The 55,119-nt window shown below is 69.6% G+C and carries 57 protein-coding genes and 1 tRNA gene (1 of these 58 running past the window's edge); 25 read left to right on the top strand and 33 right to left on the bottom strand.

Annotation, left to right across the window (positions count from 1 at the left end):
* Both COA17_RS15180 and COA17_RS15175 read right to left on the bottom strand, forming a co-directional pair.
* On the bottom strand, positions 1-346 hold the beginning of the coding sequence (locus COA17_RS15180) for a sensor histidine kinase (protein ID WP_245857850.1). Its footprint begins 1,010 nt before the window's first position; the window shows 346 of its 1,356 coding nt (coding positions 1-346); the start codon lies at positions 344-346; the stop codon falls past the left edge of the window.
* Positions 328-996, bottom strand: a complete 669-nt coding sequence (locus COA17_RS15175; RefSeq protein WP_096613591.1) for a response regulator transcription factor — start codon at positions 994-996, stop codon at positions 328-330. The genes COA17_RS15180 and COA17_RS15175 overlap by 19 nt, the downstream gene beginning before the upstream one ends.
* A 108-nt stretch (positions 997-1,104) precedes the next feature.
* Here COA17_RS15175 and COA17_RS15170 point away from each other — a divergent pair, with 108 nt between their 5' ends.
* Positions 1,105-1,728, top strand: a complete 624-nt coding sequence (locus tag COA17_RS15170; RefSeq protein WP_096613590.1) for a hypothetical protein — start codon at positions 1,105-1,107, stop codon at positions 1,726-1,728.
* A gap of 341 nt (positions 1,729-2,069) precedes the next feature.
* Here COA17_RS15170 and COA17_RS15165 read toward each other — a convergent pair whose 3' ends face one another.
* From COA17_RS15165 to rpsB, 13 genes are all read right to left on the bottom strand, one after another.
* Complete coding sequence (locus COA17_RS15165) at positions 2,070-2,390, bottom strand: PilZ domain-containing protein (protein ID WP_096613589.1); 321 nt, start codon at positions 2,388-2,390, stop codon at positions 2,070-2,072.
* Between the two features lie 53 nt (positions 2,391-2,443).
* Complete coding sequence (rpmE, locus tag COA17_RS15160; protein WP_066485170.1) at positions 2,444-2,674, bottom strand: 50S ribosomal protein L31; 231 nt, start codon at positions 2,672-2,674, stop codon at positions 2,444-2,446.
* A gap of 114 nt (positions 2,675-2,788) precedes the next feature.
* Complete coding sequence (gene fabZ / locus COA17_RS15155) at positions 2,789-3,256, bottom strand: 3-hydroxyacyl-ACP dehydratase FabZ (protein ID WP_281253332.1); 468 nt, start codon at positions 3,254-3,256, stop codon at positions 2,789-2,791.
* Positions 3,257-3,279: 23 nt separating this feature from the next.
* Positions 3,280-3,930 carry an OmpH family outer membrane protein gene (locus COA17_RS15150; protein WP_096613588.1) on the bottom strand — a complete coding sequence of 217 codons (651 nt, stop codon included), beginning with the start codon at positions 3,928-3,930 and terminating at the stop codon, positions 3,280-3,282.
* Positions 3,930-6,587 (bottom strand): outer membrane protein assembly factor BamA, encoded by a 2,658-nt coding sequence (bamA, locus tag COA17_RS15145; protein WP_096613587.1) that lies wholly within the window; start codon positions 6,585-6,587, stop codon positions 3,930-3,932. Before bamA ends, COA17_RS15150 begins: the two co-directional genes overlap by 1 nt.
* A gap of 121 nt (positions 6,588-6,708) precedes the next feature.
* Positions 6,709-7,842 carry an RIP metalloprotease RseP gene (gene rseP / locus COA17_RS15140; RefSeq protein ID WP_066485918.1) on the bottom strand — a complete coding sequence of 378 codons (1,134 nt, stop codon included), beginning with the start codon at positions 7,840-7,842 and terminating at the stop codon, positions 6,709-6,711.
* A complete protein-coding gene (locus COA17_RS15135) occupies positions 7,839-8,996 on the bottom strand; it encodes a 1-deoxy-D-xylulose-5-phosphate reductoisomerase (RefSeq protein WP_096613586.1) in 1,158 nt (385 codons plus the stop codon). The genes rseP and COA17_RS15135 overlap by 4 nt, the downstream gene beginning before the upstream one ends.
* Positions 8,993-9,826, bottom strand: a complete 834-nt coding sequence (locus tag COA17_RS15130) for a phosphatidate cytidylyltransferase (RefSeq protein WP_096613585.1) — start codon at positions 9,824-9,826, stop codon at positions 8,993-8,995. Before COA17_RS15130 ends, COA17_RS15135 begins: the two co-directional genes overlap by 4 nt.
* Positions 9,827-9,836: 10 nt before the next feature.
* Positions 9,837-10,568: an isoprenyl transferase gene (locus COA17_RS15125; RefSeq protein WP_066488033.1), complete on the bottom strand. Its 732-nt coding sequence runs from the start codon at positions 10,566-10,568 to the stop codon at positions 9,837-9,839.
* Positions 10,569-10,599: 31 nt separating this feature from the next.
* Complete coding sequence (gene frr / locus COA17_RS15120) at positions 10,600-11,157, bottom strand: ribosome recycling factor (protein WP_066488031.1); 558 nt, start codon at positions 11,155-11,157, stop codon at positions 10,600-10,602.
* Positions 11,157-11,888, bottom strand: coding sequence for a UMP kinase (gene pyrH, locus COA17_RS15115; protein ID WP_066488028.1), 732 nt, complete (start codon positions 11,886-11,888; stop codon positions 11,157-11,159). Before pyrH ends, frr begins: the two co-directional genes overlap by 1 nt.
* A 167-nt stretch (positions 11,889-12,055) precedes the next feature.
* Positions 12,056-12,991, bottom strand: a complete 936-nt coding sequence (gene tsf, locus COA17_RS15110; RefSeq protein WP_096613584.1) for a translation elongation factor Ts — start codon at positions 12,989-12,991, stop codon at positions 12,056-12,058.
* A gap of 115 nt (positions 12,992-13,106) precedes the next feature.
* Complete coding sequence (gene rpsB / locus COA17_RS15105; RefSeq protein ID WP_096613582.1) at positions 13,107-13,913, bottom strand: 30S ribosomal protein S2; 807 nt, start codon at positions 13,911-13,913, stop codon at positions 13,107-13,109.
* A gap of 321 nt (positions 13,914-14,234) precedes the next feature.
* Here rpsB and COA17_RS15100 point away from each other — a divergent pair, with 321 nt between their 5' ends.
* Positions 14,235-14,474 carry a hypothetical protein gene (locus COA17_RS15100; RefSeq protein WP_096613580.1) on the top strand — a complete coding sequence of 80 codons (240 nt, stop codon included), beginning with the start codon at positions 14,235-14,237 and terminating at the stop codon, positions 14,472-14,474.
* Here the strand turns inward: COA17_RS15100 and COA17_RS15095 are convergent.
* Positions 14,413-15,228, bottom strand: coding sequence for a CDP-alcohol phosphatidyltransferase family protein (locus tag COA17_RS15095; RefSeq protein ID WP_096613578.1), 816 nt, complete (start codon positions 15,226-15,228; stop codon positions 14,413-14,415). The two genes, COA17_RS15100 and COA17_RS15095, sit on opposite strands and share 62 nt — an antisense overlap.
* Before the next feature lies 1 nt (position 15,229).
* On the bottom strand, positions 15,230-15,967 hold the full coding sequence (locus tag COA17_RS15090) for a phosphatidylserine decarboxylase (protein WP_096613576.1): 738 nt from the start codon (positions 15,965-15,967) through the stop codon (positions 15,230-15,232).
* A 130-nt stretch (positions 15,968-16,097) separates the two neighbouring features.
* Between COA17_RS15090 and COA17_RS15085 the strand changes: the two genes are divergently transcribed.
* The 3 genes from COA17_RS15085 to COA17_RS15075 all read left to right on the top strand — a co-directional run bounded on the left by COA17_RS15085 (position 16,098) and on the right by COA17_RS15075 (position 20,493).
* Positions 16,098-17,318, top strand: a complete 1,221-nt coding sequence (locus COA17_RS15085; protein WP_066485990.1) for an NADP-dependent isocitrate dehydrogenase — start codon at positions 16,098-16,100, stop codon at positions 17,316-17,318.
* A gap of 152 nt (positions 17,319-17,470) precedes the next feature.
* Entirely contained in the window at positions 17,471-19,252 is a 1,782-nt protein-coding gene (locus COA17_RS15080) for a cation:proton antiporter domain-containing protein (RefSeq protein ID WP_096613574.1), read from the top strand.
* A 71-nt stretch (positions 19,253-19,323) separates the two neighbouring features.
* Positions 19,324-20,493: a glycosyltransferase family 4 protein gene (locus COA17_RS15075; RefSeq protein ID WP_096613572.1), complete on the top strand. Its 1,170-nt coding sequence runs from the start codon at positions 19,324-19,326 to the stop codon at positions 20,491-20,493.
* 4 nt (positions 20,494-20,497) lie between these two features.
* Here the strand turns inward: COA17_RS15075 and COA17_RS15070 are convergent, their stop codons facing one another.
* On the bottom strand, positions 20,498-20,815 hold the full coding sequence (locus tag COA17_RS15070; protein ID WP_096613570.1) for a DUF2218 domain-containing protein: 318 nt from the start codon (positions 20,813-20,815) through the stop codon (positions 20,498-20,500).
* Positions 20,812-21,444 carry a PadR family transcriptional regulator gene (locus COA17_RS15065; protein ID WP_096613568.1) on the bottom strand — a complete coding sequence of 211 codons (633 nt, stop codon included), beginning with the start codon at positions 21,442-21,444 and terminating at the stop codon, positions 20,812-20,814. The genes COA17_RS15070 and COA17_RS15065 overlap by 4 nt, the downstream gene beginning before the upstream one ends.
* A 160-nt stretch (positions 21,445-21,604) precedes the next feature.
* On the opposite strand from COA17_RS15065, the gene COA17_RS15060 reads away from it, so the two are divergent.
* The 4 genes from COA17_RS15060 (at position 21,605) to COA17_RS15045 (ending at position 25,245) form a co-directional block, all read left to right on the top strand.
* Positions 21,605-22,927 (top strand): replication-associated recombination protein A, encoded by a 1,323-nt coding sequence (locus COA17_RS15060; RefSeq protein ID WP_096613665.1) that lies wholly within the window; start codon positions 21,605-21,607, stop codon positions 22,925-22,927.
* A complete protein-coding gene (locus COA17_RS15055; RefSeq protein WP_096613566.1) occupies positions 22,911-24,293 on the top strand; it encodes a serine hydrolase domain-containing protein in 1,383 nt (460 codons plus the stop codon). Before COA17_RS15060 ends, COA17_RS15055 begins: the two co-directional genes overlap by 17 nt.
* A complete protein-coding gene (locus tag COA17_RS15050; protein ID WP_096613564.1) occupies positions 24,290-25,150 on the top strand; it encodes a hypothetical protein in 861 nt (286 codons plus the stop codon). Before COA17_RS15055 ends, COA17_RS15050 begins: the two co-directional genes overlap by 4 nt.
* A gap of 19 nt (positions 25,151-25,169) precedes the next feature.
* Positions 25,170-25,245: transfer RNA gene (locus COA17_RS15045), tRNA-Thr, on the top strand.
* A 152-nt stretch (positions 25,246-25,397) separates the two neighbouring features.
* Here COA17_RS15045 and COA17_RS15040 read toward each other — a convergent pair.
* A complete protein-coding gene (locus tag COA17_RS15040; RefSeq protein WP_156445729.1) occupies positions 25,398-26,069 on the bottom strand; it encodes an energy transducer TonB in 672 nt (223 codons plus the stop codon).
* A 169-nt stretch (positions 26,070-26,238) separates the two neighbouring features.
* On the opposite strand from COA17_RS15040, the gene COA17_RS15035 reads away from it, so the two are divergent.
* From COA17_RS15035 to COA17_RS14990, 10 genes are all read left to right on the top strand, one after another.
* Entirely contained in the window at positions 26,239-26,937 is a 699-nt protein-coding gene (locus COA17_RS15035) for an endonuclease/exonuclease/phosphatase family protein (protein ID WP_066487569.1), read from the top strand.
* Entirely contained in the window at positions 26,934-29,252 is a 2,319-nt protein-coding gene (locus tag COA17_RS15030) for a patatin-like protein (protein ID WP_096613562.1), read from the top strand. The genes COA17_RS15035 and COA17_RS15030 overlap by 4 nt, the downstream gene beginning before the upstream one ends.
* 63 nt (positions 29,253-29,315) lie before the next feature.
* Positions 29,316-29,663: a LapA family protein gene (locus tag COA17_RS15025; RefSeq protein ID WP_096613560.1), complete on the top strand. Its 348-nt coding sequence runs from the start codon at positions 29,316-29,318 to the stop codon at positions 29,661-29,663.
* Positions 29,660-30,334, top strand: coding sequence for an orotidine-5'-phosphate decarboxylase (gene pyrF / locus COA17_RS15020; RefSeq protein WP_096613558.1), 675 nt, complete (start codon positions 29,660-29,662; stop codon positions 30,332-30,334). The genes COA17_RS15025 and pyrF overlap by 4 nt, the downstream gene beginning before the upstream one ends.
* A 59-nt stretch (positions 30,335-30,393) precedes the next feature.
* Positions 30,394-31,026 (top strand): phosphoribosylanthranilate isomerase, encoded by a 633-nt coding sequence (locus COA17_RS15015; RefSeq protein ID WP_096613556.1) that lies wholly within the window; start codon positions 30,394-30,396, stop codon positions 31,024-31,026.
* A complete protein-coding gene (gene trpB / locus COA17_RS15010) occupies positions 31,023-32,252 on the top strand; it encodes a tryptophan synthase subunit beta (protein WP_096613554.1) in 1,230 nt (409 codons plus the stop codon). Before COA17_RS15015 ends, trpB begins: the two co-directional genes overlap by 4 nt.
* Positions 32,249-33,049, top strand: coding sequence for a tryptophan synthase subunit alpha (trpA, locus tag COA17_RS15005; protein ID WP_096613552.1), 801 nt, complete (start codon positions 32,249-32,251; stop codon positions 33,047-33,049). Before trpB ends, trpA begins: the two co-directional genes overlap by 4 nt.
* Positions 33,046-33,912: an acetyl-CoA carboxylase, carboxyltransferase subunit beta gene (gene accD / locus COA17_RS15000; RefSeq protein ID WP_066486859.1), complete on the top strand. Its 867-nt coding sequence runs from the start codon at positions 33,046-33,048 to the stop codon at positions 33,910-33,912. The genes trpA and accD overlap by 4 nt, the downstream gene beginning before the upstream one ends.
* A 21-nt stretch (positions 33,913-33,933) precedes the next feature.
* Positions 33,934-35,247 carry a bifunctional folylpolyglutamate synthase/dihydrofolate synthase gene (locus COA17_RS14995; protein ID WP_096613550.1) on the top strand — a complete coding sequence of 438 codons (1,314 nt, stop codon included), beginning with the start codon at positions 33,934-33,936 and terminating at the stop codon, positions 35,245-35,247.
* A gap of 71 nt (positions 35,248-35,318) precedes the next feature.
* Positions 35,319-35,759 carry a DUF6628 family protein gene (locus COA17_RS14990; protein ID WP_066486855.1) on the top strand — a complete coding sequence of 147 codons (441 nt, stop codon included), beginning with the start codon at positions 35,319-35,321 and terminating at the stop codon, positions 35,757-35,759.
* Between the two features lie 10 nt (positions 35,760-35,769).
* On the opposite strand, the gene COA17_RS14985 is transcribed toward COA17_RS14990, so the two are convergent.
* Positions 35,770-37,104 (bottom strand): AmpG family muropeptide MFS transporter, encoded by a 1,335-nt coding sequence (locus COA17_RS14985; RefSeq protein ID WP_096613548.1) that lies wholly within the window; start codon positions 37,102-37,104, stop codon positions 35,770-35,772.
* Between the two features lie 63 nt (positions 37,105-37,167).
* Here COA17_RS14985 and COA17_RS14980 point away from each other — a divergent pair, with 63 nt between their 5' ends.
* Complete coding sequence (locus COA17_RS14980) at positions 37,168-38,307, top strand: aromatic ring-hydroxylating oxygenase subunit alpha (RefSeq protein ID WP_096613546.1); 1,140 nt, start codon at positions 37,168-37,170, stop codon at positions 38,305-38,307.
* On the opposite strand, the gene COA17_RS14975 is transcribed toward COA17_RS14980, so the two are convergent.
* Positions 38,304-38,729 carry a response regulator gene (locus tag COA17_RS14975; protein WP_096613544.1) on the bottom strand — a complete coding sequence of 142 codons (426 nt, stop codon included), beginning with the start codon at positions 38,727-38,729 and terminating at the stop codon, positions 38,304-38,306. The genes COA17_RS14980 and COA17_RS14975 overlap by 4 nt on opposite strands.
* Before the next feature lie 103 nt (positions 38,730-38,832).
* On the opposite strand from COA17_RS14975, the gene COA17_RS14970 reads away from it, so the two are divergent.
* Both COA17_RS14970 and rsmD read left to right on the top strand, forming a co-directional pair.
* On the top strand, positions 38,833-39,891 hold the full coding sequence (locus COA17_RS14970) for a pseudouridine synthase (RefSeq protein WP_141397114.1): 1,059 nt from the start codon (positions 38,833-38,835) through the stop codon (positions 39,889-39,891).
* On the top strand, positions 39,888-40,427 hold the full coding sequence (gene rsmD / locus COA17_RS14965; protein WP_096613542.1) for a 16S rRNA (guanine(966)-N(2))-methyltransferase RsmD: 540 nt from the start codon (positions 39,888-39,890) through the stop codon (positions 40,425-40,427). Before COA17_RS14970 ends, rsmD begins: the two co-directional genes overlap by 4 nt.
* Before the next feature lie 3 nt (positions 40,428-40,430).
* Here the strand turns inward: rsmD and COA17_RS14960 are convergent, their stop codons facing one another.
* The 4 genes from COA17_RS14960 to COA17_RS14945 all read right to left on the bottom strand — a co-directional run bounded on the left by COA17_RS14960 (position 40,431) and on the right by COA17_RS14945 (position 44,532).
* Complete coding sequence (locus COA17_RS14960; protein WP_096613540.1) at positions 40,431-41,732, bottom strand: MFS transporter; 1,302 nt, start codon at positions 41,730-41,732, stop codon at positions 40,431-40,433.
* Between the two features lie 251 nt (positions 41,733-41,983).
* Complete coding sequence (locus COA17_RS14955) at positions 41,984-43,618, bottom strand: inorganic phosphate transporter (protein ID WP_096613538.1); 1,635 nt, start codon at positions 43,616-43,618, stop codon at positions 41,984-41,986.
* Between the two features lie 102 nt (positions 43,619-43,720).
* Positions 43,721-44,131 carry a nuclear transport factor 2 family protein gene (locus tag COA17_RS14950; protein WP_096613536.1) on the bottom strand — a complete coding sequence of 137 codons (411 nt, stop codon included), beginning with the start codon at positions 44,129-44,131 and terminating at the stop codon, positions 43,721-43,723.
* Complete coding sequence (locus COA17_RS14945) at positions 44,128-44,532, bottom strand: GFA family protein (protein WP_245857848.1); 405 nt, start codon at positions 44,530-44,532, stop codon at positions 44,128-44,130. The genes COA17_RS14950 and COA17_RS14945 overlap by 4 nt, the downstream gene beginning before the upstream one ends.
* A 110-nt stretch (positions 44,533-44,642) precedes the next feature.
* On the opposite strand from COA17_RS14945, the gene COA17_RS14940 reads away from it, so the two are divergent.
* Both COA17_RS14940 and COA17_RS14935 read left to right on the top strand, forming a co-directional pair.
* On the top strand, positions 44,643-46,952 hold the full coding sequence (locus tag COA17_RS14940) for an ATP-dependent helicase (RefSeq protein WP_096613661.1): 2,310 nt from the start codon (positions 44,643-44,645) through the stop codon (positions 46,950-46,952).
* A 46-nt stretch (positions 46,953-46,998) separates the two neighbouring features.
* Entirely contained in the window at positions 46,999-47,493 is a 495-nt protein-coding gene (locus COA17_RS14935; RefSeq protein WP_096613534.1) for a DUF5872 domain-containing protein, read from the top strand.
* Here the strand turns inward: COA17_RS14935 and COA17_RS14930 are convergent.
* The 3 genes from COA17_RS14930 to COA17_RS14920 all read right to left on the bottom strand — a co-directional run bounded on the left by COA17_RS14930 (position 47,471) and on the right by COA17_RS14920 (position 50,441).
* Positions 47,471-47,839, bottom strand: a complete 369-nt coding sequence (locus COA17_RS14930; protein WP_245857846.1) for a DoxX family protein — start codon at positions 47,837-47,839, stop codon at positions 47,471-47,473. The genes COA17_RS14935 and COA17_RS14930 overlap by 23 nt on opposite strands.
* Positions 47,840-47,877: 38 nt before the next feature.
* Entirely contained in the window at positions 47,878-48,219 is a 342-nt protein-coding gene (locus tag COA17_RS14925; RefSeq protein WP_096613530.1) for a WYL domain-containing protein, read from the bottom strand.
* Between the two features lie 80 nt (positions 48,220-48,299).
* Positions 48,300-50,441: a prolyl oligopeptidase family serine peptidase gene (locus COA17_RS14920; RefSeq protein WP_245857845.1), complete on the bottom strand. Its 2,142-nt coding sequence runs from the start codon at positions 50,439-50,441 to the stop codon at positions 48,300-48,302.
* Between the two features lie 120 nt (positions 50,442-50,561).
* Between COA17_RS14920 and COA17_RS14915 the strand changes: the two genes are divergently transcribed.
* Complete coding sequence (locus COA17_RS14915; protein ID WP_096613657.1) at positions 50,562-51,989, top strand: MFS transporter; 1,428 nt, start codon at positions 50,562-50,564, stop codon at positions 51,987-51,989.
* A 2-nt stretch (positions 51,990-51,991) separates the two neighbouring features.
* On the opposite strand, the gene COA17_RS14910 is transcribed toward COA17_RS14915, so the two are convergent.
* Genes COA17_RS14910 through COA17_RS14895 form a run of 4 tightly spaced genes read right to left on the bottom strand, consistent with a single transcriptional unit; the run spans position 51,992 to position 55,089 of the window.
* Positions 51,992-52,324 carry a DUF423 domain-containing protein gene (locus COA17_RS14910; RefSeq protein WP_066487794.1) on the bottom strand — a complete coding sequence of 111 codons (333 nt, stop codon included), beginning with the start codon at positions 52,322-52,324 and terminating at the stop codon, positions 51,992-51,994.
* Positions 52,321-54,087: a cation:proton antiporter domain-containing protein gene (locus tag COA17_RS14905; protein ID WP_070321730.1), complete on the bottom strand. Its 1,767-nt coding sequence runs from the start codon at positions 54,085-54,087 to the stop codon at positions 52,321-52,323. The genes COA17_RS14910 and COA17_RS14905 overlap by 4 nt, the downstream gene beginning before the upstream one ends.
* Positions 54,087-54,533 (bottom strand): iron-sulfur cluster assembly scaffold protein, encoded by a 447-nt coding sequence (locus COA17_RS14900; protein ID WP_096613528.1) that lies wholly within the window; start codon positions 54,531-54,533, stop codon positions 54,087-54,089. The genes COA17_RS14905 and COA17_RS14900 overlap by 1 nt, the downstream gene beginning before the upstream one ends.
* Positions 54,523-55,089 carry a CvpA family protein gene (locus COA17_RS14895; RefSeq protein WP_096613526.1) on the bottom strand — a complete coding sequence of 189 codons (567 nt, stop codon included), beginning with the start codon at positions 55,087-55,089 and terminating at the stop codon, positions 54,523-54,525. The genes COA17_RS14900 and COA17_RS14895 overlap by 11 nt, the downstream gene beginning before the upstream one ends.
* Positions 55,090-55,119: the final 30 nt, after the last annotated feature.

Here is a 55,119-nt window from a genome sequence, read left to right as displayed (position 1 = left end):
GACCGGGCGGATGGATCGGCTCCAGTCGCGGGAAGTCCGCCGATCCGACGCGCCCGCGCGGGCCGTCGATCCGCCAGCGCCACCCCGGCCCGTCCTCCAGCACCGCCAGGCGCTCGCCTAGCCGAGCGCTATCCACCGCGCCGTCGTCGCCCACCGCGCTCGCCAGCACCGCCAGCTGCGCATCGAGCCGCTGGTCCACCCCGCGCGTCACGAACCGTTCCAGCGTGTCCGCCATCACCCAGGCCGCGCACGCCAGCGCCAGCAGTGTCGCGCCGGCCGACAGCGCCAGCATCCGCGCGCGCAGCGACCCGGGGATCAGCCGGTGCATCAGGCGGCGGCGGGGCATATCAGACGGTATCCGCGCCCGCGCACGGTGTCGATCATCGTCGCGCCGATCTTGCGCCGCAGCCGGCCGATAATGACCTCAAGACTGTTCGAATCGACGTCCGCATCACCTTCGTACACGCGCTCCAGCAGCTCCAGCCGTTCGATCACCACGTCGCGGCGCAGGATCAGCTGCGACAGCACGCGCCATTCGAACGCGGTCAGCTTCAGCGGCAGGCCGTCGAGCTCGAACTGCCCGGTCTGGCTGTCGAAGGCGAGCGCCCCGCACACGATCCGTGGCTGCGCATGGCCCGCCGCACGGCGCACCAGCGCGCGCAGGCGGATCATCAGTTCCTCGACGCGGAACGGCTTGGTCAGGTAATCGTCCGCCCCCGCCTTGAACGCGGTCACCTTGTCCGCCCATGCCTCGCGCGCGGTCAGCACCAGCACCGGAAGCGCGCGCCCCGCCGCGCGCCACGCGGTCAGCACGCCCGCCCCGTCCAGCCCCGGCAGGCCGAGGTCGAGCACCGCCGCGTCATAGATTTCGGTTTCGCCCAGATGCTGCGCGTCGATGCCGTCGGCGGCGATGTCCACCGCGCAATGTTCGGCACGCAGCGCCCGCGCGATCGCGTCGGCCAGATCCGGGTCGTCTTCCACCAGCAGGATACGCATCGCCGTCGCCTAGCTCCACTGCCTAAACCGAAACTGAACCGCCGGGTTCAGCGCGCGTCGGCCCCGCCGGCCTATCCGGTGACTCGTCCGACGTGAAGGAGACGACGAATGACTGATGCAAAGAAGCTGGCCGGCCGTGTGCCGCCGCGCACCCGCATGGCGCTGTCCGCCGCGGCCTTGCTGGCGATCGGGGCCGCGGGCGGTGCCGGCGCGGTGCAGCTGACCCGCCCCGGCGTGGAGATGGCGCCGACCGTACCGACCGCGATCGCCCGATTGCCGCAGGCATCGGGGATCGTGACGGTGAAGGGCCGGGTCGCCGAAACCTATGGCAACCAGTTCGTGGTGCAGGACGGCACTGGCCGCACGCTGGTCGACGCCGGTCGGCACGGCGGCAGCGACGTGCGGGTCGGCAGCGTGATGACGGTGCAGGGTCGCTATGACGACGGGCGGCTGCGCGCCTCCTACCTGGTCGATCCGCAGGGGCGCGTCGACGCGGTCGGCGCTCCCCCGCCACCGCCGCCGCATGGCGGACCGGGCGCGCCCCCGCCGCCGCCGGGTGCAGGTGCGCCGCCGCCGCCCCCGCCGGGTGGCCCCGGCGCGCCCCCGCCCCCGCCCCCGCCGCCCGGCGCAGGCGCACCGCCCCCGCCGCCCGGCGCAGGCGCACCGCCCCCGCCGCCGGCCGCGGGAGCAGCGCCCCCGGCCCCGCCCGCCGGCACCGCCTCGCGGCGCTAGGCATACAGGCCCACGGCTCCCGTAACGGGGAAAGCTGTCGGCCGAAGACCTGACAAAGGGGTGTCGCGCCATGGCGGGCGTGGCACCCCTATTGTCGCGCGCGGAGTCGCAAGACGACGAACGGCTTTCGGGGTCGCGCGGAGGTGCCGCGCCTGCCGTGACGGCGGCGGGGAAATTCAGGCCGGTGATGGGGCGCTTGGCGCGTTGTGCACGGCCATGATCTTCGCGGCTTCGCGGTAACGAGCCCCCGGCGGCCACCCTGGACCGGATCGACATTCACCCTGACGAGCCGTCGAGCGACGTCGGCGCCTGTCCTCAGCGCGAAGGGGTGATGACCCGGCCTAGCCGTGATCGGCGATGAAGCGGTCGAACGTCTGTTGCGTCAGCGGGACGTGGAACTGGCAGCCCGCGACCAGATCGTCGGACCAGACGATATCCGCGCCCATCGCGCCCAGGCCGGGGACGTTGAGCAGGATCGTCGAGTTCGGGGCCATGCTGCTATAGGCATGGAGCCGGCAGCCGTGGAGCGAGATGTCCACGACGCGGCACAAGGTGCGCTGCATGCACCCTTCCCCCAGTTGCACGTCGAGGGAGACCGGCGCGCGCGGGCTGCGGCGGCGGTTGGTGGTGCGCTCGGCAAGGGCGAATTCTGCAACGAACATGGCGGCGACCCTACGCCGCCATGCCTAATTCACGGTTAACGTTACCGCGGCGCTTACTTGCGCAGCGTGAGACCGCCACCGAACCGCTTGTTGAAGCGCGCGACCTGGCCGCCCGAATCCAGCACCTGGCCGCGGCCGCCGGTCCATGCCGGGTGCGCCAGGGGGTCGATTTCCAGCGTCATCGTGTCGCCTTCCTTGCCCCAGGTGGAGCGGGTTTCGTACACGGTGCCGTCGGTCATCTGCACCTTGATCATGTGATAGTCGGGGTGGGTGTCTTTCTTCACGTCGCGTCGCTCCTGATGCGGCTGGTTTCCGACCAGCCAAAAGAGAAGGCGCGCGCCTAGACCAGCGCGCGCCCGATGTCAAAATCTGTCGTCGGCCGATCGTGGCCGGCGGTTTCAGCCCGCCTTGGGCGGATCGGCGATCATCGCGGTGAAGCTCGCCTCGGCCGCGACCTGTCCGTCGATCCTGGCGACACCGGCGAACTTGCACACGCTGCTGCGCTTCTGGACGAACTCGACCTCTAGGCTCAGCAGCACGCCCGGTTCCACCGGCTTGCGGAACTTGGCGTTCTCGATCGCCATGAAATAAACCAGCTTGCCCGATCCGGCGAGGCCGAGGCTTTCCACCGCCAGCACGCCGGCGGCCTGCGCCAGCGCCTCGACGATCAGCACGCCCGGCATGATCGGACGGCCGGGAAAATGTCCCTGGAAGAAGCCTTCGTTGATCGTCACCGCCTTGATGGCACGGATCGACCGGTCGGGGATGATCTCCTCGACCCGGTCGACCAGCAGCATCGGGTAGCGATGCGGCAACGCCGCCATCACGCGCGCGATGTCGAACGGCCCGATCGGGCCGCCCGTCACCGCAGCGTCAGCCGCCGTGCCGCTCACCGGCCGGCGGGGGCGCGGTTGTTGCTGGCGGCGGGGGCGGCAGCGGCGGCGCCCTGCTGCTGCTGCTGACCCGGCTGCCAATTGGCCGGCGGAGTGATGCCGACGGTCGGCACGGTACGGTCCAGCTCGGCGGTAATCGCCGAGGTGATGTCGGCGGTCGGCTGCGCGAACAGCGCCGCGTTCGGGCGCAGCAGCAGGCTGACGTTCTTCGCGCGGACCGCCGCGCTCACCGCGTCGGGCAGCTTGGCGGAGATCTGCTCCAGCGCATAGGCCTGCGCGCGGCTGGCCGGCGCGGTCAGCCGCTGCAGCTCGGCATTGCCGGCCTGCTCCTTGGTCTGGATCGCGGTCGCCTGCGATCGCAGCGATGCCTCGGTCGCGCCGGGGGCGGCGGCGGCCTTCTGGTAGGCGTCGACCAGCGGCTGCAGCTCGGTCGAGATCGCCTGGCGACGCGCGTTCGCCTGGTCGATCTGCGCCTTGTAGGTCGTCTGGATCTGGGTGCGGGCGGTCGCCCATGCCTTCGAATTGGCGACCGCCGCTTCGGGATCGGCCACGGCGACGCCGCCCACCTGCGCAGTGGCGCTGGTCGAGACGATCGCGGCCGGCGCGGCGAGCGCGGCGGCGAGGAGAAGGGTCTTGAAGGTCGTCATCAGAACTGTGTCCCTACGTTGAAGGTGACGAGTTTCTTGTCGTCGCCCGGCTGCGTCACCAGCGCCTTGGCGAGATCGATGCGCAGCGGCCCGAACGGCGAATTCCAGTTGACGCCGATGCCGACCGAAACGCGCGGCTGGGCCGAATTGCCCAGGAAGGTTTCCTTGAACGGCTGCGACGCGATCAGCGGGCTGTTCGGCACCACGCCGTTACACGTCCCCGACGCATCCGGGATACCCGCGGCGCACGACGTCTGTACCGACAGGCCGCCGGCATTGACATAGGTGAACAGCGGGTTGCCCGCCGTGTCGCGCTGCGGCAGCGGCAGGACGACCGTGTTGCCCGCCGCATCGGTGGTGGTCGGGAACGTCGCGGTGGGCAGCGGGCGAGTGATGTTGAACAGGCTGCCGACCTGCGCATAGATCGACGGGCGCAGCCCCAGTTCGCGCGCACCGGCGCCCAGCGGTATCTCCAGCTCCAGCTTGCCCAGGTAATAGGCGCGGCCGCCCAGCGCGTCATCGACGATCTGGTCGCGGTCGGTGACCAGCACCTGCTTTCCGCTGGCGTCGTTGGTATAATATTGGCGCAGCACGCGCGGGCCGACGCCGCGGATGTCGAAGCCGCGGAACTGCGGCTCGCCCAGATAGAAGCGGTCGGTGATGCGGATCTTGTCGATCCCCGGTCCGCGCGACGATTCCAGCGAATGGATATAGCCGCCCTCGCCGGTCAGCGACGCGACGAAGCCGCCGCCGAGACCCCAGAACTTCGACCCTTCTAGCCGGGTGCGGATGTAGCGCACGTCGCCGCCCAGGCCGGCGAAATCCTGGCTGAAGGTGAACCGCTGCCCGGCAGTCGGCCGCAGCCGGCTGTTGAGGCTGTCGAAGATCAGCGAGTAGCCAACGCTCGACGTCAGGCGGTTGCCCAGCGCGTCGCACAGGTAATTGCCCGCCTTCAGCCGGTCGCACGCGCCGTTGGTGAAGAAGGTCGCCTGGTCCAGCCCGACCTCATCATAGGAGAAGGTGTAGCGGCCGGCGAGCTGCCAATATTCGGTCAGCGGCACGCCGGTGCGCACCTGGAAACCGGTCGATACCTGGCTGTAGGTGGTGTTACGATCGGTGCCGATGAAGTTGAAGGCGTTGAAGTCGCGGCGGAAGATGTCGACGCCCAGCGCGATGTTGCGATCGAAGACATAAGGCTCGGTAAAGCCCAGCTCGATCGACTTGGAATAGCTGGAATAATTGACGCCGGCACGCAGCGTCTGGCCCTTACCGCGGAAATTGTTCTGCGTGATATTGGCCTGGATGATGAACCGCTCCAGACTGGAGAAGCCCGCCGACAGCTGCAGTTCGCCGGTCGACTTCTCCTCGACGTTCGCCTCCAGCAGGACGCGGTCGGGGGCGGACCCCGGCGTCTGCTTGATCTCGAACTTGTCCTGGAAATAACCCAGCGAGTTGATGCGGTCCTGCGACCGCTTCACCTGGAAGCTGTTGAAGGCGTCGCCTTCCGCGAGGCGGACCTCGCGGCGGATCACCTTGTCCTGCGTCTGGGTGTTGCCGGTGATATCGACCCGCTCGACATAGGTGCGCTGCGCCTGGCCGATGTGGAAATTGATCGACATGGTCAGCGCGTCACGGTCGCGCTGGAATTCCGGGCTGACCTCGGTGAAGGCATAGCCGAACAGCCCGGCGGTCTCGCTCAGGTTGTCGACGGTGTCCTCCACCATCTTGGCGTTATACCATTCGCCCTTCTTGACCGGCAGCGTCGCGGCCAGCTTCTTCCCGTCGAAATCGCGGATATCGCTGTCGACGGTGACGTCGCCGAATTTGTAGCGCGGGCCTTCCTCCACCACATAGGTGATGATGAAGTCCTTGCGGTCCGGGGTCAGCTCGGCAACCGCCGACGTCACGCGGAAATCGGCATAGCCTTCGGTCAGGTAGAACTGGCGCAGCTTCTGCTGGTCATAGGCCAGCCGGTCCTGGTCGTAGGAGGTGCCGGATGACAGGAAGCGGAAGAAGCGCGCTTCCTTGGTCGCCATCTGCGCGCGCAGCTTGCTGTCGCTGAACACCTCGTTGCCCAGGATGTTGATCTGGCGGACCTTCGACTTCGGGCCCTCGGTGATCTCGAACACCACGTCGACGCGGTTCTGGTCCAGGCTGACCATCTTCGGCTCGACGCTGGCGGCGAAGCGGCCCTGGCGGCGATACAGCTCGACGATCCGCGCCACGTCCGCGCGGACCGCGGACCGGGTGAAGATCTGCCGCGGCTTCAGCCGGATCTCCTTCGTGATCTTGTCTTCCTTCAGGCGCTTGTTGCCCTCCAGGATCACGCGGTTGATGATCGGGTTCTCCCGCACGCGGATCACGATGTCGCCGGTGTCGGCGCCCGCGATCGTCACGTCGGCGAACAGGTCGCTGGCGTACAGGTCCTTGATCGCCTGATCGAGCGTCTCGTTGGTGTACGCCTGCCCCTGCCGCAGCTTGGTATAGCTGAGCGCGGTTTCCGGCTCGATCCGCTGCGTGCCGTCGACGCGCAGCGTCTTGATGACCTTGGTCGCGGCCACCGGGGCCGCCACGGGGGCGGCCGGTGCCGATGCGGGGGCCGGCGTGGCCGCCGGCATGGTCTGCGCCGATGCGGCGAGCGGGACGCCCGCCAGCATCGTGCAACCGAGCAAGGTCGCCGAGGCACGCGCCCGCGAAGTCGAAACGTTGAGCACCGTCACCAAAATCCCACCCGAGAGAAACCGCAGAGCGCCGCCGCGTCGCCCTGCCTTACCTTCGTCAACCGATCAAGCCGGCCAGATGCCGCCACAGGCCGAAGTTGCCGAGATCGTTGAACGTGACCAGCAGCATCAGCGCCAGGACCGCCATCAATCCGCCGCGATACGCCCATTCCATTGTCTGCGGCGCCACCGGTCGCCGTCGCACCGCCTCGATCGCATAGAACAGCAGGTGCCCGCCATCCAGCATCGGCACTGGCAGCAGGTTGATGAACCCCAGATTGATCGAAACCAGCGCGATCAGGAAAACGAACGCCTCCGGCCCCAGCGTGATCTGTTCGCCGGACACCTTCGCGATCGACAGCGGGCCGCCCAGTTCCTTCACCGAACGCCGCCCGCTGACGATCTGGCCGATCGTCTCGACCATCATCTGCACGATCTGCCCGGTGCGCTGGACCGCGATTACCGGTGCCTCCAGCACGCCGACCTGCCGCACCACCGGCGCTGCCGGGCGGATGCCGAGCAGGCCGACGCGGAACTCGTTGCCGAAGCGGTCGCGCTGCACCTGCGTCGCGATCGTCGCATCGACATGCATCGGCGTGCCGTCGCGCACGTAATCGACGCGCACCCGCTCGCCCGCGCGGATCTTCACGAACCGCACCATGTCCTCGAACGTCTCGACCGGACGCCCGCCCAGCGCGGTGACGCGGTCGCCCGTGCGCAGGCCGACCTGCGCGGCGACGGTGCCGGGCATCGCCTGCCCCACCACCGCCGGGGTCTGCGCATCGCCATAGGCCAGCGCGAAGCCCGCCAGGATCAGCACCGCCAGCACGAAATTGACCACCGGTCCCGCGGCAACGACGATCGCGCGCTGCCACACCGGCTTGGCCTGGAACGTCCGGGCGCGTTCCTCGGCGGGCAGCGCCAGCCAGTCGGCATCCGGTTGCCCGGCGGGATTCATGTCGCCGGCGAACTTCACATAGCCGCCCAGCGGCAGCCACGCGACCTTCCACCGCGTACCGCGCCGGTCGGTCCAGCCGGCGATCTCGCGCCCGAACCCGATCGAGAAGACGTCCGCCTTGATCCCGAACCAGCGGCCGGCGGCATAATGGCCGAGCTCATGCACGAAGACGAGCGGACCGATCACCAGCACGAAGGCCAGCAGGGTCAGCAGCAGTCCGGGGGTCTGGATCAAGCCACGCAATCCTTCACGCGCTCACCGGCGAACTCCCGCGCCCGCGCATCGACGTGCAACACCTCGTCGAGCGTGTCCGGCGCGGCCGGGTCATAGCGTTGCAACGTATCGTCCACGATTGCGGCGATTTCAAGAAACGCGATGTTACCCGCCAGAAATGCCGCCACCGCCACCTCGTTCGCGGCGTTCAGGATCGCGGGGCGCGCGCCGCCCGTCTCGACCGCCGCGCGGGCGAGCGCGAGCGAGCGGAACCGCACCGGATCGGGGGCCTCGAAGTCGAGCCGGCCCAGCTTCACCAGGTCCAGCGGTTCCATCGGAGTCGCCATCCGGTCCGGCCAGGCCAGGCAATGCGCGATCGGCACCCGCATGTCGCTCGGCCCCAGCTGCGCCAGCATCGATCCGTCGACGTAGTCGACCATCGAGTGGATCACCGACTGGCGGTGGATCACGATCTCGATCCGCGCCGGCTCCACCGGGAACAGCACCGCCGCCTCGATCAGTTCCAGCCCCTTGTTCATCATCGTGGCGCTGTCGATCGAGATCTTGGCGCCCATCGACCAATTGGGATGCGCGACTGCCTGTGCCGGGGTCACCGACGCCATCCGCTCGAGCGACCAGTCGCGGAACGGCCCGCCGCTGGCGGTCAGGATGATGCGCCGGACCCGCTCCGGCCGCGCCATGTCCAGGCACTGGAAGATGGCGTTGTGCTCGCTGTCGGCGGGCAGCACCGCCGCGCCATGGTCGCGCGCGGCGGCCATCACGATCGCGCCCGCGGACACCAACGGTTCCTTGTTGGCCAGCACCACCGTGCCGCCACGTTCGATCGCTGCCAGCACCGGCCGCAGCCCGGCACAGCCGACGATCGCGCCCATCGTCCAGTCGGCGCCCGACCCGGCCGCCTCGCACACCGCCTGCTCCCCGCCCGCCGCGGCGATGCCGGTGCCGGCCAGCGCATCGCGCAGCGCGGGCAGGCAGCCCTCGTCGGCGACCACCGCCTGCTCGGCGCGCGTGCGGATCGCGGCGGCGGCCAGCTTGGCGACGTCGCGGTGCGCGGTCAGCGCGCGGACGCGGAACCGCTCCGGCTCGCGCTCGACCAGATCCAGCGTGGAGGTGCCGACCGAGCCGGTCGCCCCCAGGATCGTCACCGTCCTCATGACAGGATCTGCGGGATGGCGACCAGCAACGCGGCGACGGGCGCGACCGGGACCAGCCCGTCGATCCGGTCCAGCACGCCGCCATGGCCGGGCAGGACGTTGCCCGAATCCTTCACTCCCGCCACGCGCTTCAGCCAGCTTTCGTACAGGTCGCCGGCCTGCGCCAGCACCGCCAACAGCGGCGACATCCCCGCCAGCAGCGCCGGCAGTCCCGCCTCGGCCCACAACAGCAGCCCCAGTGCACCGGCGGCGATCACGCCCCCGCCCAGCCCCGCCCAGGTCTTGTTCGGTGACAGCCGCGGCGCCAGCTTCGGCCCGCCGATCGACCGCCCGGCGAAGAACGCGCCGATATCGCACGCCCACACCAGCGCCATCGCCCAGAAGGCATAGAGCAGCCCGTCGTCCTGCCGGCGCAGGAACACCAGCGCCAGTACCGGCAGCCCGCAATAGGCCACGCCCAGCGCCAGTCGCGGCAGCCGGGTGACGATCGCGACGAAGAACGCCGCCCCCGCGACCAGCCCCAGCGTGAAGAAGTCGTGCGTTTCCAGGATCAGCCACGCCGGCGCCATCGTCGCCAGCGGCACGCTGAGCGCGAATTGCGCCAGCCGCTTGGTCTTGGGCGGCACCTTCTGCAGATCGCCCCATTCGGCCATCATGAACAACGCGACCACCACCGCCAGCAGCCAGAAGGCGATGTCGCCGAGGATCAGCGCCACCGAAGCGACCGCGATCATTGCGACGCTGGCGATCATCCGCAGCCTGAGGTTCGACGGCGTGCGCAGCGCCGCATCGGGCGTCGGAGGAAAGGGTGACGGCGACGAATCGCTCATGCGCGGGCGCTCACAGCCCGCCGTAGCGGCGCTGGCGCTGCCCGAACGCGCTGATCGCGGCGGCCAGATCGTCGGGGCCGAAATCGGGCCACAGCGTGTCGACGAACAGCAATTCGGCATAGGCCGCCTGCCACAAAAGGAAATTCGACAGCCGCTGTTCGCCAGAGGTGCGGATCAACAGGTCGAGCGGGGGCAGCTCGCGCGTTTCCAGCTCCGCCTCGATCGCATCGCTGTCGATCGCCTCGACCGGGATCGCGCCCGCCGCGGCGCGCGCCGCCAGCCGCTGCGCCGCCGTGACCAGTTCGGCCTGTGCGCCGTAGTTCAGCGCGATCGCCAGGATCGGGCCGGTATTGGCGGCGGTACGCGCCAGCGCATCGTCGACCAGCGCGACGACATCGGCCGGGAATCGGCGATAGTCGCCGATCACGCGCAGCCGCACGTTCTCGCGCACCAGTTCGGCCAGGTCGTTGCGGATGAAGAATTTGAGCAGGCCCATCAGCCCGCTGACCTCCTCCGCCGGCCGGCGCCAGTTCTCCGAGGAGAAGGCGTAGAGCGTCAGCGCCTGCACGCCCATCGCACGCGCCGCGCGCGTCACCGCGCGCACCGCCTCCACCCCCGCGCGGTGCCCGGCGGCCCGCGGCAGGTGGCGTTGCGCGGCCCAGCGGCCGTTGCCGTCCATGATGATCGCCACGTGGCGCGGCATGTGCTGCGCCACCGGCTGCGATGCCGCCGCGGTCGCCATCACCTGCGCGCGCCCCTGGCCCCCATGGCCATCACTTGCCGAGGATTTCCTTTTCCTTGGCGGCCGCGACCGTGTCGATCTCGGCGATCGTCGCGTCGGTCAGCTTCTGCACCTCCGCTTCGTGGCGCTTGCGCTCGTCCTCGCTGAACACGCCCTTCTTCTCGTCGGTCTTCAGCGCGTCCATGCCGTCGCGGCGCACGTTGCGCACCGCCACCTTGGCCTTTTCCGAATATTGCCCGGCCAGCTTCGCCAATTCCTTGCGGCGCTCCTCGGTCAGGTCGGGGATCGGCAGGCGCAGCGTGTTGCCGTCGTTGATCGGGTTCAGCCCCAGCCCCGCCGAACGGATCGCCTTTTCCACCGGCCCGACGTTGGTCTTGTCCCACACCTGGACCGACAGCATCCGCGGTTCGGGCGCCGACACGGTCGCCACCTGGTTGAGCGGCATGTGCGCGCCATAGACCTCGACGGTCACCGGATCGAGCAGCGACACCGCGGCGCGCCCGGTGCGCAGGCCGCCCAGATCGCCCTTGAGCGATTCGACCGCACCGTTCATGCGCCGCTCCAGGTCGGCCTTGTCATACGCGGGCATTACTTGGTCTCCATCTCTTTCTGCACCACGGTCGACACGCCTTCACCGCGCAGCACGGCGGCGAAATTGCCGTGCTCGCGGATGTTGAAGACGACGATCGGGATGTTCGAATCACGGCACAGCGCGATCGCGCTGGCGTCCATCACCTTCAGGTTCTTCGCCAGAACCGTGTCATAACTCACTGTTTCGTAACGGGTCGCGCCCGCCACCTTCTTCGGATCGGCATCATAGACGCCGTCCACCGACGTGCCCTTGAACAGCGCGTCGCAGTTCAGCTCCGCCGCGCGCAGCGCCGCGCCGCTGTCAGTGGTGAAGAACGGCGATCCGACGCCTGCGGCGAAGATCACCACGCGGCCCTTTTCCAGGTGCCGCTCCGCCCGGCGGCGGATGAACGGTTCGCACACCGACTGCATCGGGATCGCCGACTGGACGCGCGTGTCGACGCCGATCTGCTCCAGCGCGTTCTGGACGGCCAGCGCGTTCATCACCGTCGCCAGCATTCCCATATAGTCGGCGGTGCCGCGCTCGAACCCCTTGGCCGCCGCGGCCAGCCCGCGGAAGATGTTGCCCCCGCCGACCACGACGCACAGCTCATAGCCCTGCGCCTTCACGTCGGCGATCTCCTCCGCGACGCGCGCGGTGACCGACGGGTCGATCGCCAGGCCGTCGGCGCCCATCAAGACCTCGCCCGACAGCTTCAGGAGGATGCGCTTGAAACGGGGATGGGTCATGGGATCCGGACGCTGTTGGAAAGGCGCGCGGACCCTAGGCGCGGGGCCCGCGACTGGCAATGGGTTGACAAGGGGGCTTGCGCCCTGGCCCCACAGGCAAACCGCCGCCCCGGTCACCCGGCGCGGCGGCTCGTCATGCGGCCCGACGCACGCATCGGGCAGGCGCGTCAGGCGTGCTGCGGCACGCCCGATGCGGCGGCGACTTCCGCCGCGAAGTCCGACACTTCCTTCTCGATGCCTTCGCCCAGCTGGAAGCGGACATAGTCCTTCAGCACGATCTGCGCACCCGCATCCTTGCCCGCCTTGGCAACGACGTCGCTGATCTTGGTCTTGCCGTCCATGACGAACAGCTGGCTCACCAGCGCGTGCTCCTTGCGGTACTTGGCGATCGAGCCTTCGACCATCTTGGCGATGATGTCGGCCGGCTTGCCGGATTCGGCCGCCTTCTCGGTCGCGATCGCGCGCTCGCGCTCGATCTCGGCCTCGTCCAGGTCGCCCTCGTTCAGCGCCTTCGGGAAGGCGGCGGCGACGTGCATCGCCAGGTCGCGGCCCAGCTTCTGCAGCACCTCGTCGGCGGCATCCGATTCCAGCGCGACCAGCACGCCGATCTTGCCCATGCCGGGCGCCTGCTGGTTGTGGACGTAGGACACGACCGCGCCCTTCGACACTTCCAGACGCTTGGCGCGGCGGATCGACTGGTTCTCGCCGATCGTCGCGATGTTGTTGGTCAGCGCTTCCTCGACGGTCTTGCCCGACGGCATCGCCGCGGCCTTGATCGCATCGACGTCACCGCCGGTGGCGAGCGCGATCTGCGTCACGTCGCGCACGAAGCCCTGGAACTGCTCGTTCTTCGCGACGAAGTCGGTTTCGGAATTCACCTCGACCACCGCACCCTTGGTGCCGGCGACGGCGACGCCGACCAGACCCTCAGCGGCGGTACGGCTCGACTTCTTCTGCGCCGCGGCCAGGCCCTTGGTGCGCAGCCAGTCCAGCGCGGCATCCATGTCGCCGCCGGCCTCGTTCAGCGCCTTCTTGCAATCCATCATGCCCGCGCCGCTCTTCTCGCGCAGGTCCTTGACCATCGCTGCCGTGATATCGGCCATTATACTGTCCTCACTCAGATGCGCCGAAGCGCGACGATCCGCTTGCGAACCGCCGCGCCTCGAACGGGAAATCGGGGAGGCTCCATAGGAAGCCTCCATGACATTCGCGCGTCGCTTACGCGGTGGCGGCTTCGCCCTCGGCAGCGGCCGGGGCCTCCGCGGCGGGAGCCTCGGCCAGCGCTTCCTCGGCGGGCGGCTCGCTCATCGCGCCCAGGTCGACGCCGCGGCTGGCCTGCTGCTGCTGGTTGCCACGGGTCGCGGCGATCGCGATCGCCTCGCAATACAGGCGGATCGCGCGTGCCGCGTCGTCATTGGCGGGCACCGGGAAGGCGATGCCGTCCGGCGACACGTTCGAATCGAGGATCGCAACGACCGGGATGCCCAGCGTGTTGGCTTCCTTGATCGCCAGCTCTTCCTTGTTGGCGTCGATTACGAACATCACGTCCGGCACGCCGCCCATGTCGCGGATGCCGCCCAGCGACAGCTCCAGCTTGTCGCGCTCGCGGGTCAGCTGCAGGACTTCCTTCTTGGTCAGGCCCGCGGTGTTGCCCGACAGCTGCTCTTCCAGCGCCTTCAGACGCTTGATCGAGTTGGAGATCGTCTTCCAGTTGGTGAGCATCCCGCCCAGCCAGCGGTGGTTGACGAAATGCTGGCCGGCACGGCGCGCGGCGTCGGCGACCGGCTCCTGCGCCTGGCGCTTGGTGCCGACGAACAGCACCTTGCCGCCCGACGCCACCGACTGCGACACGAATTCCAGCGCGCGCGCGAACAGCGGCACGGTCTGCGACAGGTCGATGATGTGGACGCCGTTGCGCTCACCGAAGATGTAGGGCTTCATCTTCGGGTTCCAGCGGTGCGTCTGGTGGCCGAAGTGCGCGCCGGCTTCGATCAGCTGCTGCATCGAGACGACAGGTGCCGCCATGGGATATGTTCCTTCCGGTTAAGCCTCTGGGAAGCGAGTGACGCGTGCCTCGAAGGCCGGCGCACCGGTTGATGATGCTTCCCATGCGGGGTTGAGGCGGCGCGCTTAGCGCAATCGGTCGGTGAAAACAAGCGCCACGTTGCCGCTTGACACCCCGGAACAGAGATGGAACAACACGTCGGAACAGAGAGCGAACTCACGGCGGGTTTCGTTACGGGGCTGCGACACAAAGTGCCGCTTCGGAACGAATGTCCGGGAACCAAGCAGGGATTCCGGTGATTGGCGTGCTCGGGTTCGCGTGGGATTTTCAGGAGGCGGACGATGGCGACGGTTCTGGCAGTGATGATCTTCGGCGGCGCGCTGACGCTGGCGGGCTATGCGATGGCCGCGACGCTCGCGCCGAACATGGCGCGCATCGTCGCGGTACTGCGCGGCCAGCCGGAGACGGCGCGGTTCGAACCGCTGGCGGTGCTGGTCCAGGCGGAACGCCGGATCGCGGTCAGGCGCTGGGCGGGGCCGACGGTGCAGGGCCGGCCGGTGCGCCAGCGCGAAGCCGCTTGATCCGGCCATAGCTTGCGATGCTGAACGGGATCGCGAACAGATAGGCGACGCCGCCGGCCGCGGCGGTCTGCCACGGCGCGCTGACCGCGGCGGCACCCACCAGGACCACGACCGCGATCGCCTCGAACCGGATGTTGCGCCGCAGCCGCAGCGACGTCCAGGAAAAGGTCGCGATGCTCGACACCATCAGCAGCGCGACGAAGATCGTCCATGGCGCCACCAGCCGCGGATCGCGCAGGATCGGCGCCTCGGTCACGAACCACAGGAACAGCGGCAGCAGCGCCAGCGCCGCGCCCGCCGGGGCGGGCACGCCGGTCAGGAATCCGGCCGACTTGTGCGGCTGTTCAGCCGCATCTATTGCGGCGTTGAAGCGGGCGAGCCGCAGCGCGCAGAACACCGCCAGCACCAGCGCCGCCATCCATCCGAACCGCGGCAGCGTGTTGAGCGACCACAGATAGACGATCAGCGCCGGCGACACGCCGAAGGAGATCGCGTCGGACAGCGAATCCAACTCAGCGCCGAACCGGCTTTCGCCGTGCAGCATCCGCGCGACGCGCCCGTCCAGCCCGTCGAGCACTCCCGCGACCAGTACCATCACCACCGCCAGTTCCCAATTCCCGGAAATGGCGAAGCGGATGCCCGACAGGCCGGAACACAGCGCCAGCGCGGTCACCGCATTGGGGGCGACCGAGCGCAGCGGCAGTCCGCCGACCGGGCGGCGGCCGAGCGTCCGGCGGGGGAGCGGGGCGCGCATCCTATTGCGCGATCGCGCTGACCGGGGTGCCGCCGAAGCGGCCCAGCACCGTCTCGCCCGCGATCGCGCGCTGCCCCAGCGCCACTTGCGGTACGCAGCCTTCCGGCAGGAACACGTCGACGCGGCTGCCGAAGCGGATCAGCCCGACGCGCTGCCCGGCGCCGACGATATCGCCGATCTTGGCGAAGGCGACGATCCGCCGCGCGACCAGCCCGGCGATCTGCGTGAAGCCGACCTTGCGCCCGTCGAACCCCTCGACCACGAAATGCTGGCGCTCGTTCTCTTCCGATGCCTTGTCGAGATCGGCGTTGAGGAACTTGCCCGAGATATAGACGACCTGCCGGATCGTGCCCGCGATCGGCGATCGGTTGATGTGCACGTCGAACACCGACATGAACACCGACACGCGCACCATCGGCGCCTCGCCCAGATCGCCTACCAGCTCGCGGGGGACGGGCACGCGCTCGATCATCGTCACCAGTCCGTCGGCGGGGGAGACGATCAGATCGTCGCCCACCGGCGTCGCGCGCACCGGATCGCGGAAGAACGCCGCCACCCACAGGGTGATGCCCAGGAACGGCCAGAAGAACACCTTCGACACGATCGTCATCAGCAACGTGATGCCGAACGAGATCGCGGTGAATTTCTGCCCCTCCGGATGGACGGCGGGGAAACGCCATTTGACGGTCGTGGTGACGGGTATCCCGCCGTGCTGCGGCGGCTTGTCGAGAGAAGTCATGCCCGCGGTCTATCGGTCCCGGCGCGCGGTGACAACGCTTCCCGCGGCCGGCGTGGTGGGCGGCGTGCCTTGATCCCCCGCCCCCTTCCCCGTATCGACCCCGCCAAACCTCCCTCAAAAGGAAGCGCATATGGCCAAGATCAAGGTGAAGACGCCCGTCGTGGAGATCGACGGCGACGAGATGACGCGGATCATCTGGGAATGGATCCGCGAGCGCCTGATCAAGCCGTATCTCGACATCGACCTCGATTATTACGATCTGGGCGTCGAGGAGCGCGACCGCACCGAAGACAAGGTGACGACCGATTCCGCGCTGGCGATCCAGAAGTACGGCGTCGGCGTGAAGTGCGCCACGATCACCCCGGACGAGGCGCGCGTCGAGGAATTCAAGCTCAAGAAGATGTGGAAGTCGCCCAACGGCACGATCCGCAACATCCTGGGCGGCGTCGTCTTCCGCGAACCGATCGTGATCCGCAACGTGCCGCGGCTGATCCCCGGCTGGACGCACCCGATCGTCGTCGGCCGCCATGCGTTCGGCGACCAGTACAAGGCCACCGATTTCAAGGTGCCCGGCAAGGGCCGCCTGACGATGAAGTGGGAAGGCGAGAACGGCGAGACGATCGAGGAGGAGGTGTTCAACTTCCCCGGCGCCGGCGTCGCGATGGGCATGTACAACCTCGACGAATCGATCCGCGATTTCGCGCGCGCGTCGATGAACTACGGCCTGGGCCGCGGCTGGCCGGTGTACCTGTCGACCAAGAACACCATCCTCAAGGCGTATGACGGCCGCTTCAAGGACATCTTCGCCGAGGTGTTCGAGGCCGAGTTCAAGGATGCGTTCAAGGAAGCCGGCATCGTCTACGAACACCGCCTGATCGACGACATGGTCGCCAGTGCGCTGAAGTGGAACGGCGAATTCGTATGGGCGTGCAAGAACTATGACGGCGACGTCCAGTCGGACCAGGTCGCGCAGGGCTTCGGCTCGCTGGGGCTGATGACCTCGGTGCTGATGACCCCGGACGGCAAGACGATCGAGGCGGAGGCCGCGCACGGCACCGTCACCCGCCACTTCCGCCAGCACCAGCAGGGCAAGGCGACATCGACCAACCCGATCGCGTCGATCTTCGCCTGGACCGGCGGCCTCAAGTATCGCGGCAAGTTCGACGGCACGCCCGACGTCACCCGCTTCGCCGAGACGCTGGAGCAGGTGTGCATCGAGACGGTCGAGAACGGGGACATGACCAAGGATCTGGCGATCCTGATCGGCCCGGACCAGAAGTGGATGACGACCGAGCAGTTCTTCGAGGCGGTGCGCGTCAACCTGGAGAACAAGATGGCCAACTGGGCCTGAGGCCCGCGCGGCGCGGCACCGCCCGCGCCGCCACCATCGACGGGGGCGCCGCCGCGATCGCACCGATCGCGGCGGCGCTTTTCGTTACGGCCGGCGCGATCCGGTCGGTTAACGGCTGACAACCCGCCCCCGCTCCGCCTAGGGTCCGGCCCATGGCGATCGGTCTCGACAATCATGGTTTCTCGGACGCGCTGGTGGTGCTGGGTGCGGCGGGGCTGGTGATCCCCGCGTTCGCGCGGTTTCGCATCAGCCCGGTGATCGGCTTCATCCTGGTGGGCGCACTGGTCGGGCCGGCGGGCCTGGGGTCGCTGGTGCCGCAGGCGCCGTGGCTCTATTACCTGACCATATCGGACCCGGAATCGATCGCGCCGTTCGCCGAATTCGGCATCGTCCTGCTGCTGTTCTCGATCGGGCTGGAACTGTCGTTCAAGCGATTGTGGAACCTCAGGCGGCTGGTGTTCGGCACCGGCGCGGCCGAACTGCTCGGCTCGGCGCTGCTGATCGGCGTGGCGCTGCACTGGCTGGGGCAGAGCTGGGGCGGGTCGGCGGGGCTGGGCCTGGCGCTCGCCCTGTCCTCCACCGCGCTGGTGCTGCCGCTGGTGGGGACGACCAGTCCGGTCGGGCGCGGCGCGTTCGCGATGCTGTTGTTCGAGGATCTGGCGCTGGTCCCGATCATCTTCGCGCTGGGCGCGATGGCGCCGACCGCGAGCGCCGAGGGCTGGGCCGGGATCGCCGGGGTCGCGCTGCGCGGCGGGCTGACGGTGGTGGCGATGTACGTCGGCGGCCGGCTGGTCCTGCCGCGGCTGTTCGCGCAGGCGGCGCGCACGAAGAGCCCGGAGCTGTTCCTCGCCGCCTCGCTGCTGGTCGTCATTATCGCCAGCGTCGCGACCACCGCCGCCGGCCTGTCGCCGATCGTCGGCGCGCTACTGGCCGGGCTGCTGATCGCCGAGACCGAATATCATACCGAGGTCGAGGTGATGACCGCCCCGTTCAAGGGGTTGGCGCTGGGCGTGTTCCTCATCACCGTGGGGATGAGCCTGGACCTGTCGCTGATCCTCGCCAACTGGGCGGCGCTGCTGGCCGCCGTCGTCGGCGTCGTCGCGGTCAAGGCGGTGGTCACCTATCTGCTGCTGCGCGTGGCGCAGGCGCGGCCCGGCGTCGCGGCCGAAACCGGTCTGCTGATGGGCAGCCCGTCGGAAACCACGCTGATCGTGCTCGCCACCGCGGCACAGGCGCAGCTGATCCAGGCATCGACCGCCAATTTCTGGCAGACGGTGACCGCGATCGGGCTGACGATCACGCCGCTGCTGGCGCAGCTGGGCAGCGCGGTGTCACGCCGGCTGGAGGGACGCGCGCCGGTGCCCGACACGATCGACCATGCCGACGGCACGCGCGCGGTGGTATTCGGCTTCGGCCGCGTCGGGCGGCTGGTGGCGGACATGCTGGCGCGCCACGACCAGCCCTATGTCGCGGTGGAGGCGGATATCGACGCCGTCGCCGCCGCGCGCGATGCGGGCTATCCGATCATCTTCGGCGACGTGTCCCGCACCGAGATGATCGAGCGCCTGGACCTGTCGCGCGCCCGCGCGCTGATCCTGACGATGGACGAACCGGTGCTGACCGTGCGCGTCGCGCGCCGCGTCCGCGCCGCCTTCCCCGATCTGCCGATCATCGCCCGCGCGCGCGACACGATCCACGCCGCCGAACTGTACAAGGCCGGGGTCACCGATGCGGTGCCTGAGACGCTGGAAAGCTCGCTCCAGCTGTCGGAGGCGGTGCTGGTCGACCTGGGCGTCGCGATGGGGCCGGTGATCGCGTCGATCCACGACAAGCGCGACGAACTGCGCCAGGTGATCCGACGCGAGGCGATGCTGGGCCGCGAACCGCGCATCCGCCGCGTCCGCCGCAAGGACGAGATCGAGCCGGCGGCATGACGCCGCACCCGCTTGCGCGCCGGCGGCACCGCCGTCGCGATTTTGCCCCATATCGCGGCTAACCGGGCGCGATGACCGATCCGTCGCCTCCCGCCCCCTCGCCGCTTCGCGTCGCCTTCTTCAGCGGCAACTACAATTACGTCCGCGACGGCGCGAACCAGGCGCAGAATCTGCTGGTCGGGCATCTGCTCGATCGCGGGGTGCAGGTGCGCGTCTATTCCCCCACCACGCGCACCCCCGCGTTCGAGGCGCGTGGCGAGGTGGTTGACGTGCCCGCGGTGGCGATGCCCGGCGGGCGCGGCGAATATCGGCTGGGCCGCGGCCTGCCGCGCAGGCCCCGCCGCGATCTGGCGGCGTTCGCGCCCGATCTGGTGCACGTGTCCGCGCCCGAATTCCTCGGCCACGCGGCGGTCACCTGGGCGCGCCGTCGCGGCGTGCCGGTGGTCGCGACGGTCCACACCCGGTTCGAAACCTATTTCCAATATTACGGGCTGGCGGCGATCCAGCCGGCGATAAAGGCGATCCTGCGGCGCTTCTACAACCGCGCCGACCGCGTGCTGGTCCCCACCCCGTCGATGGCGGAGGTGCTGACCGAATTCGGGGTGACGTCGCCGATCTCGATCTGGGGACGCGGGGTCAACCACCGCCGCTTCCATCCCGACAGGCGCAGCATGGAATGGCGCCGCTCGCTGGGGATCGCCGACGACGAACTCGCGGTCGGCTTCCTCGGCCGGCTGGTGCTGGAAAAGGGGCTGGGCGTCTTCGCCGACGTGCTGCGCGTGCTGGAGGCGCGCGGCGTGCCGCACCGGGTGCTGGTGGTCGGCAAGGGGCCGGCGCAGGAATGGTTCGCGGAGCGCGTGCCGAATGCCGCCTTCGCCGGTTTCCAGAGCGGTGACGATCTGGGCCGCGCGGTCGCGTCGATGGACATGCTGTTCAACCCCAGCGTCACCGAAACCTGGGGACAGGTGACGTCGGAGGCGATGGCGGCCGGCGTTCCCGTGGTCGCAGCGCGCGCGACCGGTGCGGTCGACCTGCTGGAGGACGGCCGCACCGGCTTCCTGGTCACGCCGCAGGACGTGGCGGCCTATGCCGACGCGATCGAGCGGCTGGTCCGCGACGATGCGTTGCGCGCGCGGATGGGGGCGGCGGCGCATGTCCGCGCACAGGATTTCCGCTGGGATGCCGCGAACGAGGCGGTGCTGACCGCCTATCGCGAGGTGCTCGCCGCCCGCGCGAGATGACGGATCACGCGCGCTCCCGCCAGTCAAACGTCAACGGCGCCTCGCGGAACGCAAAGCGGTCGAGGTGGCTCGCCACCACCTCGCGCATCCGCGCCACTCCGCCATCGTCGGGGCCATCGTCGGGACCATCGTCGGGGACAGTCAGCACGACGTCCAGTGTCGCACTGTCGGCGCGCAGGTCCAGCACCGCGCCGTTGGGGAAGGCGATCCGCGCTTCCTCGGCGGAGAAGCTGACCTCCATCTTGTGACTCCAGTGCTTGGCCAGCTGCTGGAGATAGCGGCTGGCCGACGCGGTCGGCACGCGGGCGACGCAGACGCTCACTTCAGCCGCTCCACCTTCTGCGCCGCCTCGTCGACGATCGCCGCGATATCGTGCAGCGTGTCGGGCGAAGCGTCGGGGCGTCCGGCGCGGTCCTGCACCGCCTGGCGCAGGTTGCCCAGCGCGCGGCGGACGGGCGCCCCCTCCCCGCGGGCGCGATACGCGCCGATCGCCTCCAGCCGCGCCAGCAGCGCCGCGACCAGCTCCGCCTGTTCGTCGAGATGCGCGCGACCGGCGTCGGTGACCGCAAAGCGCTTGCGCGCGCCGTCGGCGGCCTGCGCGGCGATCAGCTCCATCTCGTCGAGCATGGTCAGCGCGGGATAGACGACCCCGGGACTGGGCGCATAGGCGCCGCCGGTCAGCTCCTCGATCGCCTTGATGAGTTCGTAGCCATGGCGCGGTTCGTCGGCGATCAGCTTGAGGAGGACGAGGCGCAATTCGCTGCCGTCGAACATCCGCCGGCTGCGCCCGCCCCCGCCGCCCCAGCCGCGACGCTGCTCGCCGTCGTTGAGGCGTTCGATCCAGTGGAAGAAGCGCTCGACGTCCATCTCGGGACGGGGGCCGCGCGGGCCGAAGCGGTGGTGGTGATGATGGTGGCGGCGGCCGTGGCCACCCGTAGAGAAACGAAACATGGAGCGACTCCGTTAGCGGTTACGATGGCTCCAAGATATATCTTTAGTGCTACCCGTCAAGATATATCTTGAAATATCGATACGCCCGGACCGATTCGGCGGACGGAACACCCCCAACACCGGCATGACGAACGGCGCGCGACACCTTATGTTCGCGCGCATGGCCGATCTCTTCGCCGGGTTCGAACCCGCGCCCCCTGCCGATGCTGCCGTCTCCGACGACGCCCCGCTTGCCGACCGGCTGCGCCCGCGCACGCTGGGCGAGGTCGTCGGGCAGGAGCATCTGACCGGCCCCGACGGCGCGATCGGGCGGATGGTCGCGGCGGGGCGGCTGTCGTCGATGATCCTGTGGGGGCCGCCGGGCACCGGCAAGACGACGATCGCGCGGCTGCTCGCTGACGCGGTGGGCCTGCGCTTCGCCCCGATCTCCGCGGTCTTCTCCGGCGTGGCGGACCTCAAGAAGGTGTTCGCGGAGGCGCGCGAGCACGCCCGGATGGGCAAGCGCACCCTGTTGTTCGTCGACGAGATCCACCGCTTCAACCGCGCGCAGCAGGACGGCTTCCTCCCCTATGTGGAGGACGGCACCGTCACGCTGGTGGGCGCCACCACCGAAAATCCGTCGTTCGAACTCAACGCCGCGCTGCTCAGCCGCGCGCAGGTGCTGATCCTCCACCGCCTCGCCCGCCCCGCGCTCGACCAGCTGATCGACCGGGCCGAGGCGGAGGTGGGCCGCCCCCTGCCGCTGGCCGAGAGCGCGCGCGACGCGCTGGTCGCCAGCGCCGACGGCGACGGGCGCTTCCTGCTCAACCAGGTGGAGACATTGTTCTCGGTCGACATTCGCGAGCCGCTCGACGCCGCCGGCCTGTCCGCCTTCCTCCAGCGCCGCGTCGCGGTCTACGACAAGGACCGCGAGGGGCATTACAACCTCATCAGCGCGCTCCACAAATCGATCCGCGGCTCCGATCCGCAGGCCGCGCTCTATTATCTGGCGCGGATGCTGACCGCGGGGGAGGAGCCGCTGTTCGTCCTGCGCCGCCTGATCCGCGCGGCGGTGGAGGATATCGGCATGGCCGACCCGCAGGCGCTGGTGCAGTGCATCGCCGCCAAGGACACCTACGACTTCCTCGGCTCGCCGGAGGGCGAGCTGGCGATCGTGCAGGCGTGCCTGTATCTGGCCACCGCCCCCAAATCGAACGCCGCCTATATGGCGCAGAAGAAGGCGTGGCGCAGCGCGAAGGAAACCGGGTCGCTGATGCCGCCCGCCAATATCCTCAACGCACCGACCAAGCTGATGAAGCAGATCGGCTATGGCGCCGGATACGAATACGACCATGACGCCGACGGCGGCTTTTCCGGCGCGAACTACTGGCCCGACGAGCTGCCGCCGCAAACCTTCTACGAACCCACGCAGCGCGGTTACGAAAAGCGCGTTGCCGAACGGCTCGCCTGGTGGGAAGAACGCCGCCATGCGCGTTCCGACTAGCCTCCTCCTCCCGCTCGCCCTCCTCGCCCCCGTCGCCGCGGCGGCGCAATCGCCGCAATCGGTGCAGCAGAGCGACCGCGGCACCTATGCCCGCGCGATCGCGGCGGGGTACAAGGCGTCGTTTCTGTGCGGCGGCGTGTTCAACGCCGGGCGCGGCGAGCGGCAGGTCGAGCAGCTCGAGCTGCGCGGCATTTACCCGGAGTATGACCGGATCGTCCCCGCCCTGCCCGCGCTGGTCGACCGGCGTTCCGCCAGCGTGATCGTGGAGTTCGACCCCGAACGCCGCCTGCCCCCGCGCCGCGCCACCTGGACGCGCGCGGGCGGGTGCACGCTCCATCCGATCGGCGCGCCGGTCCCGGTGTCGCCCGCCCCCGCCGCCGGCCCCGCCGGGCCGCTAGGCGCCGATCCGCGCGCCTGGCCGCAGGGCGACGCCGGCATCGCGCCGCGTCCGTCGGCGGCGCTGGCGCGCGCGGTCGAGCGCGCCTTTGACGGCAGCTTCGGCGCGGGCAGCGAGACGCTGGGCGTCGTGGTGCTGCGCGACGGGAATGTGGTGGCGGAACGCTATCGCGACGGCTTCGGCCCGTTCGTCGCCAACCGCACCTGGTCGGTGGCCAAGAGCATCGCGGGGACATTGGTCGGCATGGCGGGGGTCGATCCGCGCCAGCCCGCGAACATCCCCGAATGGAAAAGCCCGTGGGGCGCCGATCCGCGCGCGCGGATCACGCTGGACCAGTTGTTGCGCATGTCCTCGGGCCTGCACAGCGACACCGCGGGCAATCGCACCGACGCGATCTATTTCGGCGGCACCACCGTTACCGAACAGGCGACGTCATGGCCGCTGGCGACGCAGCCGGGCGAGCGGTTCCGCTATGCCAACAATGACATCATGCTGGCGGTCCGTTCGCTGCGCGCGTCGCTGGGCGAGCCACGCTATCGCGCGCTCCCGTCGCGTCTCTTCACCACGTTGGGGATGCGCCATACCGTTGCGGAGGCGGACTGGCAGGGCAATTACATCCTGTCGAGCGACGTCTACACCACCGCGCGCGATCTGGCACGGCTGGGGCAGTTCTGGCTTCAGGACGGCGTGTGGCAGGGCAAGCGCCTGCTCCCGGCCGGCTGGGTCCGCTACATGACCACCCCCGCCGGCCCGCAGCCCGACCGAGCGGAGGGCTATGGCGCGACCATCTGGCTGTTCGGCGCCACGCAGGGGCTGCCCGCCGGCAGCTATTCGGCGCAGGGCAATCGCGGCCAGTATGTGATGGTGATCCCGTCCGAGCGGCTGGTGATCGTGCGCCGCGGGGAGGATCCCGGCGGCGCGCGCTTCGACGTCGCGCGCTTCGCCGCAGAGGTCATCGCCGCGCGGTGACCCCGCCCCGCTTCACGCGCTTCGCCGCGATCGACTGGTCGGGGGCGAAGGGCCAGCGCCACCGCGGCATCGCGGTCGCCACCTGCGACGCGGGCGATGCCGCCCCGCTGCTGGTCGCCCCGCCCGATCGCCGCGCCTGGTCGCGGCAGGGCGTGCTCGACTGGCTGGCGGGGCAGCGGGACGACGCACTGCTGGCCGGGTTCGACTTCAGCTTTTCCGCACCCTTCGTGACGCGCGGCGCGCATCTGCCGGGGGAAGCGGTCGCCACCCCCGACGCCCGCGCGCTGTGGGCCTATGTCGACGCGATGAGCGACGACGCGGATCTGGGCGCCGCCTCCTTCCTGGAGGCGCGGCGCGGACGCCATTTCTACCTCGGCGCCGCAGACGGGGCGAAGCGCGACTTCCTCCACTGGCGCGCGTGCGAGGTGGCGGGAGACGGCACCACCAAGCCGTCGACCGTCTATGACGCGATCGGCGCGGCGCAGGTGGCCAAGGCCAGCTTCGCGGGGATGCGGCTGCTCCACCACCTGGCCGGCCGCATCCCGGTGTGGCCATTCGACCCCGTGCCGCCACGCGGCGCGCTGATGGTGGAAATCTACACCGCGATCGCCGCGCGCGCCGCGGGTGTGCCGCGCGGCCGCAGCAAGCTGCGCGATGCCGCCGCGCTCGATACCGCGCTCGCCGCGCTGGGATCGCGGCCGCATGCGCCGCTCGCCGCCTATGACGATCACGCCACCGACGCGATCATGGCCTCCGCCTGGCTGCGCCGCCATGCCGCGGACGCGACGTTATGGCATCCCCCCGCGCTGACCGATCGGATCGCCGCGACGGAGGGCTGGACCTTCGGCGTCCGCTGACGCATGGGGGCGGGACGATGCCGGTTTAGCTCAGCTGGTAGAGCAGCGGTTTTGTAAACCGAAGGTCGCGGGTTCGATCCCTGCAACCGGCACCACCCTGGAATGCGTGACGACGGACATTCCCTCCATCGCTCGCGCCTCGCAACCCGCCACCCCGGACGCGATCCGGGGTCCACCGTTCCACTACCCCAACGGCCGGTGGGGACGCGGTGCGGTGGATCCCGGTACGGCATGACGATGCCGACTGCTAGCGCGGCAGTTCCCAACGCACGCGGTCGCTGTAGCGCCCTTCCACCACCGCGCCGCCCGCATCGCGCGCCGGCGTGAAGCGCGCGCGCTGCGCATAGAGGCGGCAGGTCGCCTGATCGAGCGCCGACGATCCGCTGGGCGCGGTGACGCGGCATGACGTCACGCGGCCATCGGTTCCGATCGCCACGCTGATCCCCACCGTGCCCTGTTCCTCGGCACGGATCGCCGCGGGCGGATAATCGTCATTGGTGATCCACGCGCCCCGGTTGCCGCGCACCGCTACCCCGCGGGTCAGGTCCGGCGCTGCCGAGGCCGACGGCAGCGGCCGCGGCGGCGGCAGGTCCGCGATGACCGGCGGGTCGAGCGGGAAGGTCGTGACCGGCACGGTCCAGCTGGCGGCGGGCGCGTCGACCGCGGTGGACGCGGTCACCTGCGGTTCGCTACGCTGGGTCGCCTGCGTCATGGTCTGCTTCGCGGGCGGCGGCGTGTCGACGGGCGGTGGCGGCACGGTCAGCGGAATGTTGCGAATGGTCAGCGTCTGTTCGATCCGTCCCGCGACATCGATGGCCATCCCACTGACGAAGGCATAGCCGATGACGGCATGGAGGGCGGCGACACCGGCAATGGTAGAGAGGCGACGTGATCCGCGAACGCTATCGGCATAGGCCATGGCAGCTTCTCCTGTCCCGAAGACATCGGCGGCGTGCCCGTGCTCGCCCCTCGACGAACTTCGAGAACGGAGGCTGCGCCCAGCTTTCCGTAACGTCAAGACGGGTTGGTAACGATTGTGTGACAGCATCGTGCAACCGCCGGGCGGCGGTGGTCGTTACGGTGCGCACATGAAGGTGAAGGTCGCCAGTTACAACATGCGCAAGGCGATCGGCACCGATCGCCGCCGCAACCCCGAACGCATCCTGCAGGTCCTGCGCGAGATCGATGCCGACATCATCGCCCTGCAGGAGGCCGATCGCCGCTTCGGCACCCGCGCGGCGGTGCTGACCGCGCATCTGCTGGAGGAACATGGCGACTGGCAGGCGGTCGGCGTTGCGGTCCGCGCCGCCAGCATGGGCTGGCACGGCAATGCATTGCTGGTGCGCAAGTCGGCGCGGATCGTGGAATGCGCGCCGGTCCACCTGCCCGCGCTGGAACCGCGCGGCGCGGTGATGGCGGATGTGGAACTGGGCGATGCGACGATCCGCGTGGTGGGCATGCACCTGGACCTGTCGGGCCTGTGGCGGCGGCGTCAGGCGGCGGCGATCATGGCGCAGGTCGGCGCCGACACCGCGCGCCGCCCGACGGTGATGATGGGCGATCTCAACGAATGGAGCCGCCAGTCGGGCTGCCTGCGCGATTTCGGCCATGACTATCGCTTCGCGGACACCGGCCCCAGTTTCCACGCGCGCCGCCCGATCGCGCGGCTCGACCGGATCATGGTGTCGCCCGACGTGCGCATCGCCGCCTGCGGCGTCCATGCCAGCGCGGCGGCGCGCACCGCGTCGGACCATCTGCCGATCTGGGCGGAACTGGAACTGGCATGACGCCGCCCCCGCCCCGCCGCGACACCGTCCGCGAAAAGGAACTGCGGCTGGCGCTGGTCTGCTACGGCGGGATCAGCCTGGCGGTCTATATGCACGGCATCACCAAGGAGGTGTGGCACCTGGCCCGCGCCAGCCGCGCCGCGCATGACGGCGGCGCATGCGTCGGCGCCAGCGCCCAGGTCTATCTGGAGCTGCTGACCGAGATCGAGGCGCATGGCGGCATCCGGCTGCGCATCCTGCCCGATATCGTCGCTGGCGCCAGTGCGGGCGGAATCAATGGCGTGTTCCTGGCGCAGGCGATCGCCAGCGGCCAGTCGCTCGACCCGCTGACCGACCTGTGGCTGGACGGCGCCGACGTCGAACGGCTGATCGACGCCGAGGCCGCGCCCGCCTCGCGCTTCTCGAAGGTCTGGGCGATGCCGCTGGCGTGGATGGCGGCGGGGCGCAGCGCCGATCAACTGGAGGCGCTGGACGATGCCACGCGCGACGAAGTGAAGGCCAAGCTGTCGCACTTCATCCGCTCGCGCTGGTTCGAACCGCCCTTTTCCGGCGCGGGCTTCACCACGATGCTGCTCGATGCGTTCGACGCCATGGCGGCCGCGCCGCGCGGGCCGCGGCTGCTGCCCGATGGCCAGCCGCTCGACCTGTTCGTCACCGTCACCGATTTCGGCGGCCATCCCGAACGGCTCCAGCTCCATTCGCCCGCCGAGGTGATGGAAACCGAGCACCGGCTGGTGTTCCCCTTCACCGATCACGGCCATGCGGTGCAGACGCTCGCCGCGGTGCCGGAACTCGCCTTCGCGGCGCGCGCCACCTCCAGCTTTCCCGGTGCCTTTCCGCCGTTCACCGTGGCCGAGCTGGATGCGGTGCTGAAGGCCCGGCGCCAGTCGTGGCCGGGGCGCCGCGCGTTTCTGTCGCGCGTGCTGCCGCGGCACGACGCGGCGCATGCGGCGGACAAGGCGGTGCTGATCGACGGATCGGTACTGGCCAACGCGCCGTTCCGCCCGGCGATCGACGCCCTGCGCGAACGACCGGCGCGCCGCCAGGTCGATCGCCGCTTCGTCTATATCGATCCCTCGCCCGGTCATAAGTTCGGAATGCGACACGGGGTGCGGGGCGCGCCCGGCTTCTTCCAGACGATCATCGGCGCGGTCAGCGAACTGCCGCGCCAGCAGCCGATCCGCGACAATCTGGAGGCGCTGGCCGAACGCTCGCGTCGCATCGAGCGGATGCGCGCGATCACCGAGGCGATCCGCCCGCAGGTGGAGGCGGAGATCGAGGGGCTGTTCGGCCGCACGCTGTTCCTCGACCGCCCCACCCCCGCGCGGCTGGTCGCATGGCGTCGCCGCGCGCAACAGGCCGCCGCCGACCGCGCCGGCTATGCCTATACCAGCTACGGCCAGTTGAAGGCCGCCGGGGTGGTCGAATTCGTCGCCGCGCTGCTCCAGTCGATCGGCGGGGAGCCGGCGGCGCGGCGCGGCGGGCGGCTGCGCCAGCGGCTCGATGCCGCGCTGGCGGCGCGCGGTCTTGGCCCCGATGCGGTGTTCGCGGGCGGCGCCAGCGACGCGATGATCGCGTTCCTGCGCACCTTCGACCTCAATTTCCGCGTCCGCCGCCTGCGCTTGCTGGCGCGCCGCCTCACCGAAGTGGAGGGTGCGGCCGACGAAACCACGCTCGCACCGCTGCGCGATGCCATCTACGACTCGCTCAGCGCCTATCTCGATGCGCGCCTTCCCGAGCGCCGCACCGCGCTTCGCCGCGACGTGCGTGCCCTGCGTGACGACGCCGGTCCGCTGCTCGACTCGCTCGGCACCGCGCTCGATCTCACCACGCTCGACGCCACCACCGACGAACGAATGGCCACCGCGCTCGCCGCGATGCCGCGCGATATTCGCCGTCCGATGCTGCTCAACTACCTCGGCTTTCCCTATTTCGACGTCGCCACCATGCCGCTGCTCCAGGGTGAGGGCAGCGACGAATTCGATCCGATCAAGGTCGATCGCGTGTCCCCCGACGACGCCCGCTCGATCCGCGAAGGCGGCGCGGAAGCGACATTGAAGGGCATACAATTCAGTAACTTCGGGGCGTTTTTTAGCAGGATGTATCGTGAAAACGACTATCTGTGGGGCCGGCTGCACGGTGCCGAGCGGATGATCGACATCACCGTCTCCACCCTGCCCCCCGGCGCCCGCCTGCGCGCCGGCCGCATCGCCGCGATCAAACGCGCCGCCTTCCTCGCGATCCTCGACGAGGAAGCCCCCCGCCTGTCCACCGCCACCGGCCTGATCGACACCCTCCGCCGCGAAATCGGCTGACCCCACCCAGTCGTTTCGCCCGTGGACTGGAAAAATCCGCACGACCGCCCTAGCCTGCGCGCCATGCAATTCCTGAAGCTCCTGTTCTGGTGCCTGCTCGCGTTCGTCGCAGCGGTCTTCACCTTCGGCAACTGGACGACCGTTTCGATCCAGCTGTTCGGCGGGATGGTGGCGGAAGTGAACCTGCCGGTACTGCTGCTGGCGACCTTCCTCACCGGCTTCGTCCCGACGCTGGTGTACCAGCACTGGATCCGCTTCCGCCTGCGCCAGCGCCTTGCCGCCGCGGAACGGGCGCTGGACACCGAACGCGCGCTCAACGCCGCGCGCGCCGCGGATCCGGTGCCGCCCCCGCCCCCCGTGCCCTCCGTTCCCGCGGACACCGGCCCAGCCCCCAACGGAGTCCAGCCGTGAGCAACCGCATCTTCGTCGCGATCGACACACCCGATCTGGAACGCGCACGCGCGCTCGCCACCCGGGTGCGGCACCACGTGGGCGGGCTGAAGCTGGGGCTCGAATTCTTCTGCGCCAACGGCCCTGCGGGGGTGCGCGCGATGGAGGAGATCGGCTTGCCGGTGTTCCTCGACCTCAAGCTGCACGACATTCCCAATACCGTCGCGAAGGCGGTGCAGTCGCTCGCCCCGCTGGCGCCCGCGATCCTGACCGTCCACGCGGTCGGCGGGCGTGCGATGCTGGAGGACGCCAAGGCGGCGGCGCACCCGGACACGAAGGTGGTGGCGGTGACGATGCTGACCAGCCTGGACGACCGCGACCTGGCCGATACCGGCGTCGGCGGCAGCGCGCACGATCATGTCATGCGGCTGGCCGATCTGGCGCGCGCGGCGGGGCTGGACGGCATCGTCTGTTCGGGGGTGGAGGTGCAGGCCGCGCATCGCGCCTGGCCGAAGGGGTTCTTCGTGGTCCCCGGCGTGCGCCCCGCCAACGGCGCGGCCGGCGACCAGAAGCGCGTCGTCACCCCGCGACAGGCACTGGACGACGGCGCGTCTATCCTGGTGATCGGCCGCCCGATCACCCAGGCGGAAGACCCCGACGCCGCCGCGCGCGCGATCGAGGCGACGCTGTAGGCGGCACGACGCGACACGGGTGGGGGACAAACGCGCCCGCCGCCCCTATATCGCCCGTCATGCCCGCCACCGCCAAGATCTGCGGCCTGTCCACCGCACCGACGCTCGACGCCGCCATCGCCGGGGGAGCGAGCCATGTCGGGTTCAACTTCTTCGCGCCTTCCCCGCGCTATATCGCCCCAGAACGGGCACGCGCGCTGGCACAGCGGATGCCGCAGCATGCCCGCCGCGTCGGAGTGTTCGTCGATCCCGATGACGCGCTGCTCGACGCCACCGCCGACACGCTCGACGCGATCCAGCTGCACAAGACCGCGCCGGACCGGATCGCCGCGATCCGCGCGCGCTGTGGGCGCGAGATATGGGCGGTCGTCGCGGTGAAGACGCGTGCCGATCTGGACAATGCCGCGCGCGTCGCCGGCGCGGCCGACCTGATCCTGTACGATGCCAAGACGCCGGACGGCGCGAAACTGCCCGGCGGGATGGGGGTGCGATTCGACTGGTCGGTGCTCGACGGCTTCCGCCATCCCCTGCCCTGGGCGCTCTCCGGCGGCCTGGACGCGGGCAATGTGGGCGACGCGGTGCGCCGGACCGGCGCCCCGCTGGTCGATGTGTCCTCGGGCGTGGAGACCGCGCCCGGCGTCAAGGACGTGGACAAGATCGCCGCCTTCCTGCAACGGGTCGCCTCACTATGAACGCTCCCAATTCCTTCCGTGCACAACCCGATGAGCGCGGCCATTTCGGCGACTACGGCGGCCGCTACGTCGCCGAGACGCTGATGCCGCTCGTCCTCGATCTCGAGCGCGAGTATCGCGCCGCGAAACAGGATCCGGCCTTTGCCGCGCAGTTCGACGACCTGCTCGAACATTATGTCGGCCGCCCCTCGCCGCTCTATCATGCCGAGCGGCTGACCGAGGCGCTGCGCGACGGCGCGGCACCGGGCATGGGCGCGCAGGTGTGGTTCAAGCGCGACGAACTGAACCATACCGGCGCACACAAGATCAACAATTGCATCGGCCAGATCCTGCTGGCGATCCGCATGGGCAAGACGCGGATCATCGCGGAAACGGGGGCGGGGCAGCATGGCGTCGCCACCGCGACCGTGTGCGCGCGCTTTGGCCTGCCGTGCATCATCTACATGGGCGCCAAGGACGTCGAGCGGCAGGCGCCGAACGTGTTCCGCATGAAGCTGCTGGGCGCGGAAGTGCGCGCGGTGGAAAGCGGCGCGCGCACGTTGAAGGACGCGATGAACGAGGCACTGCGCGACTGGGTCGCCAACGTCCACGACACCTTCTACATCATCGGCACCGCCGCCGGACCGCACCCCTATCCCGAACTGGTCCGCGACTTCCAGAGCGTGATCGGGCGCGAGGCGCGCGCGCAGATGCTGGCGCGCACCGGGCGGCTGCCCGACCTGCTGGTCGCCGCGATCGGCGGCGGATCGAACGCGATCGGGCTGTTCCATGCGTTCCTGGACGACAGCGACGTCGCGATGCTGGGCGTCGAGGCGGCCGGCGAAGGTCTGGACGCGCGCCATGCCGCCAGCCTGGCGGGCGGCTTCCCCGGCGTGCTCCACGGCAACAAGACCTATCTGCTGCAGGACGACGACGGCCAGATCGCGGAGGCGCATTCGATCTCCGCCGGTCTCGATTATCCGGGCATCGGCCCCGAACATGCGTGGCTGAAGGATATCGGCCGCGTCGAATACACGTCGGTCACCGATCGCGAGGCGCTGGACGCCTTCCAGCTTTTGTGCCGGACGGAGGGGATCATCCCTGCGCTGGAACCGGCGCACGCGATCGCGGCGGTCACGCGCCGCGCGCGGGCGATGCGCGAGGATCAGGTCATCCTCGCCAATCTGTGCGGACGCGGCGACAAGGATATCTTCACCGTCGCCGAGGCGCTGGGAGTGTCGATGTGACCCGCCTCGCCGACGCCTTCCGCGCCGAGCGGCCCGCGCTCGTCTGCTTCGTCACCGCGGGCGATCCCGATGCTGCGGCGACGCCCGCGATCCTCGACGCGCTGGTCGCGGGCGGGGCCGACGTGATCGAACTGGGGATGCCGTTCACCGATCCGATGGCGGACGGCCCCGCGATCCAGGCGGCGAACATCCGCAGCCTGGGCGCCGGCACGACCACCGCCGACATCCTGCACATCGCCGCCGGGTTCCGCGCGCGCCATCCAAACATACCGCTGGTGCTGATGGGCTATGCCAATCCGATGCTGCGTCGCGGGGCGGTCTGGTTCGCCGCGACGGTGCGCGATGCGGGCGTCGATGGCGTCATTTGCGTCGACGTGCCGCCGGAGGAGGACGATGCGCTCGGCCCCGCATTGCGCGCGGCGGGGGTCGATCTGATCCGGCTGGCCACCCCCACCACCAATGCGGCGCGGCTGGGCAGCGTGCTGGGCGGCGCCAGCGGCTTCGTCTATTACGTCTCCGTCGCCGGCATCACCGGCAAGCAGCAGGCGGTGCAGGCGTCGATCGAGGAAGCGGTATCGCGGCTGAAGGGCGCGACCGACCTGCCGATCGCGGTCGGCTTCGGCGTACGCACCCCCGAACAGGCGCGCGCGATCGGCCGGGTCGCCGACGGCGTGGTCGTCGGCTCCGCGATCGTGGAGATCGTCGCCGAACACGGTGCCGCCGCGGCCGCACCGGTCACCACCTATGTCCAGTCCCTGTCGGCTGCGCTGGCCGACGCACGAAAGCAACCCGCATGAGCTGGCTCAGCAACGTCCGCAACGCGCTGTCGGGGATCGTCCCCGGCGCCAAGCAGCAGACCACCGACAACCTCTGGCACAAGTGCAAGGGGTGCGGGACGATGGTGTTCGCCAAGGAGTTGGAGGAGAACCTCCACGTCTGCCCGACGTGCGACCACCACGAGCGCATCGGCCCGCGCGAACGCTTCGCCTACCTGCTCGACGAGGGCAGCGCCGAGGTGCTGCCCGCGCCCAAGGCGGTCGAGGACCCGCTGAAGTTCCGCGACTCGAAGCGTTATGCCGATCGGCTGAAGGCCGCACGCACCGGCACCGGCGAGCAGGATGCCTTCCTCAACGCACGTGGCACGATCCACGGCCACCGCGTCGTGATCGGCGTGCAGGACTTCGCCTTCATGGGCGGTTCGATGGGCCAGGCGGTGGGCGAGGCGTTCATCCAGGGCGTGGAGGCCGCGATCCGCGACAAGGCGCCGTTCGTCGTCTTCACCGCATCGGGCGGCGCGCGGATGCAGGAAGGCATTCTCAGCCTGATGCAAATGCCGCGCAGCACCGTCGCGATCCAGATGCTCCACGACGCCGGCCTGCCGTACATCGTCGTGCTGACCGATCCGACGTCGGGCGGGGTCATGGCCGCCTATGCGATGCTGGGCGACGTGCAGATCGCCGAGCCCAAGGCGACGCTGGCGTTCACCGGTCGCCGCGTGATCGAGAATACGATCCGCGAGAAGCTGCCCGACGATTTCCAGACCAGCGAATATTATCTGGAGCACGGGATGATCGACATGATCGTCCACCGCCGCGATTTGCGCGAGCGGCTGGCGACGGTGATCGGCTATCTGTGCGGGGCACGGAAGGCAGCGGCCTGACCCGCGCAGGGCGCTGACACCATGGCCGATCACGCCGTTTCCGCGGACGCGGCCGTCCAGGCGCAGCTCGACCGGCTGTGGGCGTTATCCCCCGGCGCGGACATATTGGGACTGGACAGGATCACCCGGCTGCTGGCGCGGCTGGGCGATCCGCAGCGCGCGCTGCCCCCGGTCTTCCATGTCGCGGGCACCAACGGGAAGGGATCGACCTGCGCCTTCCTGCGCGCCGCGCTGGAGGCCGCGGGGTGCCGCGTCCATGCCTATACCAGCCCGCATCTGGTGCGGTTCAACGAACGGATCCGCATCGCCGGGACGCTGATCGACGATGCGACGCTGGCGGCCTTGCTGGCGGAGGTGCTCGACGCCGGCGGCGATATCGGTGCGAGCTTTTTCGAAGTGACGACCGCGGCGGCGTTCCTCGCCTTCGCACGGAACCCCGCCGATGCCTGCGTGATCGAGGTCGGGCTGGGCGGCCGGCTGGACGCCACCAACGTGCTGCCCGCCCCCGTCGCGTGCGGCATCGCCGCGCTGGGGCTGGATCATCAGTCGTTCCTGGGCGACACGCTGGAACAGATCGCTGCCGAAAAGGCCGGGATCGCGAAGCCGGGCGTTCCGCTGCTCACCATGGCCTATCCCGCCGGAATCGCGCAGGTCATCGCGCGCACCGCAAAGGCCGCCGACACGCCGCTGCTGGCGCAAGGTGCCGGATGGCAGGCCCGGAGCACGCCGGAGGGCATCGCCTACACCGACCGTAACGGCGCGCTCGTGCTCCCCATCCCGACGATGCCGGGACCGCATCAGTGCGACAATCTGGCGCTGGCGGCGGCGATGCTGCGCCATCAGGATGCGGTGCGCATCCCCGATGCCGCGCTGGCCGCCGCCGCGCGCACGGCACGCTGGCCCGCGCGCCTGCAACGGCTCGCCCCCGGCCCGCTGACCGCGGCGCTGCCGGCCACCGCCTTCTGGCTGGACGGCGGGCACAACCCCTCCGCGGGCGACGCGATCGCCGGGTGGATCGATGCCACTGACGCGCCGCGCGCGCTGGTCGTGGGGATGCTGGCGAACAAGGATCCGGCGGGGTTCCTGCGCCCGTTCGCCGATCGCATCGACACATTGGTGGCGGTGCCCGTGCCGGGGCACGAGCATCACGCCCCCGATGCGCTGGTCGCGCTGGCGCGCTCGCTGGGGATCGCGACCGCATTCGCCGCCACCGATCCGATCGCCGCCGTCGCCGCGCTGGCGGCGCGCGGGGAGCCGCCTGCGGTCATGCTTTTCGCGGGGTCGCTGTACCTGGCGGGCATGGTGCTGGCCGCCAACGACAAGCTGCCGGACTGACCCGATAGATTGCGATTGACTTGCAATAGCGGCTGGACGATCCTCCTTGCGACACGAGGAGTCGTTCGATCATGACCGATATGCCGCTGACCGGTACTGCCACGCTCTCCACCCTGCCCTATGCGCTGCCGCCGTGTGGCCATGCCCGCGTCGCGCTGTTCGCGATCCGTCGGATGGGCGCGCACGGGCTGGGCGATGCCCGCGCGGCGCATGTGCTGTTCTCCACGTTCGGCGAAGCGTTTCGCCGCCCGCTGACGCTGATGCGCGCGTTCATGGCCGACATGGCGGCCAGCGCGACGCAGCCGATCGCGATCGCGCCATGCTGCTGCGCGCGGATGACCCCGGCCGAACGCACCCTGCTGTCGGTGCTGGCGCGGGTGGAGACGCGCAGCGACAGCGCGCGGCTGCTGATGCAGGACCTGCTGGGTCAGCGCGGGGTGGACGGCGTCCTCGCCAGCGCGGCGGCGGTCGCCGCCGCCTTCGCCGACGAAGGGCGACCTGTGGCGATGTAAGGCGGCGTGGTCAGGCGGACGCGCCGTCGCGCGCGTCCCCCGGCCCTTCGATCCCGGCACTGCCGACCGACCGGTCGACCAGCCCCGACCGGCTCATCCACCAGAAGATCAGCACCCCCGGGATCGCCACGATCGTTGTCAGCAGGTAGAAATTGACGAAGCCGAACCGCTCTACCAGCCCGCCCGCAGTCGTCCCGGTCAACACGCGTCCGACCACGCTTGCCGCCGCGGAGATCAACGCATATTGCGCCGCCGTGAAGCGCAGGTCGCACAGCGCGGAGAAATAGGCGACCACCGTCACCCCGCCGATACCGGAAGCGATATTCTCGAACAGGATCGCACCCGCCAGCCCGGCGTTCGAATGGCCCGCCATCGCCAGCAACGCGAAGCTGAGGTTCGACAGTGCCATCAGCAGCAGGCTGATGAACACCGACCGTTTCAGCCCCAGCCGTGCGTACAGCGCGCCGCCGATGAAGATGCCGATCAGATACGCCCAGAAACCGATGCCGACATCGTACAGCGCGATTTCGTCATTCGAAAAGCGCATGTCGTCCAGCAGCAGGCGCAGCACCAGCTGCCCAAGCGTGTCGCCGATCTTGTGGATCAGGATGAACAGCAGGATCACGATCGCACCCGGCCGCGCGAAGAATTCGACGAACGGCTGCCACGCCGCGGCGATCGCCTGACCGGCGCCGCGCCGCGCCTGCGGCTCGCGATGGCGTCGCGGCTCGCCGACGATGAGACCCGCCAGCATCGCCGGCAGTGCCAGCGCCGCGCACGCCAGATAGCCGGCCGCCCAGCCGTGCCGCGCCGCCACCACCAGCGCCAGCGCGCCCGCGCCCGCCGATCCGATCCGCCAGCCGTACTGGCTCATTCCCGATCCGACGCCCAGCTGGCGCGGCTCCAGTATCTCGATGCGATAGGCGTCGATGACGATGTCGAACGTCGCCCCCGCCGCACCGACCAGGATCGCCGCGGTCGCCGCGGCGGCGATGTCCGCCTTCGGATCGACCAGCGCCAGATTGGTCACCGCCGCGATCACCAGCACGCCGGTCAGCAGCAGCCACGACACCCGTTGTCCCAGCCCGCCGATCACCGGAAGGCGGACGCCATCGATCATCCACGCCCACAGGAATTTCAGGTTGTAGACCAGGAACGCCAGACTGAACGCGGTGACCGTCTTCTTGTCGATCCCGTCCTGTGCCAGCCGCGTCGTCAGCGTCGCGGCGATCATCGAGTAAGGGAAGCCCGAGGACACGCCCAGCGCGAACGCCGCCAGCGGCCCGCGTTCGACATAGGGGCGCACGCCATCCACCCACGTCCGCCCGTCCGTCCTGCCCGCCATCAAACGCTTGCTCCGAAGAATGAAGGGCGCAACACTATCGACAAAATACGGAGAGGTAAGCCCATGAACGCACCTGTCGGCGCGCTGGCGCCCACGCCTGGCCAATTGGCGCTCGCCCGGCTGCTCGCCGATGGCGGGCGACGGCGGGACATCGGCATCACGCATGTCGATGCCGCGGCCTATACCGATCCGGCACGCCACGCCGCTGAACAGGCGCGCATCTTCACGAAGGTGCCGCTGGTCGCCGCGCCCTCGGCGCTGCTGCCGCAAGCCAATATGGCGGTTCCGCACGACGGCTTCGGCAAGCCGCTGCTGATCGCGCGCGACCGCGACGGGCAGGCGCACGTCTTCCTCAACGTGTGCAAGCATCGCGGCACGCGGCTGGTAGAGGGCGAGGAAGCGGTGTGCGCGCCGCGGCTGGTCTGCCCCTATCATGCGTGGAGCTACGCGCTCGACGGCCGGCTGGCGGGGCTGCCGCGCGGCGATGCCTTTCCGGGCCTCGACAAGGAAGCGTTCGGGCTGACTCGCCTTCCCACGCGCGAGGCGGGGGGGCTGATCTGGTTCAGCTTCACCGGGGATGCCGATTTCGCGGAGGCGGACGCGCTGGGGCTGGACTTCGACGCGTTCGGCCTGGCGCAGATGCACCTGTTCCGCCGCCGCACGCATCGCGTCGACGCCAACTGGAAGCTCATCATGGATGCCTTCCTGGAAAGCTATCACGTGCTGCGCCTCCACGCCGACACGATCGGCCCGTTCTTCAAGGACGGCGTCGCCTCCGCCGACACGATCGGCTCGCACCAGCGATCGGCGGTGGGGCGCGACGTCGACGCGGCGGCGGTGCGCGCTGCCGACTGGCCGACGCTGCGCGGCGCGATCACCTACACCTATCAGATGTTTCCGGGCGCGGTGCTGATCGTCAGCCCCGATTACGTCAACCTGATGGTGCTGATGCCGCAGGCGCACGACCGCGTCTGGGTGGAGGATTTCATGCTGATCCCGGAGCCGCCGGCGACCGAAAAGGCGCTGCGCCATTGGGAAAAGAGCTGGAACCTCCTCGACGGCGGAGTCTTCGCCGCGGAGGATTTCCGCGCCGCCGCGCTGGGGCAGCAGGGGCTGTCATCCGGCGCGATCGATCGCATAACACTGGGCACGCTGGAGGCGGGCATCCGCCTGTTCCATGATCAGGTGGAAGCGCGGCTCTAGCCCGCGAACAGCCGCAGGCCGGACGGCAGCGACCGCGGTCGCTTGCCCTGACGCGTGCGATCGATCGCATCGACCGCGCCCAGCAGGTCGCGCTGCGCATAGGGCTTGGCCAGGCACCCGACCGCCAGCGCGGCCGCATCCGCGGGGCACAGGCTCGACACGAACAGCACCGCGATGCCGCGCGCCTGCGCATGGCGCGCCACGTCGATGCCGTTGCCGTCCGCCAGATTGATGTCGGCCAGGATCAGGTCGATCGCGGCGTCGCGCTCGATCGCCGCGACCGCATCCGCGACGCGATCGACCGTCGCGACGACCTCATAGCCTTCCTCGGTCAGCAGGTGTTCGGTATCGAACGCGACCAGCGGTTCGTCCTCCACCACCAGCAGGCGGGTGATCACGCGTCGTTTGCGTCCGAATATCATGGGGCTGGCCGTTTTCCCGTCGTTGCGCAAGCATAACGCAGCCGAGCGTACATCGCCGCAAATATTTCCGCACGGTGACGTCGCGATCCGCTAATGAGCCGCCATGGCCGATGATCGCCCCCAACACCGTATCGCCAAGCTGCTCGCACGTGCGGGCGTCGCTTCCCGCCGCGAAGTGGAGCGGATGATCGAAGAAGGGCGCGTCGCGCTCGACGGCGTGGCGCTGACCACCCCCGCGACCGTGCTGCGCTCGCTCCATGGCGTCACCGTCGACGGCCAGCCGGTCGCCGCGCCCGAACCCGCGCGGCTGTTCCTGTTCCACAAGCCGACCGGCGTGCTGACCACCGAGCGCGACCCGGCGGGCCGCCCGACGATCTACGACCGGCTGCCCAAGGATCTGCCGCGGCTGGTGCCGGTCGGCCGGCTGGATCTCAATACCGAGGGGCTGTTGCTGCTGACCACTGACGGCGGGCTGAAGCGCCAGCTGGAGCTCCCCTCGACAGGGGTGGAGCGGACCTATCGCGCGCGCGCCTATGGCCAGGTCAGCCAGCAGCAGCTGGAGGATCTGATCGACGGTATCGAGATCGAGGGCGTGCGCTACGGCTCGATCGACGCCAATCTGGAGCGCCGCACCGGCGCCAACGTCTGGGTCGAGATGACGCTGCGCGAGGGCAAGAACCGCGAGGTGCGGCGCGTGCTGGAACATCTCGGCCTGCGCGTCAGCCGGCTGATCCGCGTGCGCTACGGCCCGTTCGTGCTCGGCGACCTGCCGGTGGGGGGCGTGGGCGAGGTGCGCGTCGCCGATCTGGTCGCATTCCGGCAAACGCTGAAGACCGCCGCGCCAATCCGTCCGGCGACGCCCGACGTATCGGTCGCCGGCCGGCGCGCGCCGGTACGCGCGCGTCCCGCTGCGCCGCGTCCCGCCGGTTCGCGCCCCGGCGCACCGCATCCCGGCGCACCGCGCGATTCCGCGAGGCCGAACCCCGGATCCCCCATCCGGCCCAAACCTGCGCCCCGACCCAAGCCCGCCCCGGCCCCGGCCGAACCCGTCGAGGCGGCACCGACGCGGCCCGCGAAGATCAAGCGCCAGCCCGGCTGGGCCAAGCCCAAGCCGCGCACCGGCCCCACCCGCTCCGGCCCGAAGCGGAAGCCGCGGGCATGAGGATCATTTCCGGTGCCTGGCGCGGCCGCCCGCTGGTCGCGCCGAAAGGCGACACCACCCGCCCCACCGCCGATCGCACGCGCGAGGCATTGTTCTCCATGCTGGCCAGCCGTGTCGGCAGTTTCGAGGGGCTGGCGGTCGCCGATCTGTTCGCCGGTTCCGGCGCGCTGGGGCTGGAGGCGCTGTCGCGCGGTGCGGCATCGTGCCTGTTCGTGGAGCAGGACAAGGCCGCGATCGATGCGTTGCGCGCCAACATCGCGAAGCTGGGCGCGGCCGGCACCGACGTGCGCGCCGGATCGGTGCTGGCGCTCGGCCCCGCGCGTGCGCCACTGGATATCGTGATGATGGACCCGCCCTATGGCACCGGCGCGGGCGCGGTGGCGGCGGACAAGCTGGCGCGGCTCGGCTGGATCGGCCCGGCGACGTGGCTGTCGATCGAAACCGCCAAGGCCGAGGCGGTCGAGGTCGCCGGCTTCACCGTGGAGGCGGATCGCCACCACGGCCGCGCGCGGCTGACGCTGCTGCGGCTCGCCTGACGCTCAGCGGGCGTCGCGGGGCGTGCGCATGACCAGCAGCGCGATCAGGCTCAGCAGCGACATCGCCGCCAGATAGCCGCCGACCAGCGGCAGGCCGCCGCGATCCGCCAGCGCCTGCGCCGCCACCGGGGTCAGCCCGCCGCCGATGATTCCCGCCATGTTGAACGCCAGGCTGACCCCGGTGTAGCGCACGCGCGCCGGGAACAGCCCCGGCAGCCACGCTCCCAGCGGGCCATAGACGAAACCCATCACGAACAACGCGAACGCCATGCTGGCGAACATCGCGACCAGCGATCCCGATCCCAGCCCCGGCGCCAGCACGAACCCGGCCACCACCGCGCCGACGCAGCCCCATTTCAACACGTGCGCGGGGCTGGTGCGGTCCGCCCATGCCCCCGACAGCGCGATGCCCACCGCCATGAACAGGATCGCCGCCAGCTGCATCGCCAGGAACGTCTGGCGGTTCACCCCCAGCGTCGTCGTCGCGTAACCCAGCGCAAAGGCAGTGGCGAGATAATAGACCGCGAAACACGCCACCGCGCCCAGCGTGCCGCCGATCGCCGCGCGCCAATGCCCGCGCAGCAGCTCACCCTCCGGCACCGCCGGCGGCGGCCCTTCCTCCAGCACCTGCGCGAACGCCGGCGTCTCGGCGATGCGCACCCGCACCCACAGCCCCAGCGCGACCAGCACCACCGACAGCAGGAACGGCACGCGCCACCCCCATGCCATGAATTCCGCCGGCGTCATCGCCAGCCCCAGCAGCAGGAACAGCCCGTTGGCGGCAATGAAGCCGACCGGCGCACCCAACTGCGGCACCATCCCGTAGCGGCCGCGATGCCCCGGCGGGGCATTCTCCACCGCCAGCAACGCCGCCCCGCCCCATTCGCCGCCCAGCCCGAACCCCTGGCCGAAGCGCAGCACGCACAGCAGCACCGGCGCCCAATAACCGGCGGTCGCATAGGTCGGCAGGAACGCGATCGCCAGCGTCGATCCGCCCATCAGCATCAGGCTGGCGACCAGCGTCGACTTGCGCCCGATCCGGTCGCCGTAATGGCCGAACGCCCAGGCTCCGACCGGGCGCGCGAAGAACGCCACCGCCAGGCTGGCATAAGAGGCGAGCAACTGCGCCGACGGGCTGCTGGCGGGAAAGAACAGCGGCCCGAACACCAGCGAAGCGGCGGTGGCGTAGATATAGAAATCGTAGAATTCCACCGACGTACCGACCAGGCTGGCCAGCAGGATTCGGCGGTGGGACGCGGTCGGATCGGGCGCCGGGCGGGCGGCATGAGGGGCTTCGGACGACATGGCGTCTCATCGACGCCGCGGGGGGCGGGCGTCAACGCGCAAATCGCACGCTTCGGTCACGAAATCCTCTCGGACCGACACATTGCAGCAATGTTGAACCGCTAGGCGGGCTTGGTGGCTGCCCCTCCCCCTGTGGGGCGCCTCGCGGACCGGGCAAAGCCCCCTCGCCCGGACCTTCCCTGAACTACGGGGCGGCACCTGCCCAGGCGCCGCCCCGTTTTTTCATACCGGCCCGGCGAACAGGCCTGCGCTTACAGCCCGCCCGCGCGCACGACCAGCAACAGCATCCAGTACAGCACTCCTGACAGCAGCATCGCCACCGGCAGCGTCAGGAGCCACGCCGCGGCGAGCTGCAGCAGGGTGCGGCGCTGCAATCCCTGCCCGCTCGCCACCGAGGCGCCGGCGACGCCCGACGACAGGATGTGCGTGGTCGACACCGGTAGGCCGAAGCGGTCCGCCGCCAGGATCGTGCCCGCCGCCACCAGCTCCGCCGACGCGCCCATGCCATAGGTCATGTGCTGCTTGCCGATCTTCTCGCCCACCGTGACGACGATCCGCTTCCAGCCGATCATCGTGCCCAGCCCCAGCGCCAGCGCGACCGCGATCTTGACCCACAGCGGGATGAAGCGCGTGCCCTTCTCCAGCCGTTCCTGATACGCCTTCAGCTCGTCGACATCCGCGGCGCTCAGCCCCGCCTTCGGGGCCTTGGCGATCGCCCGCATCGTTTCCAGCACCAGGTACATGTCGTTGCGCACGTTCTGCGTCGCCCCGGCGGGAACGTTGCTGAGCGCGCGATATGCCGAGACGCGGCGCGACAGGTCGTCCGACACGCTGACCACCGCGCCGTACACCAGCGGATCGACGGTGGCGCGCTGCTCCAGCGCCCGGACCAGGATGGGCCGCGCGCGCTCCAGCGGCACCGCCGCCGCGCCCTTGCGCACCAGCACCGTCGACGCGGCCTGCGCGCTGGCGACGAAGGCCGGCGTTTCGCTCGCTGGCTGGGTACGGTTCAGCGCATAGGCGGTGGGCGCGCATCCGATCAGGATCAGCATGATAAGGCCCATGCCCTTCTGCCCATCGTTCGACCCGTGGCTGAACGACACCGCGGTGCAGGTGAAGATCAGCAGCGCCCGGATACCCCGCGTCGGGGGGGCGTCGCCCTCCGGCGCCTCCATCAGCTTCGGGTTGCGCGTGACGTAGCGCAGCACGACCAGCAGCAGCGCCGCCGCGAAGAAGCCGATCAGCGGCGCCATCCACAATCCGGTCAGCACCTTGCTCGCCTGGCTCCAGTCGACGCCCGAGGTGCCGCCCCGGCCAGCGCTGAGCAGCTGGTTGGCGAAGCCGACGCCCAGCACCGATCCGATCAGCGTGTGGCTGGAGCTGTTGGGGAGCCCGACATACCAGGTCGCCAGATTCCACACCACCGCCGCCAGCAGCAGCGCGAAGATCATGGCGAAGCCCGCCCCCGATCCGACATTCAGGATCAGGTCCACCGGCAACAGCGTGACGATCGAATAGGCGACCGCGCCTGACGACAGCATCACGCCCAGGAAATTGAAGAATCCCGACCACACCACCGCGGCATGGGCGGGCAGCGAGTTGGTATAAATCACCGTCGCCACCGCATTGGCGGTATCGTGGAAACCGTTCACGAATTCGAAGCCGAGCGCGATCAGCAACGCCAGCACCAGGAACAGGAATACCCCGCTTGCCAGCGGGGTCCCCACCAGCTGCGTATCGCGGATCACGCTGACCGCAGCATAGCCGAAGCCCCCGACCACCAGGGCCAGGAACAGCAGACGCGCCACGGGATGAACCGGGGCATCGAACCGCCGGGTCGACGGAGCGGCGGCCGCCTGAGCCTCCGCGGGGACAATGGTAGCCATCACCTTCGCCCCATCGTCTCCGTCCGTGACAATCTCATGACGGATGCGCCCCCCAGCGGCGCAACGCGCGGCGGCGCTGTGTCGCGACGGGACCGCGGGGGTTCAGCCGTGAGAGCTATCGGGCGGGGCCAGCTTCGCCAGCTCGGCCGCCATCAGCGGGATGACCGCGTTCAGCGCACGCACCGGGCGAATCATCACCTTGAAGCGGGTGATATGATCGTCGCCGTCCCATTCGATGATATCAACGCCGTTGACCTGCGTTTCGTCGGCCAGCGTGCATTCGAACTCGAGCACCGCCGATCCGTCCCCGCGCCATTCGTTGACGTAGCGGAAATCGGGGCCGCCCAGCACGACCGCCGCCGCACCCAGATAGCGCATCGTCACCTCACGCCCGCGCTGCGGCGTGTGCACGGCGGGGCTTTGGAACACCACGTCGGGATGGAGCATCGCCTCCAGCGCGGCGGCGTCCGGCGCGCGCATGTAATCGTGCCAGCGGTGGATCGCATCGCTCATGCGTCGACTCCCGGATAGGTGGCGAAGGCGGGGAGGTCGGCGATCCCCGCCGCCCAGGGCAGTCGTTCGCGTACCATGATCTGCGCGCCCGGCGAATGATCCTCGGGATGGTCGAGCGTCGCCGACTGAATATCGACAATCCCCGGCAGGATTGTGGCGTTGCGATAGAAGAGGCCCGTGCCGCATGCCGGGCAGAAGGTGCGCGTTCCCAGCTCCGACGATCGATAGTCGGCGGTCGTGCCCGCGATTCGCACCTGATCTTCCTGGAACGCGATCCAGCCGACCATCGGCGCACCGGCCCAGCGGCGGCAGTCGCCGCAATGGCAGATGGCGTGATGTGCCGGTTCGCCCTGCGCCTGAAAGGTTACGGCGCCGCAATGGCACCTGCCGCTGATCGTCACGCCGTCTCTCCCGTTTGTTTATGCTATGTTCCCACGATGCGCGGCGCGATGCAAGCGTGACGTCGCGCGGCGGCTTGCCGCGGCGGCGCGCGTTCCCTACCTGTTCGTCGGTGACCGAGCTTTCCCCTACCACCGACGCCGCACCGTACCTGTCCGGCCTCAACGAACCGCAGCGGCAGGCCGTGCTGACCACCGACGGGCCGGTGCTGGTGCTCGCCGGCGCGGGCACGGGCAAGACCGCGGCGCTGACCGCGCGGCTGGCGCACCTGCTCTACACCCGCCGCGCCTGGCCGTCGGAGATTCTGGCCGTCACCTTCACCAACAAGGCCGCACGCGAGATGCGCGAGCGCGTGGGGCGGCTGGTGGGCGAGGCGGTGGAGGGGATGCCGTGGCTGGGGACGTTCCACGCGATCGGCGCGAAGATGCTGCGCCGCCATGCCGAGCTGGTCGGGCTGCAATCCAATTTCACGATCCTCGACACCGACGACCAGCTGCGCCTCATCAAGCAGCTGATCGTCGCGGCGGACATCGACGAGAAGCGTTTCCCGGCGCGCAGCCTGGCGGGGCTGATCGACGAATGGAAGAACCGCGGCCTGACCCCGGCGGAGGTCGATGCGGGCGAAAGCGAACGCTATGCGAACGGCCGAGGCGGCGAATTGTACCAGCAGTATCAGGAGCGGCTGAGGGCGGTGAACGCCTGCGACTTCGGCGACCTGCTGCTCCACGTCCTGACCATCCTGAAGCGCGAGCGCAGCGTGCTGGAACAGTATCAGCAGCGCTTCCGCTACATCATGGTGGACGAATATCAGGACACCAATTCGGTCCAGTACCTGTGGCTGCGGCTGCTGGCGCAGGAGCGGCGCAACATCTGCTGCGTCGGCGACGACGACCAGTCGATCTATTCGTGGCGCGGCGCGCAGGTCGAGAATATCCTGAAGTTCGAGAAGGACTTCCCCGGCGCCACCGTGATCCGGCTGGAACAGAATTACCGCTCCACCCCGCACATCCTGGGCGCGGCCAGCGGCGTGATCGCCAACAACGGCGGGCGGCTGGGCAAGCAATTGTGGACCGAGCTGGACGCGGGCGAGAAGGTCCGCGTGCTCGGCGTCTGGGACGGCCCGGAAGAGGCACGCCGCGTCGGCGACGAGATCGAGGCGGCGCAGCGTTCCGGCACGTCGCTGGACGACGTCGCCATCCTGGTGCGCGCGCAGCACCAGACCCGCGAGTTCGAGGATCGCTTCATCTCGATCGGGCTGCCCTACCGCATCGTCGGCGGCTTCCGCTTCTACGAACGGGCGGAGATCCGCGATGCGCTCGCCTATCTGCGCGTCGTCAACCAGCCCGCCGACGACCTGGCGTTCGAACGGATCGTCAACACCCCCAAGCGCGGGCTGGGCGACAAGGCGATCGCCAAGCTGCACCAGCTGGCGCGCGCCGGGGGAATGCCGCTGACGATCGCCGCCGCACGCATCCTCGATACCGACGAACTGACCCCGCAGGCGCGCCGCAGCCTGGGCAATTTCGTCGGCGACATCGCCCGCTGGCGCGACATGGCGCGCGACCTGCCGCACCCCGAACTGGCGCGCCAGATCCTCGACGAAAGCGGCTATACCGCGATGTGGCAGGCGGAAAAGTCGACCGAGGCAGCGGGTCGGCTGGAGAATTTGTCCGAACTGGTCCGCGCGATGGAGGAATATGAAAGCCTCGGCGCGTTCCTGGAGCATGTCAGCCTCGTCATGGACAATGAGGCGACGCGCGAGGATCCCAAGGTCACGATCATGACCATCCACGCCGCCAAGGGGCTGGAGTTCGACACGGTGTTCCTGGCCGGCTGGGAAGAAGGCATCTTCCCCTCGCAGCGCGCACTGGACGAGGGCGGCACGCGCAGCCTGGAGGAGGAGCGCCGCCTCGCCTATGTCGCGATCACCCGCGCGCGCCGCCGCGCGACGATCCTCCATGCCGCCAACCGCCGCATCTACGGCCAGTGGACCAGCTCGATCCCGTCGCGCTTCGTCGGCGAGCTGCCGCCGCACCATATCGACAGCGAGACCAGCATGTCGGGGGGCGAGAGCCTGTGGCGCGCCAACTGGTCCGAACGTGCCGATCCGTTCGCCGACGTCGCGCGCGGCACCGGCCGCGGGCCGGGGTGGCAGCGCGCGGCGGGCGCGCTGGGCAGCAAGCCGGGCGGCGAATGGACCAGCCGCACCTTCACTCGCGAACCGGTGCGCGTGGTCGAAAGCCGCGCGTCGGCGGTCAGCCTGGGCAACAAGGGGCGCGGCGACCTGGTGACCGGGCAGCGCGTCTTCCACCAGAAATTCGGCTATGGCGCGATCGCCGAGATCGAGGGCAACAAGCTGGAGATCGATTTCGAACAGGCCGGGCGCAAGCGCGTGATGGACAGTTTCGTCACCCCGGCCTGATCCCTGCCCCGCGCTCGCGCGTTGGCGCGCGCGAAGGAGCGACGCCATGTCCGAAACCGCCGAGAGGACCGACGCCGCGCTGTGGGAGGAGGTGAAGCAGGAGGTCACCGCCGGATCGAAGGGCGGCCGCCCCGGCCAATGGTCGGCGCGCAAGGCACAGCTGGCGGTCGCGCAATACAAGAAGCGCGGCGGCGGCTATCGCGGCGCGCGTGACCCCGACAACGCGCTGCACCGCTGGACGAAGGAGGATTGGGGCACCCGGTCCGGGGAGGAAAGCGGCAAGACCGGCGAACGCTATCTGCCCAAGGCCGCGCGCGAGGAACTGAGCGACGACGAATATCGCCGCACCACCGCGCGCAAGCGTGACGACACCGGCAAGGGGCGGCAATTCTCCGCCCAGCCGGCTGATATCGCCCGCAAGACGCGCCGCCACCACGACCACCGCACCCGCGCCGACCTGTACGAACAGGCGAGGAAGCGCGACATTCCCGGTCGGTCGAAAATGACCAGGGATCAGCTTATCGCGGCGCTCGACGGCTGACGCGCACTGCGCCGCTGGCCCATAGCGCCCACCAGATGATCGCCGGCTGCAACGCCAGCCGTGGCGCGTGATACCAGATCGGGAGCCCAGTGCCGCCCGACAGGTCGATGATCGCATGGTGCGCGTTGGCCGGCCAGACGCACAGCGCATAGGCCGCCAGCGCCCATCCGGCGGCACGTCGCCAGCGGTGCGTGACCAGCGCGGCGGCGCCTGCCAGCTCGCACAGGCCCGTGGCGATCACCACCGCATGCGGCATCTGCACCCACGCCGGGACGATCCGCACCATCGCATCGGTGACGACCAGATGCGCGACGCCCGCCAGCGCATAGAAAGCGATCAGCAGCACGCGACCGATCGACCGCGCCCGCGTCTCGTCCGGCTGGCTCAGAGCTCCACCGCCAGCAGCGTCACGCCCTCATATTTGGCGTCGCCGGGGGTGAACAATTCGCTCGGCCGGAATCGGCGCGGCGTGATGCGCAGCCCGCTGAGACCGGCGAGCTTGAACGCGCCGATCTTCGGCTCCTTCGGCGGCTGGCCGTCGCGCTCGATCGTCATCGCGTCGAGATAGATCTCGCCATGCTTGGTATAGATGATGTGCGGCGCCAGCGTCACGCTGCCACGATTATAGGTGGCGGCGATCGCCTGCTGCTTGACGATCGCTTCGAAAACGATCGGAACGGTATCGGGCACGGCGCCGCCTGCGCGGCCATCGGGTTCGGCTTCCATCGCGCTACCCTTAGCGCAATTCGCTGCGTTGCAGCAAGAACCGGGCGGGCGATCCGTCGACCGCCCGGCCCTGCCACATTCTACTGGCCCAGCAATTTCTGCGCAAAATAGGTCATCTGCAACGCCTGCAACCGCGCGCCCTGCTCAATATCCGCGTCGCCCGAATGGCCGCCGGCGGTATCCTCGAAGAACAGATACGGCAGGCCATATTCCTTCAGCCGCGCGGCGAACTTGCGCGCATGCTGCGGCCCGACGCGGTCGTCCTTGGTCGTGGTCCAGATATAGGGTTCGGGATAGGCCACCCCGCGGCGGATGTTCTGATAGGGCGAAATCTTCGCCAGGAACGCGCGCTCTTCCGGCACCGTCACCGAACCATATTCGTCCACCCAGGACGCGCCGGCCGCGATCTGTTCGTAGCGCAGCATGTCCAGCAACGGCACCTGGATCGTCACCGCCTTCCACAATTCGGGATGCTGGTTGAACTCCACCCCCATCAGCAGCCCACCGTTCGACCCGCCATAGATGCCCAGCTTCGCCGCGCTGGTGAGCCGCCGCGCGATCAGGTCCTTCGCCACCGCGGCGAAATCGTCATAGATCACCTGCCGCTTCGTCTTGCGTCCGGCGTCGTGCCATTTCGGCCCGAACTCGCCCCCGCCGCGGATGTTCGCCAGCACGAAGCTGCCGCCGCGTTCCAGCCACAGCTTGCCGGTGATGCCGGAGTAATAGGGCGTCATCGACGATTCGAACCCGCCATAGGCAGTCATGATCGTCGGCGTGCTGCCGTCCAGCTTCGCATCCTTGCGGTGGACGACGAAATACGGAACCTTCGTGCCGTCGGTCGACGTCGCCTCGAACTGTTCGACCACGTCGCGCGACGCATCGAACTTCGCGGGCAACGCCTTCACCTCGGCCGGTTTCGTCGCGCCGCTGGCGTCGACCGCCCACAAGGTCGTCGGCGTCAGGAAACCGGTGACCTGCATATAGGCCTGGTCGCTGGAGTCGGTCGTGCTGACGACGTCGATCGAGGCGTTGTCGGCCAGCGGCAATGCGCGCGACGTCCAGCGGCCATCGGCATGCGTGAACACCATCGGCGTCGCACGGACATTGTCATAGACGTTGGCGATGACGTGGTGCCGCGTCGTCGCGAATCCGTCGACCGTCTGGCGCGCACCGGGGGCGAACACCACCTCCGGCGTGAAGCGCCCGGTGCGTACCGCGCTCAGCGGCGCGCTGGCGATCGCCCCAGCGGGAATGTCGCCCCACGCCTCGCTGGTCTGGAACAGCAACTGCCCGTCGACCAGCCCCTGCGCGAACACGCGCGCCGGCATGTCCAGCTTCACGAGCTTGCCGTCGACCATGATGAAGCTTTCGCCGCCGAAGAAGGTCGGGCGCCGCTCGACGATCACCGCCTTGTTGCCCGCCGCATCGGTCATGACCGAGGCATAGGTGCCCAGCTGGTCGCCCGGCTGGCCGCGGTACAGCTCGGTGGCCGCCGACAACGGCTGGCCGCGCTTCACCGCCTTGACCACGAACGGATAGCCCGATGCGGTCATCGTCCCCGCGCCCCAGTCACGCGACACCAGCAGCGTATCCTTGTCGAGCCACGCCGCGCCCTGTTTCGACGTCGGCAGGGTGAAGCCACCGTCGACGAATCGCCCGGCGGCCAGATCGAATTCGCGATAGGTCACCGCATCCTCGCCGCCCTCGGACAGCGCGACCAGGCACAGGCGTTCGTCGGGTTGCAGGCAGGTGGCGCCCTTCCACACCCATTTGTGCCCCTCCGCCTTGCCCAGCGCATCGAGGTCGATCAGCGTCTGCCACTTGGGCGCAGGATTGGCGTAGTCGGCGGGGGTCGTCCACCGCCACACGCCCTGCGGATGGTCGGCGTCGCGCCAGAAATTGACGATCCTTCCCATCACCTGCGCCGGCATCGGGATACGATCCTTCGCCGCCGCGATCGCATAGGCCTCCTGATAGAAGGTCTGGTAGCGCGGATCGGATTGAAGCCGCGCCAGCGTGCGCTTGTTTTCCGCCTCCACCCAGGCGAGCGGCTTCGCGCCGTCCTTGTCCTCCAGCCACAGATAGGGATCGTCCTGCGGCGCAGCCTTCGTGTCGGTCATCGCCGCCGTCTGCGCGCTTGCCGGCGCGGGCGCAACCATGCCGGCGCCTGTCAGCATCAGTGCGGCCACCGCCGCCATCGTCATTCCTCGACCCACGATCATGCGTTTCTCGACCTTTCTTTTCATGACGCCAACTTGCGCGCGGACGCTCGCGGGAACAAGAGCGCGGCTGCGGCGTCCCACCCGCCGTCACCGCAGCGGAGGTCCCTTATCCACCAGCCGATCAGCCCCGCCCCCCAAGCCAAGGGCGCGCCCGCCGGTGACGGCCTGCCGACCCCGCGCCGCTATGCCGCCATCGCCGCGCTGTGCTTCGGCACCGCGCTGGTCATCATCGACGGCGGCGTCGCCAATGTCGCATTGCCGACGATCGCACGCGACTTGCACGTCGGGTCATCGTCGGTGGTGGCGATCGTCACCGTCTATCAGCTGATGCTCGTCATGCTGATGCTGCCGTTCGCGGGGTTGGGCGAGCGGATCGGGCTGAAGCGGATGTATCAGCTGGGTCAGCTGATCTTCACCGCCGCGACCTTGCTGTGCTTCTTCGCCAACAGCCTGCCGTTCCTGCTGGTGGTGCGTGCGGTTCAGGCGATCGGCGCGGCCGGCGCGCTGGCGGTCGCCTCCGCGCTGATCCGCCAGACCTATCCCGCGGCGCAGCTGGGGCGCGGGCTGGGCATCAATTCGGTGATCGTGTCGAGCAGCGCCGCCGCCGCGCCGACGATCGGCGGGCTGGTGCTGTCGGTCGCGCCATGGCCGTGGGTGTTCGCCAGCGCGATCCCGTTCGCGATCGCCTCGCTGCTGCTCGGCCGCGCGCTGCCCGACACGCCGCCGCGGGACGGGAAGTTCGACCTGACCGGCGCGGCGATGTGCGCGGCGATGTTCGGACTGACGATCGGCGGCGCGGAAAGCGCGGTCCACGGCGACAGCCCGGTCGTCTCCGCCGCGATCGTCGCGCTGGGGATCACCGTCGGCGTCATCTACGTCCGGCGCGAGCGTGCGACGACCGTTCCGATCCTGCCGATCGATCTGCTCGGCCGCCCGGTCATCGCGTTGTCGACACTAGGCGGGTTCACCGCCTTCGTCGCGTCGATGACGCTGCTGCTGTCGACGCCCTTCCGGCTGACCCACGAATTCGGCTTCACCGCCGCGGCGGTGGGCGCCGCGATCGCGCCGTGGCCGCTGACCAACATGATCGTCGCGCCGCTGACCGGCTGGCTGTCGGACCGGATACCCGCGGGGCTGCTGGGCGGGATCGGCATGGCGATCTCGTTCGTCGCGCTGCTGCTGATCGCATTCATGCCCGCGGACCCCAGCTACTTCGACATCGCGTGGCGGATGGCGCTGTGCGGGTCGGGCTTCGGCACGTTCCTGCCGCCCAATGCGCGGCTCATCATCGGTTCGGCCCCGCGCGAGCGGGCGGCGGCGGCCGGCGGCCTCGTCAGCACGGTGCGGCTGGTCGGGCAGACGACGGGGGCGACGCTGGTCGCCGCGCTGCTCGCGCTCGGCGTCGGCGCGGGCAACGTGCCGCCGCTGGTGTCGGCCGGTCTGGCGCTGGTCGCGGGGCTATGCAGCCTCGCGCGGCTGCGCCCGTCGATCCGCGATCCGAAGGGGGTGGAGGCGGACGACGCGCAGCCGGCGGTGTCGGTGCGCTGACCTCAGCCGCGCAGCGCCGCTACCGCCAGCCACAGCCATCCGGCGATCAGCAGCGTGCCACCGATCGGCGTGATCGCGCCCAGCCAGCGCGGCAGCCCCAGCGCCATTAGGTACAGCGTGCCCGCGAAGATGCCGGCGCCCGCGACGAACAGCCACGCCGGCCCGCGCAGCTCCATCCGCAGCGCGACGATCGCCGCGACCGCGTGGACCAGTTGATAGTGTCCGCCGGTCTTCAGCCACTCGACCGCCGCGCCGCTGGCGCCATGCGCGCCGAACGCCCCCGCGCCCACCGCCATCGCGCCCGACAGTGCTGCCAGCACCAGCACCAGGTTCATTGCGCGCCTCCTCCGCCCCACGGCTGTTCCGCTGCTACCTGCGCCCGCGCGGCGCGCAGGTCGCCCGCCTCGATCTGGATACGCAGCCGTTCCTTGTCGCGCGCGCGGTACATGTCCTCCGCCCGGTCGATATCGGCGGCCGACACGCCCAGGTCGCGCATCGCCAGCCGCGCCATGCGGATCGCCGATTCCAGCACCTCGCGCACGACATAGCGCGTCGGCCCGCCCTTCAGCTTCACCAGCGCGCGGCGATCGAACGCGCGCACATACAGCGCGGCTTTTGGGAACGCCTCATGGATCGCCTCGACCGTGGTCGCGTCCAGCTGATCGCCGTCCATGCAGAACAGGATCAGTTCCGCCTCGGCCGCGCCCGCCTGCCGCAGCAGGTCGATGCGCGTGCCGTCGCCGTAATAGACCTTCGACCCGAATTCCGCGGCGATATCGATCATCTCGATATCGGTGTCGATCAGCGTGACGGGGATGTCCTGCGCCAGCAGCATCTGGCCCACCGTCTGCCCGAACCGGCCATAGCCGACGATGACCGCATTGGCGCCATCGGCGGTCGGTCCGTCGCGCGCGTCGTCGCTGGCCAGCGGCTGTTCGCGGAACGCGCGGGTCGCGGCCATCAGGAACGGCGTGGTCGCCATCGACAGCGTGATGATCGCGCCGAACAGGCTCGCCGCCTCCGGCGCGATCAGATAGGCGTTCTGCGCCTGCCCGAGCAGGACGAAGCCGAATTCGCCCCCCTGGCTCAGCAGCAGCCCCAGCGCCAGCGCCGGCCGCCACTTCATGCGGAAGACGAGGCCCAGCACGGTGACGATCACCGTCTTGGTCGCGATCAGCGCCGCGGCCATCGCGACGACGAACAGCGGCCGCTCGGCGATCGCCTCCAGGTTCAGCATCATGCCGACCGACAGGAAGAACAGCCCGAGCAGGATCGAGCGGAACGGCTCGACATCGGTTTCCAATTCATGCCGGTACGGGCTGTCCGCCAGCATCACGCCCGCCACGAACGCGCCCAGTGCGGTCGACAGCCCCAGCGACTGCATCAACGCCGCCGCCGCGATGACGGTGAACAGCGCCGCGAACACGAACATCTCGCGCTCGCCCAGGTTGCCGATCAGCCTGAAGAGCGGGCGCAGTACGAACCGCCCCGCCGCGACCAGCCCGGTGATCGCCAGCACGGTGTACACCACCAGCACCCAGCCCGGGGGACCGCCCATGTCGGCGGGATTGCGACTCATCGCGGTGATGATCGTGATCATCGGGATGATCGACAGGTCCTGGAACAGCAGAATCGAGAAAGCGCGTTCCCCGAACGGCGTGCGCAGCCGTCCCGACGATTGCAGCATCGGCAGCACCTGCGCGGTCGAGGACAGCGCCAGCGGCATCCCCACCGCCAGCGCGGCGGCGAGCGAGAAATGCGCCGCCACCGCCAGGATCGCGGCGATCGCGATGCCGCACGCCACCACCTGCAACAGCCCCAGGCCGAGGATATCCTCCTTCAACCGCCACAATCGCGGCGGGCTCAGTTCCAGCCCGACGATGAACAGCAGCAGGGTGATGCCCAGTTCGGCGAACCCCATCTTGCCTTCGGCATCGCCGACCAGCCCGAGCAATTGCGGCCCGACCAGCGCGCCCGCCACCAAGAAGCCCAGCGTGGCGCCCAGCCCCAGCCGCCGGAAAACCAGGACGAAGAACAGCCCCGCCCCCAGAAGGATCGTGCCGTCCCTGACCAGCGATCCCGACGCCACATGCTCCATCAGGCGCCCGTCCGCTCTTGCCGCGCGCGCTGCGCGGCACCGGCCGCCTCCGCCGCGGCCTCGAAGGCGAGCCGGATCGACGGGTGGCGCGCCGTCAGTTTCAGCCCGGGCGTGAACACGTCCAGCCCCGGCCAGCCGGGCACCGCCCCCTCGCCCGCCAGCCAGGCGGTCAGTTCGTCACGGGCCGCCGCCAGTTCGGCCGGGGTGCGCCCGATCGCATGGCGCGCCATCAACGTCGCGCTCGCCTGTCCCAGCAGGCACGCACGCACCTGCGTGCCCAGCATCGCCACCCGGCCGTCGTCGGCCAGCGCCACGTCCACCGCCACACGGCTGCCGCAGATCGGCGAGCGCCGCTCGGCCGACCCGTCCGCCGCCGCCAGCCGCTCGGGATAGGGATTGCCGACCGCCAGCGCGCTGACGTCGGGGGTGTAAAGGTCAAGGCTCATCGTGGCGGGTCGCTTCCTTGGGCACCGGCGCGGGCTTGCTTCCGAAGACCGGTTGCCCCTTGCGTCGGCGATCGACGAAATCCGCCATCGACGCGCTGGTGGCGCTAAGCAGCGGATAGGTACGCGCCTTCACCAGCCAGTCCGGGCGGTGGGTCGGCCCACCCCCCATCGTGTCCAGCACCAGCACCACGAACAGATAGGCAAGGCTGGCCAGGATCAAACCCTTCAACGCGCCGAAACCGAAGCCCAGCGCCCTGTCGATCGGGCCCAGCACCGACGTGCGCGTGCGCCGCGCGATCGCGTTGATGACCAGCCGGCTGGCCAGATAGGTGCCGCCCGTCAGCACCACGAACGCCAGCACCGCCGCACCCGACGGCGTCCCGACGATCGCCGACACGGCCTTCGCCAGCGGCAGATGGAAGATCTTGAGCGCGAAGATCATCGCCACCCAGGCGAACAGCGCCAGCACTTCGCCCACGAACCCGCGACGCGCCCCCCCCAGAGCCGTCAGCCCGACCAATACGAGGACGATGATGTCGAGGCCGTGAAGCTCCATGCCCTTCCCCATATGGCCGGACGCGCCGCG

The organism is Sphingomonas ginsenosidimutans (genome assembly GCF_002374835.1).
GTDB lineage: Bacteria > Pseudomonadota > Alphaproteobacteria > Sphingomonadales > Sphingomonadaceae > Sphingomonas > Sphingomonas ginsenosidimutans.
The sequence above is the reverse complement of the archived record's forward strand: the minus strand, read 5'-3'. Positions and strand labels throughout refer to the sequence as shown.

Excerpts from the sequence above, each read along its gene's own strand:
- COA17_RS15135 (WP_096613586.1), bottom strand. The coding sequence starts at position 8,996 with ATGAGGACGGTGACGATCCTGGGGGCGACCGGCTCGGTCGGCACCTCC.
- trpB (WP_096613554.1), top strand. The coding sequence starts at position 31,023 with ATGAACGCTCCCAATTCCTTCCGTGCACAACCCGATGAGCGCGGCCAT.
- COA17_RS15060 (WP_096613665.1), top strand. The coding sequence starts at position 21,605 with ATGGCCGATCTCTTCGCCGGGTTCGAACCCGCGCCCCCTGCCGATGCT.
- COA17_RS15100 (WP_096613580.1), top strand. The coding sequence starts at position 14,235 with ATGGCGACGGTTCTGGCAGTGATGATCTTCGGCGGCGCGCTGACGCTG.
- COA17_RS14955 (WP_096613538.1), bottom strand. The coding sequence starts at position 43,618 with ATGGCTACCATTGTCCCCGCGGAGGCTCAGGCGGCCGCCGCTCCGTCG.
- rsmD (WP_096613542.1), top strand. The coding sequence starts at position 39,888 with ATGAGGATCATTTCCGGTGCCTGGCGCGGCCGCCCGCTGGTCGCGCCG.
- COA17_RS15065 (WP_096613568.1), bottom strand. The coding sequence starts at position 21,444 with ATGTTTCGTTTCTCTACGGGTGGCCACGGCCGCCGCCACCATCATCAC.
- COA17_RS15015 (WP_096613556.1), top strand. The coding sequence starts at position 30,394 with ATGCCCGCCACCGCCAAGATCTGCGGCCTGTCCACCGCACCGACGCTC.
- COA17_RS14910 (WP_066487794.1), bottom strand. The coding sequence starts at position 52,324 with ATGAACCTGGTGCTGGTGCTGGCAGCACTGTCGGGCGCGATGGCGGTG.
- COA17_RS15175 (WP_096613591.1), bottom strand. The coding sequence starts at position 996 with ATGCGTATCCTGCTGGTGGAAGACGACCCGGATCTGGCCGACGCGATC.
- COA17_RS14920 (WP_245857845.1), bottom strand. The coding sequence starts at position 50,441 with ATGATCGTGGGTCGAGGAATGACGATGGCGGCGGTGGCCGCACTGATG.
- COA17_RS15170 (WP_096613590.1), top strand. The coding sequence starts at position 1,105 with ATGACTGATGCAAAGAAGCTGGCCGGCCGTGTGCCGCCGCGCACCCGC.
- COA17_RS14970 (WP_141397114.1), top strand. The coding sequence starts at position 38,833 with ATGGCCGATGATCGCCCCCAACACCGTATCGCCAAGCTGCTCGCACGT.
- bamA (WP_096613587.1), bottom strand. The coding sequence starts at position 6,587 with ATGCTGGCGGGCGTCCCGCTCGCCGCATCGGCGCAGACCATGCCGGCG.
- COA17_RS14995 (WP_096613550.1), top strand. The coding sequence starts at position 33,934 with ATGGCCGATCACGCCGTTTCCGCGGACGCGGCCGTCCAGGCGCAGCTC.
- COA17_RS15130 (WP_096613585.1), bottom strand. The coding sequence starts at position 9,826 with ATGAGCGATTCGTCGCCGTCACCCTTTCCTCCGACGCCCGATGCGGCG.
- COA17_RS15095 (WP_096613578.1), bottom strand. The coding sequence starts at position 15,228 with ATGCGCGCCCCGCTCCCCCGCCGGACGCTCGGCCGCCGCCCGGTCGGC.
- pyrH (WP_066488028.1), bottom strand. The coding sequence starts at position 11,888 with ATGACCCATCCCCGTTTCAAGCGCATCCTCCTGAAGCTGTCGGGCGAG.
- COA17_RS15075 (WP_096613572.1), top strand. The coding sequence starts at position 19,324 with ATGACCGATCCGTCGCCTCCCGCCCCCTCGCCGCTTCGCGTCGCCTTC.
- COA17_RS14925 (WP_096613530.1), bottom strand. The coding sequence starts at position 48,219 with ATGGAAGCCGAACCCGATGGCCGCGCAGGCGGCGCCGTGCCCGATACC.
- tsf (WP_096613584.1), bottom strand. The coding sequence starts at position 12,991 with ATGGCCGATATCACGGCAGCGATGGTCAAGGACCTGCGCGAGAAGAGC.
- rpsB (WP_096613582.1), bottom strand. The coding sequence starts at position 13,913 with ATGGCGGCACCTGTCGTCTCGATGCAGCAGCTGATCGAAGCCGGCGCG.
- COA17_RS15125 (WP_066488033.1), bottom strand. The coding sequence starts at position 10,568 with ATGGCGACCGCGGCGGCATCGCAGCCGGTGGCGCAGCACATGCCGCGC.
- COA17_RS14990 (WP_066486855.1), top strand. The coding sequence starts at position 35,319 with ATGACCGATATGCCGCTGACCGGTACTGCCACGCTCTCCACCCTGCCC.
- COA17_RS15085 (WP_066485990.1), top strand. The coding sequence starts at position 16,098 with ATGGCCAAGATCAAGGTGAAGACGCCCGTCGTGGAGATCGACGGCGAC.
- frr (WP_066488031.1), bottom strand. The coding sequence starts at position 11,157 with ATGCCCGCGTATGACAAGGCCGACCTGGAGCGGCGCATGAACGGTGCG.
- COA17_RS14975 (WP_096613544.1), bottom strand. The coding sequence starts at position 38,729 with ATGATATTCGGACGCAAACGACGCGTGATCACCCGCCTGCTGGTGGTG.
- COA17_RS14980 (WP_096613546.1), top strand. The coding sequence starts at position 37,168 with ATGAACGCACCTGTCGGCGCGCTGGCGCCCACGCCTGGCCAATTGGCG.
- COA17_RS15090 (WP_096613576.1), bottom strand. The coding sequence starts at position 15,967 with ATGACTTCTCTCGACAAGCCGCCGCAGCACGGCGGGATACCCGTCACC.
- accD (WP_066486859.1), top strand. The coding sequence starts at position 33,046 with ATGAGCTGGCTCAGCAACGTCCGCAACGCGCTGTCGGGGATCGTCCCC.
- COA17_RS15025 (WP_096613560.1), top strand. The coding sequence starts at position 29,316 with ATGCAATTCCTGAAGCTCCTGTTCTGGTGCCTGCTCGCGTTCGTCGCA.
- COA17_RS14935 (WP_096613534.1), top strand. The coding sequence starts at position 46,999 with ATGTCCGAAACCGCCGAGAGGACCGACGCCGCGCTGTGGGAGGAGGTG.
- COA17_RS15165 (WP_096613589.1), bottom strand. The coding sequence starts at position 2,390 with ATGTTCGTTGCAGAATTCGCCCTTGCCGAGCGCACCACCAACCGCCGC.
- COA17_RS15030 (WP_096613562.1), top strand. The coding sequence starts at position 26,934 with ATGACGCCGCCCCCGCCCCGCCGCGACACCGTCCGCGAAAAGGAACTG.
- COA17_RS14985 (WP_096613548.1), bottom strand. The coding sequence starts at position 37,104 with ATGGCGGGCAGGACGGACGGGCGGACGTGGGTGGATGGCGTGCGCCCC.
- COA17_RS14900 (WP_096613528.1), bottom strand. The coding sequence starts at position 54,533 with ATGAGCCTTGACCTTTACACCCCCGACGTCAGCGCGCTGGCGGTCGGC.
- COA17_RS15040 (WP_156445729.1), bottom strand. The coding sequence starts at position 26,069 with ATGGCCTATGCCGATAGCGTTCGCGGATCACGTCGCCTCTCTACCATT.
- COA17_RS14895 (WP_096613526.1), bottom strand. The coding sequence starts at position 55,089 with ATGGAGCTTCACGGCCTCGACATCATCGTCCTCGTATTGGTCGGGCTG.
- COA17_RS14905 (WP_070321730.1), bottom strand. The coding sequence starts at position 54,087 with ATGGAGCATGTGGCGTCGGGATCGCTGGTCAGGGACGGCACGATCCTT.
- COA17_RS15080 (WP_096613574.1), top strand. The coding sequence starts at position 17,471 with ATGGCGATCGGTCTCGACAATCATGGTTTCTCGGACGCGCTGGTGGTG.
- COA17_RS15035 (WP_066487569.1), top strand. The coding sequence starts at position 26,239 with ATGAAGGTGAAGGTCGCCAGTTACAACATGCGCAAGGCGATCGGCACC.
- COA17_RS15150 (WP_096613588.1), bottom strand. The coding sequence starts at position 3,930 with ATGACGACCTTCAAGACCCTTCTCCTCGCCGCCGCGCTCGCCGCGCCG.
- COA17_RS14960 (WP_096613540.1), bottom strand. The coding sequence starts at position 41,732 with ATGTCGTCCGAAGCCCCTCATGCCGCCCGCCCGGCGCCCGATCCGACC.
- COA17_RS14950 (WP_096613536.1), bottom strand. The coding sequence starts at position 44,131 with ATGAGCGATGCGATCCACCGCTGGCACGATTACATGCGCGCGCCGGAC.
- COA17_RS15055 (WP_096613566.1), top strand. The coding sequence starts at position 22,911 with ATGCGCGTTCCGACTAGCCTCCTCCTCCCGCTCGCCCTCCTCGCCCCC.